Origin of the sequence: Micromonospora sp. GCM10011541, from assembly GCF_042650725.1 — a bacterium.
In the GTDB taxonomy this organism is placed as follows: domain Bacteria; phylum Actinomycetota; class Actinomycetes; order Mycobacteriales; family Micromonosporaceae; genus Micromonospora; species Micromonospora sicca.
In genome coordinates this window covers 1-54,560 of record NZ_JBHSBP010000105.1, presented here as the reverse complement: position 1 = coordinate 54,560, position 54,560 = coordinate 1, and the positions used below count along the sequence as shown (strand labels likewise).

At 73.3% G+C, this 54,560-nt stretch carries 58 protein-coding genes and 1 pseudogene; 25 read left to right on the top strand and 34 right to left on the bottom strand.

The genetic code is table 11. The features are described from left to right. The first annotated feature begins 121 nt into the window (after positions 1-121). From ACFOYX_RS35530 to ACFOYX_RS35510, 5 genes are all read left to right on the top strand, one after another. Positions 122-949: a hypothetical protein gene (locus ACFOYX_RS35530; RefSeq protein ID WP_322440126.1), complete on the top strand. Its 828-nt coding sequence runs from the start codon at positions 122-124 to the stop codon at positions 947-949. 50 nt (positions 950-999) lie between these two features. Continuing rightward, complete coding sequence (locus ACFOYX_RS35525; RefSeq protein WP_322440127.1) at positions 1,000-1,341, top strand: YkvA family protein; 342 nt, start codon at positions 1,000-1,002, stop codon at positions 1,339-1,341. Between the two features lie 50 nt (positions 1,342-1,391). Continuing rightward, positions 1,392-1,814, top strand: coding sequence for a TIGR03618 family F420-dependent PPOX class oxidoreductase (locus ACFOYX_RS35520; RefSeq protein WP_322440128.1), 423 nt, complete (start codon positions 1,392-1,394; stop codon positions 1,812-1,814). Positions 1,815-2,215: 401 nt separating this feature from the next. Continuing rightward, a complete protein-coding gene (locus tag ACFOYX_RS35515) occupies positions 2,216-2,872 on the top strand; it encodes a C39 family peptidase (RefSeq protein ID WP_322440129.1) in 657 nt (218 codons plus the stop codon). A 144-nt stretch (positions 2,873-3,016) separates the two neighbouring features. Continuing rightward, entirely contained in the window at positions 3,017-3,676 is a 660-nt protein-coding gene (locus ACFOYX_RS35510; protein WP_322440130.1) for an HAD-IA family hydrolase, read from the top strand. A 65-nt stretch (positions 3,677-3,741) separates the two neighbouring features. Here the strand turns inward: ACFOYX_RS35510 and ACFOYX_RS35505 are convergent, their stop codons facing one another. After that, positions 3,742-5,001 carry an alkaline phosphatase gene (locus ACFOYX_RS35505; protein WP_322440131.1) on the bottom strand — a complete coding sequence of 420 codons (1,260 nt, stop codon included), beginning with the start codon at positions 4,999-5,001 and terminating at the stop codon, positions 3,742-3,744. 32 nt (positions 5,002-5,033) lie between these two features. On the opposite strand from ACFOYX_RS35505, the gene ACFOYX_RS35500 reads away from it, so the two are divergent. Next, positions 5,034-5,282 (top strand): hypothetical protein, encoded by a 249-nt coding sequence (locus ACFOYX_RS35500; protein WP_322440132.1) that lies wholly within the window; start codon positions 5,034-5,036, stop codon positions 5,280-5,282. A gap of 76 nt (positions 5,283-5,358) precedes the next feature. Here the strand turns inward: ACFOYX_RS35500 and ACFOYX_RS35495 are convergent, their stop codons facing one another. Then, positions 5,359-5,814, bottom strand: coding sequence for an Lrp/AsnC family transcriptional regulator (locus ACFOYX_RS35495; protein WP_377534790.1), 456 nt, complete (start codon positions 5,812-5,814; stop codon positions 5,359-5,361). A 100-nt stretch (positions 5,815-5,914) separates the two neighbouring features. Here ACFOYX_RS35495 and ACFOYX_RS35490 point away from each other — a divergent pair, with 100 nt between their 5' ends. After that, positions 5,915-6,817, top strand: a complete 903-nt coding sequence (locus ACFOYX_RS35490) for an SMP-30/gluconolactonase/LRE family protein (protein ID WP_322440134.1) — start codon at positions 5,915-5,917, stop codon at positions 6,815-6,817. 106 nt (positions 6,818-6,923) lie between these two features. Here ACFOYX_RS35490 and ACFOYX_RS35485 read toward each other — a convergent pair whose 3' ends face one another. Then, on the bottom strand, positions 6,924-7,106 hold the full coding sequence (locus tag ACFOYX_RS35485; RefSeq protein WP_109801131.1) for an antitoxin: 183 nt from the start codon (positions 7,104-7,106) through the stop codon (positions 6,924-6,926). A gap of 134 nt (positions 7,107-7,240) precedes the next feature. Between ACFOYX_RS35485 and ACFOYX_RS35480 the strand changes: the two genes are divergently transcribed. Continuing rightward, on the top strand, positions 7,241-8,377 hold the full coding sequence (locus tag ACFOYX_RS35480) for an AI-2E family transporter (RefSeq protein ID WP_322440135.1): 1,137 nt from the start codon (positions 7,241-7,243) through the stop codon (positions 8,375-8,377). A 32-nt stretch (positions 8,378-8,409) separates the two neighbouring features. Here the strand turns inward: ACFOYX_RS35480 and ACFOYX_RS35475 are convergent, their stop codons facing one another. Continuing rightward, positions 8,410-9,063 carry a dienelactone hydrolase family protein gene (locus ACFOYX_RS35475; protein WP_375373518.1) on the bottom strand — a complete coding sequence of 218 codons (654 nt, stop codon included), beginning with the start codon at positions 9,061-9,063 and terminating at the stop codon, positions 8,410-8,412. Positions 9,064-9,183: 120 nt separating this feature from the next. On the opposite strand from ACFOYX_RS35475, the gene ACFOYX_RS35470 reads away from it, so the two are divergent. From ACFOYX_RS35470 to ACFOYX_RS35460, 3 genes are all read left to right on the top strand, one after another. Beyond that, complete coding sequence (locus ACFOYX_RS35470; protein WP_322440136.1) at positions 9,184-9,576, top strand: MerR family transcriptional regulator; 393 nt, start codon at positions 9,184-9,186, stop codon at positions 9,574-9,576. After that, the gene (locus ACFOYX_RS35465; protein ID WP_322440137.1) at positions 9,546-9,893 is read left to right on the top strand and encodes a thioredoxin domain-containing protein; all 348 of its coding nucleotides are present in this window, start codon (positions 9,546-9,548) and stop codon (positions 9,891-9,893) included. The genes ACFOYX_RS35470 and ACFOYX_RS35465 overlap by 31 nt, the downstream gene beginning before the upstream one ends. Positions 9,894-9,980: 87 nt before the next feature. Beyond that, on the top strand, positions 9,981-10,160 hold the full coding sequence (locus ACFOYX_RS35460) for a hypothetical protein (RefSeq protein WP_109801136.1): 180 nt from the start codon (positions 9,981-9,983) through the stop codon (positions 10,158-10,160). A 48-nt stretch (positions 10,161-10,208) separates the two neighbouring features. On the opposite strand, the gene ACFOYX_RS35455 is transcribed toward ACFOYX_RS35460, so the two are convergent. The 9 genes from ACFOYX_RS35455 to ACFOYX_RS35415 all read right to left on the bottom strand — a co-directional run bounded on the left by ACFOYX_RS35455 (position 10,209) and on the right by ACFOYX_RS35415 (position 22,557). Next, entirely contained in the window at positions 10,209-12,581 is a 2,373-nt protein-coding gene (locus ACFOYX_RS35455; RefSeq protein ID WP_322440138.1) for a glycosyl hydrolase family 65 protein, read from the bottom strand. Next, a complete protein-coding gene (locus ACFOYX_RS35450; protein ID WP_322440139.1) occupies positions 12,578-13,327 on the bottom strand; it encodes a beta-phosphoglucomutase family hydrolase in 750 nt (249 codons plus the stop codon). Before ACFOYX_RS35450 ends, ACFOYX_RS35455 begins: the two co-directional genes overlap by 4 nt. A gap of 52 nt (positions 13,328-13,379) precedes the next feature. Further along, on the bottom strand, positions 13,380-13,847 hold the full coding sequence (locus ACFOYX_RS35445) for a DUF4442 domain-containing protein (RefSeq protein ID WP_322440140.1): 468 nt from the start codon (positions 13,845-13,847) through the stop codon (positions 13,380-13,382). Between the two features lie 59 nt (positions 13,848-13,906). Next, positions 13,907-15,211, bottom strand: a complete 1,305-nt coding sequence (locus ACFOYX_RS35440; protein ID WP_322440141.1) for an ABC transporter ATP-binding protein — start codon at positions 15,209-15,211, stop codon at positions 13,907-13,909. A 166-nt stretch (positions 15,212-15,377) separates the two neighbouring features. Further along, on the bottom strand, positions 15,378-17,567 hold the full coding sequence (locus ACFOYX_RS35435; protein ID WP_322440142.1) for a bifunctional glycosyltransferase family 2 protein/CDP-glycerol:glycerophosphate glycerophosphotransferase: 2,190 nt from the start codon (positions 17,565-17,567) through the stop codon (positions 15,378-15,380). Positions 17,568-17,584: 17 nt separating this feature from the next. Further along, on the bottom strand, positions 17,585-19,552 hold the full coding sequence (locus ACFOYX_RS35430) for a DUF5941 domain-containing protein (RefSeq protein WP_322440143.1): 1,968 nt from the start codon (positions 19,550-19,552) through the stop codon (positions 17,585-17,587). Next, a complete protein-coding gene (locus ACFOYX_RS35425; RefSeq protein WP_322440144.1) occupies positions 19,549-20,289 on the bottom strand; it encodes an ABC transporter ATP-binding protein in 741 nt (246 codons plus the stop codon). Before ACFOYX_RS35425 ends, ACFOYX_RS35430 begins: the two co-directional genes overlap by 4 nt. Beyond that, entirely contained in the window at positions 20,290-21,117 is an 828-nt protein-coding gene (locus tag ACFOYX_RS35420) for an ABC transporter permease (protein ID WP_322440145.1), read from the bottom strand. A 69-nt stretch (positions 21,118-21,186) separates the two neighbouring features. After that, the gene (locus tag ACFOYX_RS35415; RefSeq protein WP_322440146.1) at positions 21,187-22,557 is read right to left on the bottom strand and encodes an L-serine ammonia-lyase; all 1,371 of its coding nucleotides are present in this window, start codon (positions 22,555-22,557) and stop codon (positions 21,187-21,189) included. Between the two features lie 366 nt (positions 22,558-22,923). Here ACFOYX_RS35415 and ACFOYX_RS35410 point away from each other — a divergent pair, with 366 nt between their 5' ends. Then, complete coding sequence (locus ACFOYX_RS35410; RefSeq protein WP_322440147.1) at positions 22,924-23,130, top strand: PspC domain-containing protein; 207 nt, start codon at positions 22,924-22,926, stop codon at positions 23,128-23,130. Between the two features lie 63 nt (positions 23,131-23,193). On the opposite strand, the gene ACFOYX_RS35405 is transcribed toward ACFOYX_RS35410, so the two are convergent. From ACFOYX_RS35405 to pdxH, 7 genes are all read right to left on the bottom strand, one after another. Continuing rightward, positions 23,194-23,958 (bottom strand): DUF4230 domain-containing protein, encoded by a 765-nt coding sequence (locus tag ACFOYX_RS35405; RefSeq protein ID WP_322440148.1) that lies wholly within the window; start codon positions 23,956-23,958, stop codon positions 23,194-23,196. Between the two features lie 99 nt (positions 23,959-24,057). Then, complete coding sequence (locus ACFOYX_RS35400; protein ID WP_322440149.1) at positions 24,058-25,218, bottom strand: acyl-CoA dehydrogenase family protein; 1,161 nt, start codon at positions 25,216-25,218, stop codon at positions 24,058-24,060. Between the two features lie 32 nt (positions 25,219-25,250). Further along, complete coding sequence (locus ACFOYX_RS35395; RefSeq protein WP_109805634.1) at positions 25,251-25,556, bottom strand: type II toxin-antitoxin system VapB family antitoxin; 306 nt, start codon at positions 25,554-25,556, stop codon at positions 25,251-25,253. Between the two features lie 179 nt (positions 25,557-25,735). Continuing rightward, entirely contained in the window at positions 25,736-26,338 is a 603-nt protein-coding gene (locus ACFOYX_RS35390) for a nitroreductase family protein (RefSeq protein ID WP_109805635.1), read from the bottom strand. 18 nt (positions 26,339-26,356) lie between these two features. Further along, on the bottom strand, positions 26,357-27,286 hold the full coding sequence (locus ACFOYX_RS35385; RefSeq protein ID WP_109805636.1) for an aldose 1-epimerase family protein: 930 nt from the start codon (positions 27,284-27,286) through the stop codon (positions 26,357-26,359). Positions 27,287-27,362: 76 nt separating this feature from the next. Beyond that, positions 27,363-28,664 carry an MFS transporter gene (locus ACFOYX_RS35380; RefSeq protein ID WP_322440150.1) on the bottom strand — a complete coding sequence of 434 codons (1,302 nt, stop codon included), beginning with the start codon at positions 28,662-28,664 and terminating at the stop codon, positions 27,363-27,365. Beyond that, on the bottom strand, positions 28,661-29,290 hold the full coding sequence (pdxH, locus tag ACFOYX_RS35375; RefSeq protein WP_322440168.1) for a pyridoxamine 5'-phosphate oxidase: 630 nt from the start codon (positions 29,288-29,290) through the stop codon (positions 28,661-28,663). The genes ACFOYX_RS35380 and pdxH overlap by 4 nt, the downstream gene beginning before the upstream one ends. A 273-nt stretch (positions 29,291-29,563) precedes the next feature. Here pdxH and ACFOYX_RS35370 point away from each other — a divergent pair, with 273 nt between their 5' ends. The 4 genes from ACFOYX_RS35370 (at position 29,564) to ACFOYX_RS35355 (ending at position 34,462) form a co-directional block, all read left to right on the top strand. Further along, complete coding sequence (locus ACFOYX_RS35370; RefSeq protein WP_322440151.1) at positions 29,564-30,670, top strand: citrate synthase 2; 1,107 nt, start codon at positions 29,564-29,566, stop codon at positions 30,668-30,670. 244 nt (positions 30,671-30,914) lie between these two features. After that, the gene (gene serC, locus ACFOYX_RS35365; RefSeq protein ID WP_322440152.1) at positions 30,915-32,042 is read left to right on the top strand and encodes a phosphoserine transaminase; all 1,128 of its coding nucleotides are present in this window, start codon (positions 30,915-30,917) and stop codon (positions 32,040-32,042) included. 189 nt (positions 32,043-32,231) lie between these two features. Then, entirely contained in the window at positions 32,232-33,305 is a 1,074-nt protein-coding gene (gene sepH, locus ACFOYX_RS35360; protein ID WP_322440153.1) for a septation protein SepH, read from the top strand. Positions 33,306-33,475: 170 nt separating this feature from the next. Further along, the gene (locus ACFOYX_RS35355) at positions 33,476-34,462 is read left to right on the top strand and encodes an aldo/keto reductase (RefSeq protein WP_322440154.1); all 987 of its coding nucleotides are present in this window, start codon (positions 33,476-33,478) and stop codon (positions 34,460-34,462) included. A gap of 145 nt (positions 34,463-34,607) precedes the next feature. Here the strand turns inward: ACFOYX_RS35355 and thpR are convergent, their stop codons facing one another. The 5 genes from thpR to ACFOYX_RS35330 all read right to left on the bottom strand — a co-directional run bounded on the left by thpR (position 34,608) and on the right by ACFOYX_RS35330 (position 39,189). Next, positions 34,608-35,186, bottom strand: coding sequence for an RNA 2',3'-cyclic phosphodiesterase (gene thpR / locus ACFOYX_RS35350; protein ID WP_322440155.1), 579 nt, complete (start codon positions 35,184-35,186; stop codon positions 34,608-34,610). 11 nt (positions 35,187-35,197) lie between these two features. Then, a complete protein-coding gene (locus ACFOYX_RS35345) occupies positions 35,198-35,707 on the bottom strand; it encodes a hypothetical protein (protein WP_322440156.1) in 510 nt (169 codons plus the stop codon). Between the two features lie 121 nt (positions 35,708-35,828). Next, positions 35,829-37,115 (bottom strand): MFS transporter, encoded by a 1,287-nt coding sequence (locus ACFOYX_RS35340; protein ID WP_322440157.1) that lies wholly within the window; start codon positions 37,113-37,115, stop codon positions 35,829-35,831. A 74-nt stretch (positions 37,116-37,189) separates the two neighbouring features. Next, positions 37,190-37,639: a MarR family transcriptional regulator gene (locus ACFOYX_RS35335; RefSeq protein ID WP_322440158.1), complete on the bottom strand. Its 450-nt coding sequence runs from the start codon at positions 37,637-37,639 to the stop codon at positions 37,190-37,192. A 71-nt stretch (positions 37,640-37,710) separates the two neighbouring features. Beyond that, on the bottom strand, positions 37,711-39,189 hold the full coding sequence (locus ACFOYX_RS35330; protein ID WP_109801068.1) for an NCS2 family permease: 1,479 nt from the start codon (positions 39,187-39,189) through the stop codon (positions 37,711-37,713). Positions 39,190-39,278: 89 nt separating this feature from the next. On the opposite strand from ACFOYX_RS35330, the gene ACFOYX_RS35325 reads away from it, so the two are divergent. Then, positions 39,279-39,536, top strand: a complete 258-nt coding sequence (locus tag ACFOYX_RS35325; protein WP_109801037.1) for a DUF2530 domain-containing protein — start codon at positions 39,279-39,281, stop codon at positions 39,534-39,536. A 3-nt stretch (positions 39,537-39,539) separates the two neighbouring features. Here the strand turns inward: ACFOYX_RS35325 and ACFOYX_RS35320 are convergent, their stop codons facing one another. Then, a complete protein-coding gene (locus tag ACFOYX_RS35320; protein WP_109801036.1) occupies positions 39,540-40,379 on the bottom strand; it encodes a DUF3027 domain-containing protein in 840 nt (279 codons plus the stop codon). An 87-nt stretch (positions 40,380-40,466) separates the two neighbouring features. On the opposite strand from ACFOYX_RS35320, the gene ACFOYX_RS35315 reads away from it, so the two are divergent. After that, positions 40,467-42,086, top strand: a complete 1,620-nt coding sequence (locus ACFOYX_RS35315) for an MFS transporter (RefSeq protein ID WP_322440159.1) — start codon at positions 40,467-40,469, stop codon at positions 42,084-42,086. Continuing rightward, positions 42,083-42,733 (top strand): futalosine hydrolase, encoded by a 651-nt coding sequence (locus ACFOYX_RS35310; protein WP_322440160.1) that lies wholly within the window; start codon positions 42,083-42,085, stop codon positions 42,731-42,733. Before ACFOYX_RS35315 ends, ACFOYX_RS35310 begins: the two co-directional genes overlap by 4 nt. On the opposite strand, the gene ACFOYX_RS35305 is transcribed toward ACFOYX_RS35310, so the two are convergent. Continuing rightward, complete coding sequence (locus ACFOYX_RS35305; RefSeq protein ID WP_322440161.1) at positions 42,705-43,580, bottom strand: GNAT family N-acetyltransferase; 876 nt, start codon at positions 43,578-43,580, stop codon at positions 42,705-42,707. The genes ACFOYX_RS35310 and ACFOYX_RS35305 overlap by 29 nt on opposite strands. A 548-nt stretch (positions 43,581-44,128) precedes the next feature. Between ACFOYX_RS35305 and ACFOYX_RS35300 the strand changes: the two genes are divergently transcribed. Next, positions 44,129-44,959, top strand: a complete 831-nt coding sequence (locus tag ACFOYX_RS35300) for a 1,4-dihydroxy-6-naphthoate synthase (RefSeq protein ID WP_322443949.1) — start codon at positions 44,129-44,131, stop codon at positions 44,957-44,959. Here ACFOYX_RS35300 and ACFOYX_RS35295 read toward each other — a convergent pair. Beyond that, a complete protein-coding gene (locus tag ACFOYX_RS35295) occupies positions 44,920-45,306 on the bottom strand; it encodes a cold-shock protein (protein ID WP_109799597.1) in 387 nt (128 codons plus the stop codon). The two genes, ACFOYX_RS35300 and ACFOYX_RS35295, sit on opposite strands and share 40 nt — an antisense overlap. A gap of 28 nt (positions 45,307-45,334) precedes the next feature. Next, complete coding sequence (locus tag ACFOYX_RS35290) at positions 45,335-45,958, bottom strand: HAD hydrolase-like protein (protein WP_322443950.1); 624 nt, start codon at positions 45,956-45,958, stop codon at positions 45,335-45,337. An 83-nt stretch (positions 45,959-46,041) separates the two neighbouring features. Between ACFOYX_RS35290 and ACFOYX_RS35285 the strand changes: the two genes are divergently transcribed. Continuing rightward, positions 46,042-48,516, top strand: coding sequence for a helicase-associated domain-containing protein (locus ACFOYX_RS35285; protein WP_322443951.1), 2,475 nt, complete (start codon positions 46,042-46,044; stop codon positions 48,514-48,516). Positions 48,517-48,525: 9 nt separating this feature from the next. On the opposite strand, the gene ACFOYX_RS35280 is transcribed toward ACFOYX_RS35285, so the two are convergent. The 3 genes from ACFOYX_RS35280 to ACFOYX_RS35270 form a co-directional block, all read right to left on the bottom strand. Next, entirely contained in the window at positions 48,526-48,762 is a 237-nt protein-coding gene (locus ACFOYX_RS35280) for a hypothetical protein (RefSeq protein ID WP_322443952.1), read from the bottom strand. A gap of 115 nt (positions 48,763-48,877) precedes the next feature. Beyond that, positions 48,878-49,192, bottom strand: a complete 315-nt coding sequence (locus ACFOYX_RS35275) for a L,D-transpeptidase (RefSeq protein ID WP_377534786.1) — start codon at positions 49,190-49,192, stop codon at positions 48,878-48,880. Between the two features lie 20 nt (positions 49,193-49,212). Continuing rightward, positions 49,213-49,746: a peptidoglycan-binding protein gene (locus tag ACFOYX_RS35270; protein ID WP_377534785.1), complete on the bottom strand. Its 534-nt coding sequence runs from the start codon at positions 49,744-49,746 to the stop codon at positions 49,213-49,215. A 173-nt stretch (positions 49,747-49,919) separates the two neighbouring features. Here ACFOYX_RS35270 and ACFOYX_RS35265 point away from each other — a divergent pair, with 173 nt between their 5' ends. After that, a complete protein-coding gene (locus ACFOYX_RS35265; RefSeq protein ID WP_322443953.1) occupies positions 49,920-51,599 on the top strand; it encodes a DNA repair helicase XPB in 1,680 nt (559 codons plus the stop codon). A 38-nt stretch (positions 51,600-51,637) separates the two neighbouring features. Here the strand turns inward: ACFOYX_RS35265 and ACFOYX_RS35260 are convergent, their stop codons facing one another. After that, positions 51,638-51,841: a hypothetical protein gene (locus ACFOYX_RS35260; RefSeq protein ID WP_322443954.1), complete on the bottom strand. Its 204-nt coding sequence runs from the start codon at positions 51,839-51,841 to the stop codon at positions 51,638-51,640. 141 nt (positions 51,842-51,982) lie between these two features. Between ACFOYX_RS35260 and ACFOYX_RS35255 the strand changes: the two genes are divergently transcribed. After that, positions 51,983-52,426 carry a hypothetical protein gene (locus ACFOYX_RS35255; RefSeq protein WP_322443955.1) on the top strand — a complete coding sequence of 148 codons (444 nt, stop codon included), beginning with the start codon at positions 51,983-51,985 and terminating at the stop codon, positions 52,424-52,426. A gap of 153 nt (positions 52,427-52,579) precedes the next feature. On the opposite strand, the gene ACFOYX_RS35250 is transcribed toward ACFOYX_RS35255, so the two are convergent. Next, a complete protein-coding gene (locus ACFOYX_RS35250) occupies positions 52,580-53,521 on the bottom strand; it encodes an RNA polymerase sigma-70 factor (protein WP_322475177.1) in 942 nt (313 codons plus the stop codon). A gap of 167 nt (positions 53,522-53,688) precedes the next feature. Here ACFOYX_RS35250 and ACFOYX_RS35245 point away from each other — a divergent pair, with 167 nt between their 5' ends. Together ACFOYX_RS35245 and ACFOYX_RS35240 are read left to right on the top strand one after the other, a co-directional pair. After that, entirely contained in the window at positions 53,689-54,174 is a 486-nt protein-coding gene (locus ACFOYX_RS35245; protein WP_322443957.1) for a carboxymuconolactone decarboxylase family protein, read from the top strand. 81 nt (positions 54,175-54,255) lie between these two features. Next, a pseudogene (locus tag ACFOYX_RS35240) lies at positions 54,256-54,560 on the top strand (hypothetical protein); the annotation flags it as partial.

Below are 54,560 nucleotides of genomic sequence, written 5' to 3'. Positions count from 1 at the left end.
GCCCGCCGACCCGATCGGGTACGGCAAGCACCGTTCCGTGCCACCGTCGCCCCGCCGCGACCTAGCCCGTCGGCCGGGCCACGACCGTCCGTTCCTAACGATCCACCACGAGGTGCTGGTGATGCAGACCGTCTTCTCCACCGTCCTGCCCGACGTCCCCCAGGCCGCGGGGATCTGGCTGGCCCTGCTCGCCGTGGCGGCGATCGCCGTCGCCGCGCTGATCGTGCGCCCGGACCGGTTCCGGTCGGTGTTCGGCGACCGGATCAGCGAGGCCGCGATGCCGAGCAGCTTCGAGCTGGCCGAGGAGGCCCGGGAACGGGCCCGCTACGCGCAGGAGTTGGCGGTGGCGGCGGAGCGCGCGACGGCCACCGCCGAGCGGCGCCGCGCCGAGTGGCTGGCCGCCCAGGAGGAGGTCGAGGAGGCCTGGCGGGCGTACGAGGCGGCGGAGGAGGACGTCCGCCGGTTGGCGGCCGCCGCCGCGCTGCCGCTGCCGCGTACGCCCCGCACGCCGGCCGAGTACGCCGACCGGGAGCGCTGGCTGCACCGGGCGGCGCTGGACGCGCAGTGGCGGCAGGAGATCACGGTGGAGCAGCTGAGCGACATCCTGGGCCACCGCGGCTGGGACCCGAGCCGGCACCCGGTGGAGCAGGAGCTGCTGCTGCGCCGGCTGGTCCGGGACAATCTGCGCATCCGGCAGCAGGTCACCCGGGAGCGGGAGCAGGCCGCCTGGCGCTCGGCCGAGCTGGCCGCGGCCGCCGCCCGCAGCCTCCGCGACGAGGCGTACACGGCGACCGGCCGGGCCCCCGGGGCCCAGTCGCTGCTGTCCACCGTGGACCTGGCCGCCACGGCCACCACCCGGGATGCCGGGTCGGCGACCCGGGCAGCGACGGAGACCACCCGGGAGACCCCGACGGTGGCGCGTGGTCGGGCGGCCGTGCCGGCGTACTGACGCCGGCCGGGCCGCTCGCGGGGGTGGTCCGACTGGGTTAGCGTGACGCTGTGTCCCGCGAGACCTGGATCCTGGTCGTGCTCGCCGCCGTCGTCGCGCTCGCGACGCTGGTCGGGGCCGTGCTGCTCGCCGTCCGGCTGGTGCGCGCCCGCAGGTTGCTCGCCACGCTCGGGGCGGGCGGCAAGATCGCCTTCTACGGCGCGCTGATCTACACGATCCTGCCGGTGGACGTGCTTCCCGACCCGATCTATCTGGACGACATGGGCGTGCTCGCCGGTGCCCTGATCTATCTGACCCGGCTGGCCCACAAGCATCGGGCGGCGCAGCGACGGCTGCCCGGTCAGCCGGAGTCTCCGCCGGACCAGGGCCGGCTCCGCCGCCCCGTGTCATGATCTCCGACCGGGCCGGCGGTCGGTCCGGACGGGCGGACAGGGGGCGGAACATGCCGGGCGACAACCGGTTGGACCCACGGGACGAACGGGTCGCCGCGTTCTTCCGGCAGCGGCACCTCGCCACGCTGACCACCCTGCGCGCGGACGGCACCCCGCACGTCGTACCGGTCGGGGTCACCTTCGACGCGGACGCCGGGCTGGCCCGGGTGATCACCTCGGGGACCTCGGCGAAGGCCCGGCACGTGGCGACGGCCGGGCCGGACGGCACGCCGGTGGCGGTCTGCCAGGTCGACGGACGGTGGTGGCTGACCGTGGAGGGCCGGGCGGTGCTCCGCCGCGACGCGGAGTCCGTGGCCGAGGCCGAGCGTCGGTACGCCGAGCGGTATCGGCGGCCCCGTCCGAATCCGGCGCGGGTGGTCATCGAGATCGCGGTGACCCGCCTGCTGGGCAGCCTGCCCGCTGCCGCTCGTTGACCCCCGGAGATCCCTTCGCCGGCCCCGACCCGAGCGAGCGCCCTGCCGACACCGGTCACCGCCCGCGGTCCGGTCGTGGCCCGCTACGAACCTGATGACGCAAACGGATCGCCCATGCGTTATGTCCGGGAAGTCCCATCCAGGGCTTCCTGCGAGTCCTGATCCGTTGACGTCATCAGCTCGGTAGGGCCCCGGCACGACCCTCGGCGAGTGGTCACCGGCCCTCATCGAACCGGCGGCGACGGAACGACCGCAATGTCCCACTCTGGCGTGACCGGTGGCACGCCCCGGCCGGAATCGCGGCCGGTTCCCGGCCGTTACACCTGCGTAAGCCGAGCGCCACTCCCGGTGCTTGCGTCCTCCGTGCCTCGGAGGCGCCAACCCCCGAATGGAGCTTCGACATGAAGACGACCTTCCGCAACAGCATGCTCTCGGTCGCCGGTCTGATCATGTGCGGCGGTGCCGTCGCCGGTCCCGCCGTGGCCGCGCAGGCCGCGCCGGCGCAGGCCAAGCCGGTCGGCTCGGTGACCGTCGACAAGGGCAAGGGCGGCGACAAGAGCGAGCGCCGCGCCGGCTACGAGTACGAGGCGCAGCCGAACTTCTACTACTGCGGCCCGGCGTCGACCCGGATGGCGCTGTCGGCCGAGGGCAAGGCCGTCAGCCAGGACGAGCTGGCGCAGAAGCTCGGCACGACCGAGAACGGCACCGACTCGGCCATCGACATCACCCGGGTGCTCAACGAGTACACCGGTGGCAGGTACAAGACCACCGAGATCCGTGACGACGTGGCCACCAAGGAGCAGGTCGAGCGCCTGCGGGCCGACGTGAAGGCCGCGGTCGACCAGGGTCGCCCGGTGGTGGCCAACATCCTCGGCGGCGCGCTCGACGTCGACGGGGTGGAGCACAACTACCCCGGTCACTACCTGACCGTGGTGGAGTACAAGGACAACGGCAACACCGTGCTGATCGCTGACCCGGCCAGCCCGGGCGAGCCGGAGTACTGGATGGACGTGACCGAGCTGGCCAACTGGATCGCGGGCCGCGGTTACAGCTCCTGATCCACGAGCACGACCGACGAAGGGCCGGTCTCCCCGAGCGGGAGACCGGCCCTTCGTCGTGGTCAGGAGCCGGGCCGCGGTGAGCAGCGCGTTCACCAGGCCGGTCTCGGACCCGAGGGTACGCAGCAGCGATAGCATGTGGACGTGCCGCGGCCGGTGATCTTCGACCTCTTCCACACCTTGGTCGACGGGGCGGACTCGGAGCGCGACCGGGTGGTCGGCGAGATGGCCCGGATGGTCGGGGTGGAGCCGACGGCGCTGGTCGCCGCGTACCACGCCACCTGGCGGGACCGGATGACCCGGTGGGACGTGGCGGAGACGGTCCGGCTCCTCGCCGGGCGGCTCGGTGGCACCCCCACCGACGAGCAGGTGGTCCGGGCCGCCGCCCACCGCCGGCAACTGGCCGGTTGGCTCCTGGAGAGCGTCACGCCGGAGACCCTCGCGGTGCTGGACGCGCTGCGCGCCGACGGCCACCCCCTCGCGCTGGTCAGCAACGCCACCGCCGAGGCCGCCGAGGCGTGGCGGACCAGCAGGCTGGGCCGCCGGTTCGACGTCGCGGTCTTCTCCTGCCAGGTCGGCGTGGCCAAACCCGACCCGGCGATCTACCGGGTCGCGGCCGACCGGCTGGGCGTCGACCCGGCGGAGTGCGTCTTCGTCGGCGACGGCGCGGACGGCGAGTTGGCCGGGGCGGCGGCGGTCGGCATGACCGTGATCCGGACGACCGAGCACCACGACAACGACCCGTCCTGGGACGGCCCGGCGCTGGCCACGCTGGCCGAGCTGCCCGCCCTGCTGCGCGACTGAGGCTTCCTACGCCGGAACCGCCGCCCTCTCCCGCCCGGGTCGGGACCGGAGGCCGCGTCGGGTCGTCAGCGGGTGAGGATCCGCGCCAGGACGTCGTGCACGTGGGTGTTCGGGTGCTTGCCGGTGAACTCCTCCGCCAGCGGACCGTACGCGGTGACCGGCACGTCGACCCCCGTGTGGTCGCTGGTGGTCCAGTCCAGGTTGAAGGTGAGGCCGCTGCCCTTGACCGGGAAGGGGCCGTCCTCGGCCGAGCTGCCGACGCCGGACTCGTCTGAGGCGCCGGTGTCCTCGACGGTCAGGCCGCCGCACTCGTGGTCACCGGTCACCACGACCAGGGTGTCCGGGTGGCTGGCCGCGTAGTCGCGGGCCACCACGACGGCCTTCTCCAGCTCACCGAGGGCCTGGAGCATCCGGGCGCCGTTGTTCTCGTGGGCGAACTCGTCGATCCCCTCCTCCTCCACGAACAGGAAGAAGCCCTGCTCGTCGCGGGACAGGGTCGACAGCGCCCTGGCCGTCATCGTGGCGAGGCTGACCGGAGCGTCGTAGGCGTCGCCCTCGCCCTCGCGGCGCTGCTGGAACAGCTCCTCGTTGGCGAATAGCCCGAGCAGCTTGCCGCCCGTGGCCCGCTGGAGCTGGTCGGCCGTGGAGACGTACTGGTAGCCCTCGCCCCTGGCCTCGGCGATCAGGTCGCCCCGGGCGCCCCGGCTCGCCTCGGACTGGTCCCCGGCCGGCTTGTCCGGGTACGCGCCGGCGGCGCCGGCGGGCAGCCACCAGTCCTCGCCGCCGCCCAGGATGACGTCCGGCTTCGTCACCTCGACGTACTGCCGGGCGATCTCGTCCTGGGCCGAGCGGTTCGCGGTGTTGGCGAAGAAGGCCGCCGGGCTGGCGTCGGTCACCTGGGCGGTGGTGACCAGGCCGGTGGCCCTGCCGGCCGCCTTGGCCCGGGCGCCGAGGGTGGGCAGCGGTCTGCCGTCGAGGGCGACGCTGATCGCGCCGTTGTACGTCCGCTCGCCGGTGGCCCAGGCGGTGGCCGCGGCGGCGGAGTCGGTGACCGGGGTCTTCGGGTCGCGCGGGCTCGTGGTGAGCTGTCCGGAGACCGGCAGTTGGTCCATGGTGAGCCGGCCGTCGAGCCCGGCGAGGTAGAGGCGGGCGGCCTCGCGCTGCGCGGCGGCCATGCCGTCGCCGTTGATGAGGATGACGTTGCGGGCCCGGCCCTTGCCCGGTCCGGCGTCGGCCCGCCAGATCGCGCTGAGCAGGGTCAGTCCGGCGGCGACCGCCGCGGCGATCAGCAGGGCCAGCAGCCGGCGGCCGGTACGGGAAGTCACGTGTTCCCTCCTGGCGGAAGGGCCTCATCGAGGTGCTGATGGAGGTGATCGATTTGGGCATCGTCCGGCTGACCACAACGGTGGCGGATGTCGGTTCGACCGCCGGGTGCAGGGTACTGCCCCGGCAAGCCGAACCGACCGCACCGGTAAGGGGCAGAGATGCCGGCCGTGACGTCGTGGACGTCCTGATGACCGATCACCGCGAGGTGGAGGCGATCTTCGTCGAGCTGGAGAGCCGCCACGGCACCCCGAGCACCGGCGGCAGCTCGCCGACGTGGTGATCGCGGAGCTGGTCCGCCACTCCGTCGCCGAGGAGGCGTACGTCTGGCTCCTGCGCGGGGCGCGGCCACCGCCGTCTCAGGGGTTCGGCGGGTACGGGTCCAGCGGCCGGTCGAAGAAGGTCTCCAGCACCACGATGGTCCGGGTGCCGGTGACGCCGTCCAGCTGGAACAGCCGGCGCAGGCCGGCCTGGAGCTGCTCGGGCGTGCCGACCCGGATCTTGACCAGGAGCGAGGCCGGGCCGGCGATGACGTGCGCCTCCTCCACCTCGGGCAGCGCGGCCAGCGCCTCGTGGGTCGGCCGGTCGCCCATCCAGGCGTTCGCCTCGACCAGCACGAACGCGAGCACGCCCCGGTCGACCGCGGCGGGGTCGACGTCCACCGTCGTCCGGCGGATCACGCCCTGCTCGCGCAGCTTGCGTACCCGCTCGTGCGCGGCCCCGGTCGAGAGCCCGACGGCCTGGGCCAGCGCGGCGTACGACTGGGTCGCGTCCTGCTGCAGGGCGGCCAGCAGCCCCCGGTCCACATCGTCCACTGCCACTCCCGATGGAATTAGTTCGGTTGATCTCCTGTACACCGATTCTCGTTCGGCCATGTTACTTTGACGCCGGACGACAGTCACGGGCGGAGGGGTCATGGACCGGTTCAGGACGCGGTTCGAAGTGCTCGACGAGCGGTTCCGTCGGGTCAACGGGGACGAGTGGACTGAGTGCCTCTGGACCGGGGGCCGCTGGTTGGAGGGCCCGGCCTGGTTCCCCGCCGGTCGCTGTCTCGTCTTCAGCGACATCCCCAACGACCGGCTGCTGCGCTGGGACGAGACCACCGGTCAGGTCGGGGTGTTCCGTCAGACTGCCGGCTACGCCAATGGCCACACGGTGGACCGGCGGGGCCGGCTGGTGAGCTGCGAGCAGGGCAACCGACGGGTGACCCGAACCGAGGCGGACGGCACCGACACCGTGCTGGCTGACCGCTGGCGGGGCCGCCGGCTCAACAGCCCCAACGACGTGGTGGAGCACTCCGACGGGTCGATCTGGTTCACCGACCCCAGCTACGGCATCGACAGCGACTACGAGGGGCACCGCGGCGAGAGCGAGATCGGCGGTAACCACGTCTACCGGGTCGACCCGCACGACGGCGAGGTACGGGTCGTCGCCGACGACTTCGTACAGCCCAACGGCCTCGCCTTCAGCGCCGACGAGTCGGCCCTCTACGTGGTCGACACCCGGGCCAGGCACCTGCGCCGGTTCGCGGTGACCGAGGGCGGCACGCTCCGCGGTGGCGACGTCTTCGCCACCTGCGACGCCGGCTCCTTCGACGGTGTTCGGCTCGACGAGGCGGGCCGGATCTGGGTGGCCGCACACGACGGGCTGCACTGCTTCGACCCGGACGGCACCCTGCTGGGCAAGCTACACCTGCCCGAGGTGGTCGCCAACTTCACCTTCGGCGGCCCGAAGCGCAACCAGCTCTACATCTGCGCCTCCAGCTCGCTGTTCAGCCTGCGGGTGAACGTCAACGGAGTCCGCTACCCCGGCTGGTGACCCGTCACCCGTCCGGCGCGGCCGGCGCGGCCGGCGCGGATTTCCGTGGACCGGAGACACCACTCCCGGGCCACCCCCGATGCGGCGACCCGGGAGCGTGGCGAGGTCAGCGGTCGGTGTCGCCCTGGCCGGTCCGCTGCTGCGCCATGTCGACGCCCTTGTCGATCTTTTCGTCGTACTTGCCGCCGGTGCGCTGGTCGGCCGTGTCGCCCGCCTTGTCCAGCCCCTTGTCGACCTGCTTGTCGTGCTGCTCGGCGAAGTCCTTGGCCTTGTCCGTGAAGTCACTCATGCCGGATCTCCCTTCGTCCTCGCCGCCTTCCCTCCGGTCGGGTGCGCAAACGCGGCCCACCCCGCCACCCCGCCGGCGGGTGTCGGATCGGGGCCGGGCGGGTATCGAGCGGCCACGATGGAGGAGGGGTCGACGTGGTCGAGGACCTTACCGGGCGGACGCCCGACATGACGGCGGACCGCACCCGTGCGGCGGGACCCCGGCAGGCCTGGGCCGGCCTGCCCTGGCCGGTCCGGACCGCGGTGACGTGGAGCGCCTGCCTGGTGGTGGTGATCGCCGGGTTGTGGCTGCTGGGAAAGATCGCGGTGCTGCTGGCGCCGCTGGCCGTCGCGCTGGCCGGGACGCTGTTCCTCACCGCGCTGCTCGACCCGGTGCTGCTCCTGCTCCGCCGGCTCCGGGTGCCGGTGGCCCTGGCCGCCCTGCTCACCATCCTGCTGCTGCTCGGGGTCCTGGTCGGGCTGGGCGTACTGGTGTGGAACCTGACCGCGAGCCAGTTCGGTGAGCTGAGCCAGCAGCTGGACCAGGGCCTGGAGCGCAGCCGCGACTTCGTCACCTCCACCCTGCCGATCACCGACGCCCAGCTGGACCGGCTGCTCCAGCAGACCCGGGACGGACTGAGCGGCAGCGCCCCCGACCCGATCGGCGGGGCGCGTACCGCCGCCGAGGTGGCCGGTTCCGTGCTGCTGGCGCTGGTGCTGCTCTTCTTCCTGCTCAAGGACGGCCGGTCCATGTGGCGGTGGGTGCTGCGCCGGATGACCGGCCCGAACCGGGCGGTCACCGCGGAGGCGGGGCGGGTCGGCTGGCGGACGCTCGGCTCGTACAGCCGGGGCACGATGATCATCGCGGCGATCGACGCCATCGGCATCGGCCTGGCGCTGGTGCTGCTCGGGGTGCCGCTCGCCCTGCCGCTGGCGTTGATCACCTTCCTCGGCGGGTTCGTGCCGATCATCGGCGCGACGGTCGCGGGCGCGGTGGCCGTGCTGGTCGCTCTCGCCGCGAACGGGCCGACCACCGCGCTGCTCACGCTGGCCGCGGTGATCGCCGTCCAGCAGATCGAGGGCAACCTGCTGGAGCCGCTGATCATGAAGCGTCAGGTGCAGCTGCACCCCGCGGTCATCCTGGTCGTGGTCACCGCGGGCGCCCTGATCGCCGGCATCGCCGGCGCCTTCGTCTCGGTGCCCATCGCCGCCGTCACCTGGCGGATCATCGACACCGTCCAACGTCACCGCGAGCCCGCCGCCGCGCCGCCCGCGCAGCCCACCGCCGCCTGAGTCCGGCCCCTGCCCTGGAGGCGGGGCGCCGGTCAGGCGGGGACGGCGAGCCGGCCGGCGAACCATCCGGCGGCGTGGTCGGCGACCTGGTCGAGGGTGCCGGGCTCCTCGAAGAGGTGGGTCGCGCCGGGGATGATCCGCAGCTCCGCGACGTCACCGAGCTGGGCCTGCGCCTGCTCGTTGAGCACGATCACCTGCTCGTCCAGCCCACCCACCAGCAGCAGGGTCGGTGCCCGCACCGCCGACAGGGCGCTGCCGGCCAGGTCCGGCCGGCCGCCCCGGGAGACCACCGCCCGGACCCGGTCCGGACGGGCGGCCGCTGCCACCAGGGCGGCGGCGGCGCCGGTGCTGGCGCCGAAGAGACCGACCGGCAGCGGGCCGAGGTCCGGGTCGCCGGCCATCCAGTCCACGATCGCGGCCAACCGGTCGGCCAGCAGGCCGATGTCGAAGCGCAGCTCGGCGGTGCGGGCGTCGACCGCGTCCTCCGCCGGGGTGAGCAGGTCGACCAGCACGGTGGCCAGCGACCGGTCGTTGAGCACGTGCGCCACCGCCACGTTGCGCGGGCTGTGCCGGGAACTGCCGCTGCCGTGGGCGAAGAGCACCACCCCCGTCGCCCGTTCCGGGATGATCAGGTCGGCCGGCAGGCCGTCCTCGACCACCGGAATCGTCACCTCACGCGTCCGCATCTCCAACCTCCACACGTTGCCGATCGTGCCCGCATACCCGGTGGCACCCCCCGTTCACCTGTTGCGTTGACGCCGACGGCAAGGTTTAGCGTGGCGTCGAGGGCGGGCGAGGGAGGTCGGATGCTGATCGGTGAGCTGGCGGAACGCGCCGGCACGAGCACCCGCACCCTGCGGTACTACGAGACCCGGGGACTGGTGCGACCGCGCCGGTCGGCCAACGGCTACCGGGTGTACGACGAGGCGGAGCTGCGCGTCGTGCACGAGATCCGGGCGCTGTTGGCGGTGGGCTTCGACCTCGACGACATCCGGCCGTTCGTGGCCTGCCTCCGGGCCGGCAACAGCTCCGGCGACGTCTGCCCGGACTCGGTCGCCGTGCTGCGCCGCAAGCTCGCCGAGGTGGACGATTACCTCGACCGGCTCGGCGCCGTACGGCGGCAACTGCACGACCAGTTGGCCCACGCGATCGCCCACCGGGAGAAGACATGCCTCAGGACACGGAACAGGCCCGACTGACGACGGTCACCGACGACACGTTCGCCGCGACCGTGCTGGCCAGCACCCGCCCGGTGGTGGTCGACTTCTGGGCCGAGTGGTGCCCACCCTGCCGGGCGGTCTCGAAGCACCTGGCGGAGCTGGCCGAGGAGTTCGGCGACGCGCTGCTCTTCGCCGCGCTCAACTCGGACGAGAATCCGGCCAGCACCCGGGCGTACGGGGTGATGTCCATGCCGACGCTGCTGGTTTTCCGGGACGGCGAGGTGGTGGGCTCGATCGTCGGCGCCCGGCCCAAGAACCACCTCCGGCTGAGCTTCGCGCGACACCTGGAGGGGTGAGCAGCCGTTTGCCGCCGGACCGAGCGGGAAGGCGCGGAGGGACCGTAGATCGGCGCAGCCGCGCCCCGACGGATCGCGAGGATCGTCATGGCCCAGCAGCAGGACAGGTCCCGGCAGCAGACCGCCGAGCGGGAACGGCAGGAAAAGGACGCCGAGCACGCCCGGAACTTCGGGGACGAAGCGGCCGACGCCCGGACACCCGAGGACCCGCGTGCGGTGGCGCCCCGGGACGCGGCCGGCCGCCCGTCCAACGGCCGCCAGTTCTGACCGCACCGGCGCGTCCCCGCCCGCCCGGGCGGGGACGCGCCGCGTCCCTCAGCTGTCGTTCTCCGGCAGGTGCAGCAGGGGCGCCCGGGCGAGCGGCTGCTCCGGCGGTGGACCGGACGCGTGGGCCGGTGGCACCGGCACGGTGACCGGCCGGTCTCGGGTGACCTGGATCGCCTCGCCGTGGTGGCGCAGGTCCAGCACGGCGTCCGGCCCGGCGTGCCGCAGCGAGTACGTCGTCTGGTGCGGCCGGACGTCCACGCGCAGGTGCATCGACCGCCACTGGAGCGAGAACTCCAGTCGGCTGAGCCGGCTTGAGAGCCGCGGCGAGAAGGAGAGCGTCCCGTCGTGGTCCCGCAGGCCGCCGAAGCCGGCGACCAGGGCGATCCAGGCCCCGGCCAGCGAGGCCATGTGCACACCGTCGCGGGTGTTCTCGTTCAGGTCGTGCAGGTCCATCAGGGCGGCCTCGCGCAGGTAGCGGTGGCCCAGCTCCGGGTGACCCACCTCGGCCGCCATCACCGCCTGGGTGCAGGCCGACAGCGACGAGTCCCGCACGGTGCGTCGCTCGTAGTAGAGGAAGTTGCGCAGCTTCTGCTCGCCGGTGAAGGCGTCCCCCCGCCAGTGCATGGCGAGCACCAGATCGGCCTGCTTGACCACCTGCTTGCGGTACAGGTCGAAGTACGGGTAGTGCAGCAGCAGCGGGTACTTCTCGGGCGGTGTGTGCTCGAAGTCCCATTCCTGCAGCCGGGTGAACCCCTCGACCTGCTCGTGCACGTCCAGGTCCTCGTCGTACGGGACGTGCATGGCGTTGGCGGCGTCCCGCCAGGCGGCGGCCTCCTCCTCGGTCACCCCGAGGTCGGCCGCCTGGTCCCGGAGGCGCATCGCGCAGTCGGCGGCGGTCAGCAGGTTCCGCTGCGCCATCAGGTTGGTGTAGATGTTGTCGTTCTTGACCGCGGTGTACTCGTCCGGGCCGGTCACCCCGTCGATGTGGAACTGGCCGTTGCGGTCGTGGTGCCCCAGCGTGCGCCACAGCCGGGCGGTCTCCACCAGCAGTTCCAGGCCGATCTCCTGTTCCAGCGCGTCGTCGCCGGTGACCAGGAGGTACCGCCGCAACGCGTCGGCGATGTCGGCGGCGATGTGGAACGCGGCGGTGCCCGCCGGCCAGTACGCCGACGACTCGGGGCCCTCGATGGTCCGCCACGGGAAGGCGGCGCCCTTCAGGTTCAGGGTCCGGGCCCGCTCGTGCGCCTGGGCCAGGGTGGTGTGCCGCCAGTACAGCGCGTCCCGGACTGCGCTCGGCTGGGTGTAGGTGAGGACCGGCAGGACGAACATCTCGGTGTCCCAGAACGCGTGCCCGTCGTAGCCCGGGCCGGTCAGTCCCTTGGCGGGTATCGGGCGCCGCTCGGCGCGGGCGCCGGCCTGGAGCACGTGGAACAGCCCGAAGCGGACCGCCTGCTGCACCTCCGGGTCGCCCTCCACCCGGACGTCGGCGGCGTCCCAGAACTCGTCGAGGTACTCCCGCTGTGCCCGGCGCAGCCCGTCCCAGCCGTCCAGGCGGGCGGCGGCGAGGCCCGCGCCGACCTGGTCGCGCAGCGCGGGCAGCGACCGCCGGCTGGACCAGCCGTACGTCAGGTACTTCACCACTCGCAGCGTCTGGCCGGGCTTGAGCACGCAGCCGATGGTGGTCCGCACCCAGTCCTCGTACCCCTCGGACTCGATGGTCGTGCGCTCGGGACCGTGCAGGTCGTGCGCCATGGCGGCGGCGACCCGGAGCCCGCTGACCTTGGTGCGGTGGATCAGCAGCCCGCCGTCGTCGGTGGTCAGCTCCTCCTCGGCCTGCAGCGGCGACTCCAGCACCGCGGCCACCCGCGGGTCGCGGCTCTGCGCCGGCAGAGTCTCGTTGGCGACCAGCTCGGACTGGAGGATCAGCCGGATCGGCCCGTCGACCGCCTCGACCTCGTAGTTGATCGCGGCGACCGCCCGCTGGGTGAACGACACCAGCCGGGTGCTGCGGACCTTGACCTCCCGCCCGGCCGGCGAGCGCCAGTGCAGCTCCCGGTGCAGGGTGCCGGCGCGCAGGTCGAGGATCCGCTCGTGGAAGAGGAGTTCGCCGTACCGGACGTCGAGCGGCTCGTCGTCGACCAGCAGCCGGATCAGCTTGCCGTTCGTGACGTTGACGATGGTCTGGCCCGACTCGGGGAAGCCGAAGCCGGCCTCCGCGTACGGCAGCGGGCGCAGCTCGTAGAAGGAGTTGAGGTAGGTGCCGGGCAGGCCGTGCGGCTCCCCCTCGTCGAGGTTGCCGCGCAACCCGACGTGCCCGTTGGAGAGGGCGAAGACCGACTCGGACTGGGCCAGCACGTCCATGTCGAGGCGGATCTCGCGGACGTGCCAGGGTTCGACCGGATAGGCGCGTTCACGGATCATGCCGCCGGCTCCTTCAGCAGCTCGGCGAGGTCGGTGACCACCACGTCCGCCCCGTGGGCGCGCAGCTCGTCGGCCTGGCCCACCCGGTCGACGCCGATCACGTGCCCGAAGCCGCCGGCCCTGCCGGCGGCCACCCCGGCCAGCGCGTCCTCGAACACGGCGGCGTTCGCCGGGGCGACCCCGAGCAGTTCGGCGCCGGCGAGGAAGGTGTCCGGGTGGGGCTTGCCGCGCAACCCCCGCTCCCGGGCGAACACCCCGTCGACCCGGACCTCCAGCAGCCGGTCCAGCCCGGCCGCGCCGACCACCTCCCGGCAGTTGGCGCTCGCCGAGACCACGGCGCGGCGCAGCCCGGCGGCGGCCGCCGCCTCCAGGTAGGCCACCGAGCCGGGATAGACCTCCACGCCGTCGGTGTGGATCCGCTTGAGCAGGACGACGTTCTTGCGGTTGCCCACCCCGTGCACCGTGTCCGCCTCCGGCGGGTCGTCCGGCGCGCCCTCCGGGAGGGTGATCCCGCGGGAGGCCAGAAAGGAGCGCACGCCGTCGGCGCGCGGCTTGCCGTCCACGTACCGGTTGTAGTCCGGTCCGGGGTCGAACGGGCGGTACGGCTCGCCGGTCGCCTCGGCGCGGGCCCGCAGGAACGCGTTGAAGGTCTCGGTCCAGGCGGCGTTGTGCACCTTGGCGGTCTGCGTCAGCACACCGTCCAGATCGAAGAGACAGGCGGTCACATGAGCGGGTAGGCCCAGCACGCTTCGAATCTATCCATCGGACGGGCCGGGCAAACCCGATTCGTCCCGCCGGTCAGCGGTTCGGGCGCAGCGTCCAGACCACGGTCAGCACGGAGGTGACGGTGCCGTCCTCGGTGCCGATCTCGACCTCGACGGGGAACTCGGGCCGCGTGCCGGCGTCCAGCTCGGCGATCACCTCGGCCGGCGGGCGACCGAGCCGGGCGGTGGCGAGCACCGGGCCCATGGCCACCTTCCGGTACCCGATGTCCGCCCGGACGGCCAGCGGCACTGCCCGGTCGAGCACCGGTGCGAACGCGGCGAGCACCACCGCGCCCGAGGCGGTCTCCCCGAGGGTGAACATCGCCCCGGCGTGCGGGCCACCGACGTGGTTGTGGGTGGCCGGCGAGTCGGGGAGCCGGACGACGGCCCGCACCCCGCCCTCCGCCTCGGGCGCGACCTCGACGAATTCGATTCCGAGCGTGCGGGCGAACGGCACGGCCTCCAGCAGACCGGCGGCCACCTGGCGAGAGTCGATGGACATGCCCAGACGCTACTCGTCGGTAACTTCTCCGGCAAGACCAGCCCGGCCGCGGTCGGCGGTCACCGCCAGCCCACGTCGATCCGGTCGCCGCTCTCGTCGAAGAAGTGCAGCGCGTCCATCCGCACCTGCACGGCCAGCGGGTGACCCGCCGACACGGCCGGGTACGGGGCGAGCCGGACCGCCAGCTCGGCCGGGCGGCGGTGGTGCCGGCCCGGGTCGTTGAGCACGCTGGTCCGGTTGCCCCCACCGGTCGGCACGGCGTCCGGCGCCTCGCCGACCCGGCCGGTCAGCCGCTGCATGACCTGGCCGAACCGGCGCAGGCCACGCTGGCCGTTCTCGCCGGACTCCACCGGGCCACCCATCTCGTCCACCATGATCGCGGTGGCGCCGATGTCGAGGAAGGCCAGCGACTCGTGCCCGTGGTGCTCCAGGTAGCGGATCCGCCCCTGGAGCACGTCGCCCGGGGTGTCCGGGGCGACCGGGGTGAGCGCCTCGGCCCGCATCCCCACGATGATCCGCTCGCCGTGGTAGTGCGCCACCGCCCGGCTGCGGATGTCGTCCCAGGGCAGGTAGAGCGCCTGCTCGCCGAGGTTGAGCGTCACGTACCGGTCGAGGTGGACGTAGACCGAGGCCTCCAGCAGGTTCATCCGCGGGCTGCCCAGGAACGCGGCGACGTAGAGGGTGGCCGGGCGGCCGTACACCTGGGTGGGGGTGCCCACGTCCTGGAGCACGCCCTTGCGCATGATGGCGACCCGGTCGGCCATGGTGAGCGCCTCGGCCTGGTCGTGGGTGACGTAGATGGTGGTGACGCCCAACTCCCGGGTGAGACCGGAGATCTCCGCCCGCAGCTCCGCGCGGAGCCCGCTGTCCAGGTTGGACAGCGGCTCGTCCATCAGGAACAGCCCCGGACGGCGCACTATCGCCCGCCCCATCGCCACCCGCTGCCGCTGGCCGCCGGAGAGCTGGCTCGGCTTGCGGCCGAGCACGTCGCCGATGCCCAGCGCGCTGGCCACGTCCGTCACCCGGTCGCCGCGCGGCGTCGGCTCCACCCCGGCCAGCCGCAGCGGAAACGCGATGTTGTCGCCCACCGTCATGTGCGGGTAGAGCGCGAAGTCCTGGAAGACCATGGCGATCTTCCGCTCCCGGGGTGGCAGGTCGTTGGCCAGTTCGCCGTCGAGCATGACCGCGCCGGTGGTCGGATCCTCGAGGCCGGCCACCATGCGCAGCACGGTGGACTTGCCGCAGCCCGACGGACCGAGCAACACCATGAACTCGCCGTCGTTGACGTCCAGATTGATGGTGTCGACCGCGACTGTCCCGTCCTGGAACACCTTGGTGACATCCTTGAGCGCGACGGTGGTCACCGTCTCCTCCCCCAGCTCGTCGGCTGAACCCGGGAATGACTGTGACCAGGATCATCGGATCAGCACATCGGGTAAACGTGCCATGTTCCTCCCGTGACAGACCAATTACGTCCCATCGACCCCGCCGAATCGCTCCCGGCCGCCGAACGGAGGTCGACCCGGCCGCTCAGACCGGCTCGTCGAGGAAGACCCGGCGGACCACCCGCTCGGCGGCGTGCCCGTCGTCCAGCGCGCAGAACCGGGCCCGGAACCGTTGCCGGGCCTGGTCGGCGGCCGCCGACCGGACGGCGTCGGAGCTGAACAGTTCGAGCAGTTGGGGGAAGTCCACGGCCACCGCGCCCGGCGGCTCCGCCAGCAGGTCGAAGTAGACGCCCCGGGCCACCCGGTACGCCTCCCAGTCCGGCGCGTAGACGACGATCGGCCGGTCCAGGACGGCGTAGTCGAACATCGCCGACGAGTAGTCGGTGACCAGCACGTCGGCGGCGAGGTAGAGGTCCTCCACCCGGTCGTGGGAGCTGACGTCGAGCAGCCCGCCGGCCGCCGGTCCCCGGGGCCGCCGGTCCCGGTCGTGGAAGTAGTGGCTGCGCATCAGCAGCCGGCCGCTCGGCCCCAGCACGTCGAGCAGCCGGTCCGGGTCGAACGGCGGCCGCCAGCCGGGCAGGTGCTCCCGGTGGGTCGGCGCGTAGAGCACGGCCCGCTCGTCCGGCCCGATGCCCAGCTCCGCCCGGACCTTGCGGATCTCGTCCGGGGTGGCCAGCGCCAGCCGGTCGTTGCGCGGGTAGCCGACCTCCAGCGTGGTGTACGCGGCCGGGTACGCCCGCTCCCACATCTGGGTGGAGAAGCTGTTCGAGGTGACGCTGTAGTCCCAGCGGTCCACCCGGTGCAGCAGCTTCGCGAAGTCCATCCCCGTCGCGCCGACCGGGTAGCACTGCTGGTCCAGCCCCATCACCTTCACCGGGGTGCCGTGGTGGGTCTGCAGGTGCACCGAGCCGGGGCGCTTGCGGACGAAGTCCGGGAAGTTGACGTTGTTGACCAGCCAGCGGGCCCGGGCCAGGGCCCGGTAGTAGGCCGGGGTGCCGGCGACCACGTACTCCACCCCGGGCGGGAGCGTGTCGACCCGGTCCCGCCGGACGATCCACACGCCGCGGATGTGCGGGGCGAGCCGGCGGGCGGCGGCGTACACGGCGGCCGGGTTGCAGGCGTATCCCCGGTACCAGTAGGCGGCGTAGACGGCGAGCGTCGGGTCGAGCGGCCGGCGCAGCTCGGCCCGGTAGTACTCGCGCAGCGCCCTCTCCCGGGTCACCCGCGCGGTCCGCCGGGCCACCGGCAGCACCCGGCGGCGGACCCGCCGCACCGAGCGCCGGGCGGCGTCCCCGGCCTGGTTGGCGCCGCGCAGGGCGCTGAAGGTACGCCATCGGCCGGCCGCCACCAGCCGGTGCTTCAGTCCCTCCACCCCGGACGGGACCGGGTAGCCGCCGGGCGGCCGGAATCGGTTGAAGTCGGCGTGGATCTGGGCGAAGAACGCCGGGCGCAGCTCCGGGGCGATCCGGTCGCCGTTGCCGAGCACCGTCAGGTAGTGCCAGATCATCCGTTCGAAGACCGCGGGCCGCAGCTCCGCGATCGCCGGCCCCCACCGGTCCATCAGCCGGAACACCCGGTGCCACTGGGCGAACACGTCGAAGTGCCGGTCGCCCCGGGTGCGGGTGATCGCCCCGGTCCGCCGCTGCCGGTAGTTGAGGCAGACGCGGTCCAGCACCCCGATCCGCTCGGCGGCCATCAGCGCGGGGTAGCTGAACGAGACGTCCTCGTACCAGCCCGGGGCGAAGCGCAGCTCCCGGTCGACGAGGAACTGCCGGCGGGCCGGCCGGTTCCAGGCGGTGTGCAGCAGCCGCATGGTCTCCGGCCGGCCCCGCAGCGGAAACGTCACCTCGCCGGGCGGTTCCGGGAAGACGTCGCGCATCGCGCTGCGGGTGCCGACGTTGTTCCAGTGCATCCGGACGTGGTCGACGACCAGCACGTCGGGGCGGGTGGCGACGAGCCGGTCGGCGACGTGCGGCAGGCAGCCGGGGACCAGCCAGTCGTCGCCGTCGACGAACCAGACGTACTCGCCGACGGCCCGGTCCAGCCCGATGTTGCGGGCCGGACCGAGGCCGACGTTCTCGCTGAGGCGGACCGCGTGGACCCGGGGGTCGCGGGCCGCGTACTCGGCCAGGATCTCGCCGCTGCCGTCCGGGGACGCGTCGTCGACCCCGATCAGCTCCAGGTCGACGGACGGCTGGTCGAGGATCGAGTCGAGGCATTCCCGCAGGTAGCCCTGCACCCCGAAGGCCGGTACGACGAAGCTGATCAGAGTCATCCCGGCCTGGCCCTCCGTCAGCCCGGCGAGCGGTCACCTCCGCCCACCGGCACCGGCGTCCGTCGGGCGCGGGCCGGCAGGACCACCCAGGCGAGGACCACACTCGCGACGAAAACCACGAGAAGGTACGTACCGAGTGTAGCCAGAGCGATACTCGCAATTCCGGCGATTGACGCGACCGCCAGCACGACCGAGCGACCGTCCCAGCCCAGCGTGGCGGCGTGCAGCGGCGGGGCCGCCTGCCGCTTCTCCAGCCGGGCGGTCAGGTCGTAGTGGTGCAGGGTGAGCACGAAGACGTACCCGAAGATCAGCCAGGCCGGCGCGCGGCCGGCCACCCCGACGGCGATCGCGAAGAGGTACTCCCCGGCCCGCAGCGCGGCCGGCACCAGCCAGTCCAGCGGCCCGGCGTGCGCCGCGCGCGCCCCGAACCCGCCGGCCAGCAGCACCAGCAGGCCCACCGGCACGGCCCAGCCCGGCAGCCGGCCGTCGGCGTGCACCGTACGCAGCGCGGCGACCAGCAGCACCGCCGCGCCCAGCGCGCCGAACACCGCCAGCGCCAGCGGCCCGCGCGACACCGGCAGCGTCCGGGCCAGCGGCCCGTCGTCGCGGTGCAGGGTGGCGTCGACCGTGGTCAGCACGGGCACCCGCATCCAACGGGCGCGCAACGTCCGCAACGCCCCGGTGTACGCGAACGCCAACGTCCCCCAGACCAGCACCGCGCAGAGCGCCACCAGCGGACCGAACAGCGCGGCGGTCAGCGCGATCAGCGCCCACCGCTCGCCGATCGGGAAGACCACCGTCCGCTTCAGCCAGTACGACACCGAGCCGGTGTCCGCCTGCACCTTCGTCGAGGCGGCGTTCAGCTTCCCGCCGATGCCGCCGGCGTCCCCGGTCGCCGGGCGGGGCCGGCGGGCGGCCTCGTCGTGCAGCACGCCGTACCAGGTGTCGGTCATGTGCCGGACGGTCTGCAGGGTCATCGCGGCGATGGCGAGGGCCCAGCCGTAGCGGAAACCGGCGTGCGTGGCGCCGTAGCCGAGACCGGCGTAGACCAGGTACTCCTTGGCCCGGTCGGCCATGGTGTCCAGCCAGCCGCCCCAGGCGCTGAAGTGCCGGGTGTAGCGGGCCAGCTGGCCGTCCACGCAGTCCAGCACGAAACCCAGGTAGAGCAGGACCGCCCCGGCGACCAGCGCGGGGCGTCCGCCGACCCCGAAGAGCACCGCCGCCGCCACCGCGAAGGCCACCGAGATCATGGTGACCGCGGTCGGGCCCAGCCCGATCCGGGCCGCCGCCTTCGCCACGTACGGCGACCAGGTGCTGACGAAGAACGTGGTGAAGAAGTCGTCCCGTTCCTTCACCGACAGGCGCAGCTCGGCCCGGTCCTCGTCGACCGCGGCGACGGCCGCCTCGGCGGCGGCCCGACCGGCCGGATCGACGACCCGGTGCGCGACGAGCAGGCGTACCCGGTGGGCGAAGGCCAGCGTGCCGCAGGCCGCGAGTTCGGCGAAGAGCCGGTCCACCGCGGACCCGGCCGACGGGACCGCCGCGGCCCCGGGCCCGGCTGCCGTCGCGGCCGACCGGGCGGCGGCGGCCAGGGCGGGCAGGTCGCCGACGCCGACCCGCAGCGCGCCACCGAAGACGCCCGTCGCGTCGGGCAGCTCGCCGGGGTCACCGACCGCGACCACCTGGCCGCGCTCCTCCCGGACCGCGACCTGCCCGGGCGCGGGCGAATCGGTGAGCACCAACGCCACCGTCGGCCCGACCGGGCTGGTCGCCAGGTGCTTGAGTACCGCCGTGTGCGCCACCAGGTCGGTGCCGCTGACCAGCACCGGGCCGCCGGCGTCGGCCACCAGCGCGGCCAGCTCGGACAGGTCGGCGGCGACCCGCACCTCGGCCGCGCCGGCCCGCCGCCACTGCCCGGCCAGGCGCTCCCCGGCCTCGTCCGTCCCGCCCGCCGCGCCGGCGGCGAGCACGATCGCGAGCGTCACCGCGGTGCCGCGCCGGCGTAGGCGGCGAGCGCCTCGTCGATCGTCCCGTCGACCGTCAGCCGACCCGCGTCGAGGTAGAGCCCCCGACGACAGAACCGGGTGAGGTCCTTTTCGTTGTGTGACACCAGCACCAGCGTGCGCCCTTCCGCGAGAAGTCGCTCGATGGTCGCATAGCACTTGGCGCGGAACTCCGCGTCCCCGACCGCGGTCACCTCGTCCACCAGCAGGACGGGGTGCGGCAGGTGCGCGATCACCGCGAAGCCGAGCCGGACCTTCATCCCGGACGAGTAGTGGCGTACCGAGGTGTCGATCGAGCGCTCGACCTGCTCGCCGGCGAACGAGACGATCTCGTCGAAGTGCCGGCGCAGGTAGCCGGTGGAGAGCCCGTGCAGGCCGCCGACCAGGTAGAGGTTCTCCCGGCCGGTCAGGTCGTTGGAGAAGCCGGCGGAGAGTTCCAGCAGCGGCGCCACCTCCCCGTGGACCCGGATCCGGCCCTCGTCCGGAATGAGCACCCCGGCGATCAGCCGCAACAGCGTGCTCTTCCCGGTGCCGTTGCGCCCCACCACGCCGACCGTCTCGCCCGGCTCGATCCGGAACGACACGTCGCGCAGCGGCCAGAACTGGCCGCTTGCCGCGTTCCGCCCGCCCCGGTGGATGAGCAGTTCCCGCAGCCGGAGCTGGCGACGCCGGTTGCGGACGAACCGGATGCCGAGGCCCTCCGCCTCGATGATCGCCATTCACAGTTCCTTGAGCACGGCCGGTTCGAGACGGCGGAACGACCACCAGCCGAACGCCAGCACCAGCAGGCTGCCCAGCACGGTGGTAGCGAGCAGCCGGGCGTCCGGGAACTCGTCCGGGTACCAGATGGCGTGGTGCAACTGGAAGATGCCGACCAGCGGGTTCAGCTCGTAGGCCAGCTTCAGCCAGCCGGGCATGCCGGAGTCCCGGACCAGGCTGAGCGGATAGATGATCGGGGTGGCGTAGAAGAGCACCCGGATGATCAGCCGCATGAACCGCTCGATGTCCCGCATCAGCACGTTCCACGCCGACAGCAGCAGCGCGATCCCCACCAGCAGGACGAGCTGCACCGTGACCGCCAGCGGCAGGGCGAGCACGGACCAGCCGGGGTGGATCTTCCCGTGCGCCGCGTACCCCGCGGCGATGCCGACGAGGATGGGCAGGCCGGCGGCGTACTCGGCGAAGCGGCCGGTGACCCGGCCGATCGGGAAGACCTGGCGGGGCAGGTTCATCGTGGTGATCAGCCGGGCCTGACCGGTCAACGCATTCGTCGCCTCGTTGATCGCCGAACTGGCCCACATCCAGGCGAAGATGCCGGTGATCAGGAAGAGCGGGTACGACCCCGCCGCGTCGCCCAGGTGCCGTCGGGTGGCCCCGGAATAGAGCTCCCCGAACACGAACCAGTAGATCGCGCCCATGCCGAGCGGCTCGATCAACGACCAGAGGTAGCCCAGCACCGACTGCTGGTACTTCACCGCGAGGTCCCGCTTGACCAGGATGCGCAGCGAGTTGCGGGCCGACCAGAGCGCACCGACGCCTGACGTCACCGGCCCCTCCTCGCTTCCCGCCGCTCGTCGCCGACATCGGCGGGCTCGGGGCGGGTCACCCCGCCGGGCTCAGCACTCGATAACGTTGACCGCCAGGCCGCCCCGCGCCGTCTCCTTGTACTTGACCTTCATGTCGGCGCCCGTCTCCCGCATGGTCTTGATGACCTTGTCCAGCGAGACGGCGTGCACCCCGTCGCCGCGCAGCGCCAGCCGGGCGGCGGTGATCGCCTTGATGCTAGCCACCGCGTTCCGCTCGATGCAGGGGATCTGCACCAGGCCCCCGACCGGGTCGCAGGTGAGCCCCAGGTTGTGCTCCATGCCGATCTCGGCCGCGTTCTCCACCTGCTCGGGGGTGCCGCCCAGCGCCTCGGCCAGCCCGGCGGCCGCCATCGAGCAGGCCGAACCCACCTCGCCCTGGCAGCCGACCTCGGCGCCGGAGATCGACGCGTTCTCCTTGAACAGCACCCCGATCGCGCCGGCCGCCAGCAGGAAGCGGACCACGCCCTCGTCGGAGGCGCCCGGCACGAACCGGGTGTAGTAGTGCAGCACCGCCGGGATGATGCCGGCCGCGCCGTTCGTCGGCGCGGTGACCACCCGGCCGCCGGCGGCGTTCTCCTCGTTCACCGCCAGGGCGAAGAGGGTGACCCAGTCCATCGCGCGCAGCGGGTCGGTGGAGTCGGTCTCCGCCTCCAGGCCGCGGCGCAGCTCGGCCGCCCGGCGCCGCACCTTCAGCCCGCCCGGCAGGGTGCCGTCCCGCTCGCAACCCCGCTCCACGCACTGCCGCATGACCCGCCAGATCTCCAGCAGCCCGGCTCGCACCTCCCCCTCGGTACGCCAGGACAGCTCGTTGGCGAGCATCACGTCGCTGATCGACAGGCCGGTGGCGGTGGTGACCGCCAGCAGTTCCCCGCCGGTGAGGAACGGGTACCGCACCCGGGTGGTGTCCGGGATGATCCGGTCCGCCCCGGCCGCCGCCTCGTCGACCACGAACCCGCCGCCCACCGAGTAGTAGGTGCGCGCCCGGACCTGCTCGCCGGCCGAGTCGTACGCGACGAAGGTCATCCCGTTCGGGTGGTACGGCAGCGACCGGCGGCGGTGCAGCACCAGGTCCCGGTCCGGGTCGAAGTCGATCTCCTGCGCACCGAGCAGGCTGAGCCGCCGCTCCGCGCGGATCCGCTCGACCCGCGGCCCGACCGTGTCGGTGTCGACCGACTCCGGGGCCTCCCCCTCCAGCCCGAGCAGCACGGCCGGGCCGCTGCCGTGGCCGTGCCCGGTGGCGCCCAGCGAGCCGAACAGCTCGGCCTGCACCCGCGCGGTGTCGGCGAGGAGCCCGTCGGCCTTGAGCCCGGACACGAACGTCCGGGCGGCGCGCATCGGCCCGACGGTGTGCGAGCTGGACGGCCCGATGCCGACGCTGAAGAGATCGAAAACACTGATCATGGCTGCACTTTCCTCGCCGTCGTGCCCCGTTGTGCAGAACACGGCCCGGTCGTGCCGACCCGGTCCGGAGCGGCTGGCGGGTGCCCGGGGTGTGGGCGCCCGACCGGCCAGCCTACCCGCCCAGGTCAGGCCCCCGCCCCCAGCCGGCACACCGCCCACCCTCCGCCCCGTTCCGTCTCCCCTCCGTCACCGGCCCGTCTCCCGGCCGCGGGCGCTCCACGCGCTGCCGGGTCGGCGCGGACCCGGCGGGGTAAGCACCTACGGGTGCGGGGGCCGCCGATCCTCCTGGCGACCGAGGGCGCGGTGGGCGGCCCCTCCTACCGTTGAACGCAGCGCGGCGGATCGCCGCAGAGTGGGAGTACGACGATGAGTCGCAAACTGGTCCGGCCCCGTGAGGGGCGCATGCTCGCCGGTGTCTGCGCCGGCCTCGCGCAGCGGTTCGGCGTGTCGGCCGGCATGATCCGGCTGCTGTTCCTGCTGTCGCTGCTGCTGCCCGGCACCCAGGTGATCATCTACCTGGTGCTGTGGATCCTGATGCCGAACGAGGAGCGCTACGCCGCGACCCGCTACTGATCCCCTGGTGACCGAACGCGACGCGCCCGCCCCGAGCCGGGGCGGGCGCGTCGGCGTACGCGGTCAGGGGGCGGTGTAGGTGACCGTCACCTTCTCGTAGCCCAGCGAGCGCAGCAGCCCTTCCAGCATCTTGCGGGTGTTCTCCTCGGCGCGGGCGATCAGCCCGCTGTCCCGGGCGGCGGCGGTGATCCGGTCCTCGGCCAGCTTGTACACCTGCTGCTGCCGGTTGGGGTCGCCCTTCACCAGGTCGTTCAGCCGGTTGAGCAGGCCCCGCTGCTCGGCGAAGACGTAACTCTTCTCCAGGTCGAGGTTGGTCTCGCCGAGCTGCGGCGCCGGGAGTTTGATCTCCACCGACTTCCCGTCGGCGGACTCGACCACCGCCCCGTCGGCGATCTTGGCGAAGTCGACGTACGCCTCGACGCTGCCCGCCCCGACGAAGAGGGTCCGCTCGTTGAGCAGGAACTCCGGCACGTTCTGCCGGTCGTTCTGCAGGTCGATGACCACCTGGAAGTTGCCCTCGGCGGCCACGTACCGGCTGAGGTCGCGGATCGACTTCAGCAGCGGCGGCTGGCTGCGGTCGGTCTGCTCCTTGGCGAACGGGTTGCGGAAGTCGGGCAGGATGCCGGTGGCCTGCACGCCGAGCAGCACCACCACCGCCAGCGCGACCGCGCCGAGCACCCCGAGCAGGCCGCGGGCCGGCCCACCCGACGCCGGCCGGCCGTCGGGCGCCGGCTCGGGTGGGACGTCCGACCGGGCCCGGAGGTCGTCGCCGGTCGGGTAACCGGGGAACTCCCTGGTGGGCTCGTTGATGCCACCGTCGCGGGCCATCGCCCTCACCGTCCTCGTCAGACTTCTCGACTGATGATGACGGTACGTGCCCGGTGCGACACCCGCTCGCCGAGCGGACCGGTCCGGCGAAGGCGCAGGTCAGGCGAACGCGGACAGCCCGGTCAGCCGCTGCCCGATGACCAGCTGGTGGATCTCCGAGGTGCCCTCGTAGGTCAGCACGCTCTCCAGGTTGTTGGCGTGCCGCATCACCGGGTACTCCCCGGAGACGCCGTTGGCGCCGAGGATCGTCCGGCACTCCCGGGCGATCGCCAGCGCCTCCCGCACGTTGTTCAGCTTCCCGACGCTGACCTGCTCGGGGCGCAGCTTGCCGGCGTCGGCGAGCCGGCCCAGGTGCAGCGCGAGCAGCAGGCCCTTGTTCCACTCGACCGCCATGTCGGCGAGCTTGGCCTGGGTGAGCTGGAAGCCGGCCAGCGGCCGGCCGAACTGGGTCCGGGTGGTCGCGTACGACAGGGCCGTCTCCAGGCAGTCGCGGGCCGCGCCGAGCGCACCCCAGACGATGCCGTACCGGGCCTCGGTCAGGCAGCTCAGCGGCGCCTTGAGCCCGACCGCCTCGGGCAGCCGGGCGTCCGCGGGCAGCCGGACGTCGTCGAGGGCGATCTCGCCGGTGAGCGACGCGCGCAGCGACATCTTGCGCCGAATCTCCCGCGCCGTCACCCCGGGCGTGTCCATCGGTACGGCGAATCCCCGCACCCCCTCGTCGGTGCGCGCCCAGATCACCCCGACGTCGGCGATCGGCGCGTTGGTGATCCACATCTTGGTGCCGTTGAGCACCCAGTCGTCGCCGTCCCGGCGGGCCCGGGTAGCCATCGAACCCGGGTCGGAGCCGTGGTCCGGCTCGGTCAGCCCGAAGCAGCCGATCGCCTCGCCGGCCGCCATCGCGGGCAGCCAGCGCTGCTTCTGCTCCTCGCTGCCGAACCGCCAGATGGCGTACATGGCCAGCGAACCCTGCACCGAGACCAGCGAACGGACGCCGGAGTCGCCGGCCTCCAGTTCCAGGCAGGCCAGCCCGTACGCGACCGCCGAGGCGCCGGCGCAGCCGTACCCGGCCAGGTGCATGCCGAGCAGGCCGAGCTTGCCGAACTCCCGGGCCAGCTCGCGGGCGGGCACCTGGCCGTCCTCGTACCAGCCGGCGACGTGCGGGCGCACCCGGTCGTCGACGAGCTGGCGCACCACGACGCGGATCTGCCGCTCCTCCTCGCCCAGCGACGCATCGATGTCCAGCAGGTCGAGAGGGCTCATGACGGTCACCTTAACGATTCTTCAGGCGGGCGTCACTCGGCCGGGCCGCCGAGCACCAGCACCCGGGCGTGGATCTGGTTGCGCTGCTGGAGCGCCGCGCGCAGCGCGCGGTGCAGGCCGTCCTCCAGGTAGAGGCCGCCGTTCCACTGCACGACGTGCGGGAAGAGATCGCCGTAGAAGGTCGAGTCCTCGGCGAGGAGCTTGTCCAGCGCCAGCTCCCGCTTGGTGGTGATGAGCTGGTCGAGCCGCAGCGGGCGCGGCGGGATCTCCGCCCACTGCTTGAGCGTGAGGTTGTGCTCCGGGTAGGGACGCCCGTCCCGGACCGCTCTGAAGATCACGGCACGCTCCCCTCCCCCTGGTCCGGCCGGCCCCCGGCGCCGCGCCGGTGAACGGCGGGGCACCGCGCGGCGTGGCGCTGATGTCCGTGCCAGCCTAGCCGCCCGCGCCACACTGCGTTTTACTCCCTCATGTCGGTTTCGCTACCGCCCGTACCCTCGGCCGGCCGAACGAATCGCCCTCAGCTCCACCGCCCCCGGCGAACCACCTCACCGACCGGACGGCGACCCCGGCGCAACGACGGCGACCGGTGGTCGGGTGCCCGGTAACCCACCGTCACCGCGCCGATCGGCTGGTACTCCGCGGGCACCCCGAACGCCTCCCGGTAGCCGTCGAGCCGCTCCGGCGGGATGCCGAAGAAACAGGCCCCCAGCCCCTCGTCCACGGCGGTGAGCAGCATCAGCAGGGCGGCGAAGCCGGTGTCGACGTACCAGTAGGGCACCGGCCAGCGCTCGGCCGAGCGGTCCGCCCAGCCCTTGTCCGGCTCGGCGTACCGCTCCAGGTACGCCGAGCGGTTCGCGTGCGGCACCACGATCAGCGGCGCCCGGCGCATCCCCGCCAGCCAGCGTTCCCGGCCGCCGCCGCCCGGGGTGGCCGCCGTCCAGAACCGCTCCCGGTCCTCCGGCGTCTCCAGCACCAGGAAGCCCCAGCCCTGCGCGAAGCCCGCCGACGGCGCCCGCACCGCGTGGTCCAGCAGCCGGTCCACCACGTCGGGCGGGACCGGGCGGTCCGGGTCGTAGTTGCGCACCATCCGGCGGCGCCGGACCACCTCGGCGAACTCCATGCCGCTCCCCCGTGCCGCTCAGGCCCCCGGCCGGACGCCCCAGGCGCCCCGCCAGGTCTGCCCGGGCTGCAGCACGATGACGTCCTTGCCGGAGCGGAACGCGTCGGCCGGGCAGGTCATCGGCTCCACCGCCACCGAGCGGCGGTGCCGCTCCCCGGTGAGGGTGTCCCCGGTGAAGACCTGCCACCAGCCGAACTCCCGGTCCGCCCAGACGTGCACCGCGGCCGAGCCGTCCGGCGCGGCGAGGGTCACCGCCGAGCCGCCGTCGTCGTCCCGGACGAGGTCGCCGAAGGCCACATCCAGCACCGCATCGCCGATCGCGCGGGGCTCGGTGAAGTCGTACTCGGTGCCGGCGACCGCGGTGGCGCCGATCGGCAGCAGCCGGGAGTCCAGCAGCACCCGGGTACGCCCCGGCACCCGCAGCAGCAGCTCGTCCACCGCGACCCCGGGCAGCCGCAGGTACGGGTGCATGGAGTAGCCGAACGGGCAGGGCTCGCCGCCGAGGTTGGTGGTCTCGTGCTCCACCCGCAGCCCCGCCGGCCCCACGCTCCACCGAGTCCGCAGTCGCAGCGGCCACGGGTACCCCGGACTCGGCGGCAGGTCGTAGCCGACGGTCACCGCGTCCGCGGACTGCTCGACCAGGTGCCAGGAGACCCAGTTGACCAGGCCGTGGATGGCGTTGTGCCGGGCCGGCTCGCTGAGGTCGAGCTGCAACGACCGCTCGCCGAAGGTGTACGCCCCGTCCCGGATCCGGTTCGGCCAGGGGGCCAGCACCTGCCCGGCCGCGCCGGGGCAGAGCTCGTCCGCCGCGTACCCGTCGAGGTAGTCCACCCCGTCGTGCCGGTACGCCCGCAGCCCACCGCCCACCTCGACGATGACCGCCTCGTGGCCGTCGGCGGCGATGGTCCACTGTGCACCGGACGGTGACCGGTTCGCGGCGTTCTCCATGCCGGCGACCTTAGCCGCTCGCCCCCGGCTCCCGCGCAACCCCGCGACCACCGTCCCAGCCCGCGACCGGCCGGGGTCAGTCCCGGTCGGCACCCGACGCGGCGGCGGCCCGGTAGCGGACCAGGGCCGGGAAGGCCACCGCCAGCAGCACCGCCAGGGTGGCCGCGACGAGGCCGCCGCCGACCCAGGCGACGCCGGCGCCGAAACCGGCCGCCAACCCGCCGGCCCGCAGGTCGCCCAGACGCGGACCGCCGGCGACGACGACCGTGTTCACCCCCTGGAGCCGGCCACGCATCCGGTCCGGCGCGTAGATCAGCAGCATCGACTGCCGGAGCACCGAGCTGACCAGGTCGGCCGCGCCGGCCACGCCGAGCAGCACCACCATCAGCCAGAGCCGGCCGGCCAGCCCGGCGGCGGCGACGGCCAGCCCCCAGCCGGCCACCGCCACCACCAGCGCCAGCCCCTGCCGGCGCAGCCGGCCGATCCAGCCGGAGGTGAGCCCGCCGAGCATCGACCCGATGGCGATCGCGCTGTAGAGCCAGCCGACCGCCGCACCGCCGCCGAAGCGCTCGTGCGCCACCTCGGGGAAGAGCGCCCGGGGCATCGCCAGCACCATCGCGATCAGGTCGATGGCGAACGAGAGCAGCAGCACCGGGGTGGTGGCCAGGTAGCGGAACCCGTCGACGATGCTGGCCAGGCCGGCCCTGCCCGGGATCGCGGCACCGTCCGGGTCCGGCTCGGGCGGCATCGCGGGCAGCCGCAGCGTGGCCCAGAACGAGACGGTGAACAGCAGCGCGTCCACCGCGTACGCGATCGGCAGCCCGACGTCGGTCCGCCAGGTGGCGAAGATCAAGCCGGCGGCCAGTGGCCCGAAGACCGAGGTGGCGGTGAAGGTGGTGAAGTTCAGGGTGCTCGCGGCCGGCACCAGTTCGGCGGGCACCAGGCGGGGCAGGATCGCGCTGCGTGCCGGCGACGTGATCGCGAACGCGATCGACTGCACCGCCACCAGCACGAGGAGAAGCACCGGGCTGCCCACCCGGAACAGCGCCTGCACCAGCAGCGCCAGCGTCGACGCCCAGAGCAGCCCGCCGCCGGCGAGCAGCACCCGCCGCCGGTCCCGGGCGTCGGCCACGGCCCCGCCCCAGAGCCCGAAGACCAGCAGCGGCAGGAAGCCGGCGATGCCGAGCAGCCCGACCCAGAGCGAGCCGCCGGTCAGCGCGAACATCTCCACCGGTACGGCCACGGCGGTGAACTGGAAACCGAACATCGCCACGCCGTTGCCGAGCCACACCCGCCGGTACGCGGGCACCCGCAGCGGGCGCAGGTCGATCGCCCAGCGGCGCCCCCCGCGCGGCCGGGCCTCCCTGACCCCGGTCACGGCGCCAGCCGCTCGGTGACCCAGTCGCCGCCGTCGGTCCGCCGGAACCGCAGCCGGTCGTGCAGCCGGCTGGCCCGCCCCTGCCAGAACTCCACCGACGCCGGGCGGACCCGCAGGCCGCCCCAGTGCGGTGGCGCCGGGATCCGCTCGACCCCGGCGAAGCGCTCGGCCACCGCCTCGTACGCGTCGTCCAGCGCGGCCCGGTCGGGGATCACCCGGGACTGGGCGCTCGCCCAGGCCCCGAGCTGGGAGCCGCGCGGCCGGCTCGCGAAGTACGCCTCGGTCTCCGCCCGGTCCACCCGCTCCAGCTGCCCGCTGACGACCACCTGGCGCTGCATCGGAAACCAGGGGAAGACCAGGCTGGCCCACGGGTTGACGGCCGCCTCGGCGCCCTTGCGCGAGTCGTAGTTGGTGTAGAAGACGAAGCCCTCCGGGTCGTACCCCTTGAGCAGGACGGTCCGGCCGCTGGGCCGCCCGGCGGCGTCGGCGGTGGCGACGACCATGGCGTTCGGCTCCGGGAGGGGGAATGCCACCGCCTCGGCGAACCAGCGGTCGAACTGGGTGTGCCAGTCCGGCGCCAGATCCGTCTCGGACAGGCCCTGGTCGGCGGCGTACTCGTTCCGCATGGCCGCCGGGGCCACTGTGTCGCCCGTCACGTTTCTCTTCCCCCTCGCCGGTCCGCCGGCGTCCCGGAGACGCTGGCCAGACCCCACCGCCCAGTCTGGCCGACCTGGTGAGCTTGTCCACCGCCGGGGATGTCGCGTGCAGCACAGCCGCTGCGGGTCGCGCACTCGGTTACCCAGCAGGCAAGATGGCACGAACACATCCCTGAGGGTCGCCTAAGGTGCGGGGCCGGACCGGCCCGCTCGGGCGCACCGAGCCGGAAGCCAGGAGACGACATGTCCGACTTCAAACCGGGCCTGGAGGGCGTCGTAGCCTTCGAGACCGAGATCGCCGAACCGGACCGCGAGGGCGGCGCGCTGCGCTATCGCGGCGTCGACATCGAGGATCTGATCGGTCAGGTCTCCTTCGGCAACGTGTGGGCGCTGCTGGTCGACGGGCGGTTCGGCCCCGGCCTGCCGCCGGCCGAGCCGTTCCCCGTGCCGGTGCACTCCGGCGACATCCGGGTCGACGTGCAGTCCGCCGTCGCCATGCTCGCCCCGTACTGGGGGCTCAGCCAGCTCCTCGACATCTCCGACGAGCAGGCCCGCGAGGACCTGGCCCGGGTGTCGGTCACCGCGCTCTCCTTCGTCGCCCAGTCCGCCCGCGGCCTGGGCCTGCCGGCGGTGCCGCAGAAGGAGATCGACAAGGCGGAGACGATCGTCGAGCGGTTCATGAAGCGCTGGCGGGGTGAGCCCGACCCGCGGCACGTCAAGGCCGTCGACGCGTACTTCATCTCGGCCGCCGAGCACGGCCTGAACGCCTCCACGTTCACCGCCCGGATCGTCGCGTCCACCGGGGCCGACGCCGCGGCCTGCATCTCCTCCGGCATCGGCGCCCTCTCCGGCCCGCTGCACGGCGGCGCGCCGTCCCGGGTGCTCAGCATGCTGGAGGCCGTCGAGCGCAGCGGCGACGCCGAGGGGTACGTCAAGGGCGTCCTCGACCGGGGCGAGCGGCTGATGGGCTTCGGCCACCGGGTCTACCGGGCCGAGGACCCGCGCGCCCGCGTGCTGCGCCGCACCGCCAAGGAGCTGGCCGCGCCGCGCTTCGAGGTCGCCGAGGCGTTGGAGAAGGCCGCGCTGGCCGAGCTCCAGGCCCGCCGCCCGGACCGGGTGCTGGCCACCAACGTCGAGTTCTGGTCGGCCGTGGTGCTGGACTTCGCCGAGGTGCCGGCGCACATGTTCACCTCGATGTTCACCTGCGCCCGGATGGGCGGCTGGTCCGCGCACATCCTGGAGCAGAAGGAGCTCCAGCGGCTGGTCCGCCCGTCGGCCCGCTACGTCGGCCCGGGCACCCGCAAGCCGCAGCAGGTCGAGGGCTGGGACGCCATCCCGCACGGCGTCTGATCCGCGATACCCCGAGGGGCCCCGTCCGCGCGGACGGGGCCCTTCGCGCGTCGTGTGGCGCATGCCTCACCCCGCCGGATGGGACCAGCCGTCGGGCGACCCGCCCAGGGTGCGAGGATGAAGGCCGGCAGTGTCGCCGGACCGGGCCCGGACCCCGGTCGCGTCGCGCCCCGCGCGCCTCGGCCGTCGATCCGCGCCCGCTGAACGGGCCCGCCCTCGCCCTTGCGGAAGGATCTCGACCACCGTGGCTGACGCACCGACCATCCGGATTCCCGACGACATCAAGCCCGCCGACGGGCGGTTCGGCTGCGGGCCGTCCAAGGTCCGTCCCGCGGCGGTCTCCGCACTTGCCGACGTGGCCACCAGCTACCTGGGCACCTCGCACCGGCAGAAGACGGTCCGCGACCAGGTGGCCCGGCTCCGCCGGGGCATCGCCGAGTTCTTCTCCCTCCCCGAGGGCTACGAGGTGGTGATCGGCAACGGCGGCACCACCGCCTTCTGGGAGGTGGCCACCTTCGGCCTGGTCCGGGACCGGGCCCAGTTCGCCAGCTTCGGCGAGTTCGGCGCCAAGTTCGCCAAGTCGGTCAAGGATGCGCCGTTCCTCGGCGAGCCGACCGTCCGCAGGGCCGAGCCGGGCAGCGCGCCCGCCCTGGTCGCCGAGGCGGGCGTGGACGTCTACGCCACCCCGCACAACGAGACCTCCACCGGCGTGGCCGTGCCGATCAGCCGGGTGGCCGGCGCCGACGAGGGCTCGCTGCTGCTGGTCGACGCCACCTCCGGGGCCGGCGGCCTGGAGGTCAACGTCGGCGAGACCGACGCCTACTACTTCGCCCCGCAGAAGTGCTTCGGCTCGGACGGCGGCCTCTGGCTGGCCCTGATGTCCCCGGCCGCGCTGGAGCGGGCCACCGAGATCAAGGCGTCGGGCCGCTACATCCCGGCCTTCCTCGACCTGGTCACCGCGATCGACAACTCGCGGCTGGAGCAGACGTACAACACGCCCGCGCTGGCCACCATCTTCCTGGCCGCCGAGCAGACCGACTGGATGAACTCGCAGGGCGGCCTGCCCTGGGCGGCCAAGCGGACCGCCGAGAGCGCCGGCATCGTGTACGGCTGGGCCGAGCGGTCGGCCGTCGCCACCCCGTTCGTGGCCGACCCGGCGCTGCGCTCCAACGTGGTCGCCACCATCGACTTCGCCGACGGGGTGGACGCCTCGGCGATCGCCAAGGCGCTGCGCGCCAACGGCATCGTGGACACCGAGCCGTACCGGAAGCTGGGCCGCAACCAGCTCCGGATCGCGCTGTTCCCGGCCGTCGAGCCGGCCGATGTGGAGGCGCTGACCGCCTCCATCGACTACGTGGTGGAGCGGCTCTGACGACGTCGTGACGGTGGGTGGTCGCCGGGGGCCCGGCGACCACCCACCGTGATCATCGCCGCAGCTCAGTCACGACATGCCGGGGTGTCGCATCCCCCACCTCCGGGTAGATGGGCGTACGGTGGTCCGAGACGCCCGGGTGGCCGGCTCGTGGCGTGACGGCCAGCGAAGCGGGACGGAGGCAACGCCATGCGCCCAGTACGCTTCGTCGCCCTCTCCGAGGACGGCCAGGCTCTGGTGCTCGCCGACGAGGTCGGGCGCCTGCTCGCCCTCCCCATCGACGAACGCATCGCCTCGGCGCTGCACGCCGAGCCCGGCGCGGCCCCCCTCGCGGTGGTGCCCACCGCCGCCGACCCGATGCCGTCGCTCTCCCCCCGGGACATCCAGGCCAAGATCCGCTCCGGCGAGTCCGCCGAGGACGTCGCCCGGATCGCCGGTGTCCCGGTCGATCGCGTCCTGCGCTACGCCGGCCCGGTGCTCCAGGAGCGGGCCATGCTCGCCCAGCACGCCCGGCGCACCCGGCTCAAGGGCGCGGAGAAGCCGACCCCGCTGGCCGAGGTCGTCAACGGCCGGCTGGCCCAGCACGGGATCGACACCGAGAAGATCTCCTGGGACGCGTACCGGCGCGACGACGGCACCTGGCGCATCATCGCCACCTGGCCGTCGGGCAAGGCCACCGCGCAGGCGGTCTGGTATCTCGACAAGCTCCGGCAGAACGTCACCCCGCACGACGACATGGCGCAATACCTGTGCGCCGAGCGTCCCACTCCGATCCTCGGCCAGGAGCCGGCGCCGGAGCGGGGCGGTCACGCGCTGCCCGGGCCGTCCCGTGGCGAGCCCAGCCGGGGCGGGCACGGCCTGCCGTCGGCGGGCGAGCACGCCCGTCCGGGTCGGGACCCGATCCGGGCCGGCCGGGACGCGCTGCTCGCCTCGCTGGACCGGCCGCTCGGCGCGAGCTCGGGGCGCGGGCTCGACCCGCGTTCGCCGGCCGCGCAGGACGCACCCCGCCAGCGGGCGGTCGCCGGCGGCGCGGCGGCCCTGCTCGGCGGCGGTCAGGGCTCGGCGTTCGACGACGACTCGGACGCGCCGAAGGAGATCCCGGCCGTACCGTCGCTGGCGGTGCTCCGGCCGCGGCGGACGGGTGCGGCGGCGGCCGCCGGCGGCGCCGAGTCCACGGACGCCACCGGCAAGCCGCGCAAGCGGCTGCCGAGCTGGGACGACGTCCTCTTCGGCACCGGTCCCGCGGCCCGCGAGTCCTCCTGATCCATCGTCCACCCCGGTCACGCGCGACGACTCCAGGTCGCAGCGCGGCGTCAGACCGGCCTTCATTCGGTCCGGAGCGCCGCCAACCGGCGCGGAGGCCGAATTATGGCCGTCAGCCGAACTGGAGTTGTCGTAAGGCACTCTAAGTGCCCGCGTGCCAGGGTGGACCCATGGAGTACACGAACCTGGGACGCACCGGCCTGTCGGTGAGCCGGCTCTGCCTCGGCACCATGAACTTCGGGCCGCAGACCACCGAGCCGGACAGCTTCGCCATCATGGACCGGGCGCTGGAACACGGGATCAACTTCTTCGACACCGCGAACGTCTACGGCTGGCAGCTCGGTGAGGGCATCACCGAGCAGATCATCGGCCGCTGGTTCGCCCAGGGCGGCGGCCGCCGCGACAAGGTCGTCCTGGCCACCAAGGTCTACGGCAAGATGGGCGACTGGCCCAACGACCAGGGGCTGAGTGCCCGGCACATCATCCGGGCCTGCGAGGAGTCGCTGCGCCGGTTGCAGACCGACACCATCGACCTCTACCAGATGCACCACGTCTCCCGGACCACGCCGTGGGAGGAGATCTGGCAGGCGATGGAGACCCTGGTCGCCCAGGGCAAGGTCATCTACGTCGGATCGTCCAACTTCGCCGGTTGGCACATCGCGCAGGCGCAGGCGGCGGCGGGCCGGCGCAACTTCCTCGGCCTCGTCGCCGATCAGTCCATCTACAACCTGCTGACCCGGCACGTCGAGCTGGAGGTGATCCCCGCCGCCCAGCACTACGGGCTCGGCATCATCCCCTGGTCGCCGCTGCACGGCGGGCTGCTCGCCGGGGTGCTCCGGAAGATGGCCGAGGGCGGTGCGGCGCGCGGCGCCAGCGGCCGTGCGGCGGACGCGCTCGCCGAGCACCGGCCCACCATCGAGGCGTACGAGAAGCTCTGCGCCGACCTGGGCCACGACCCGGCCGACGTGGCGCTGGCCTGGCTGCTCTCCCGCCCGGGGGTGACCGCCCCGATCATCGGCCCGCGCACGCTCGACCAGCTCGACCGCACCCTCGGCGCGCTGGAGGTCGACCTCGACGAGGCGACGCTGAAGCGCCTCGACGACCTGTTCCCTCCGATCGGCAACGGCGGCCCGGGCCCGGAGGCCTGGGCCTGGTAACCCCCCTCCCCCCCTCCCCGTCCCGCCCTCACCCCCGCCCGCGCCGATCTTGCAGCTTGTGCCCCTGATTCGCGCTATTTGCGCGCTTTTGCCCGGGCGCCAACTGCAAGATCGCGCGCTGGGAGCGGGGGGTGGGGTGGGGTGGTCAGATCGGCCAGGCGGCGAGTCGGTCGTACGTCGGTCGGGGGCCCGGGTGGCTGCAGACCAGGACCAGTTCGCTCGCCGGCCACTCCGGCCCCAGGTAGCCGGCCAGGGTCTCCCGGTCGGCGAGCACGTCGGCGCGATCGATCCGATCGCCGGGGCGGGCGATGGTCAGGTGCGCCCGGAACGGCTTCTCGTCGTGCGGCAGCCGGGCCCGGCGCAGCCCGAACCGGATCAGCCGGGCCAGCGTCGCCAGCGCCTCGACGTCACCCCGGAGGTCCACCCAGAGCACGGTGAACTGGCCCCGCCCGAAGCTGCCCCCGCCGCCGAGGCGCAGCCGGGGTGAGCTGTCCCGCCCGTCCCGGAACGTCTCGGCGGCCAGGCCGAGCGCGCTCTCCACGTCGACCAGCCGCTCCTCCTCGACGTCGCCGAGGAAGGCGAGGGTGAGGTGGGCGTGGGTCGGGTCGGCCAGCCGGACGTTGGTGCCGGCGGCGAAGGCAGCGCCCACCCGGAGCTCGGCCACCCGGGCGGTCAGGTCGTCGACCGCCGGTCGAGGCGGGTAGACCGCGACGAACAGCCGCATCGGGATCCCGCTCAGCGGTGCCGCTGGCGGTGCCCCGGCCGGGCGGTCGGCAGGGTGATGCCGGCGGCGTGCAGCAGCCCCTCCACCCGGACCCGCTCGATCTCCCGGTCCACGCCCTCCAGCTCGGCCAGGTGCTCGGGGATGCCCAGCGCCCGGCAGGCGGCCCGCAGCCGCTCGTCGTACGCGTCGATGACCGCGCCGTGCCAGACCACCGACCGCTCGACGGCGGCGAGCCGGTGCCCGCCGAGGCGACGCAGGTCAGCGGCGATCTGTTCCAACGGGCGCCGGCCGTCCCGGTCGAACTCGGTCAGGTCGATGTCGCGGGTGAGCGCGTCCGCCTCGATGGCCCGGTCCAGCCCGGCGATGGCGCGTCGTTCGCTCCGCTGCTCCCGCCACTCGGCCCACCGGCAGGCCACCCGATCCATGATCTCGTCGGCGCAGAACAGCAGCGCGAAGGCGGCGGGCAGGCAGCAGACGGCGAGGATCGCCAACATCAGCAGCAGCCCCCGCCCCAATCCCACACATCGACGCTAAGCCCCGCCGTGACCGCCCGCCACCCGATTGCCGTTATCCGGACGCGAATGAATGGGGAAAGACCGGCCCCCGCAACGGGAACCGGTCTTTCGAGGGCGATCGCGGGCGTCACTCGCCGGTGGGCGACACCACGTAGAAACGCGGCATGGGCAGCACCCGCATCCGGAGCCGGGCGCCGGAGCGGCGCAGCTGCCAGGTGAGCGCGAGCAGCGCGGCGGCGAGCGAGATCAGCCCGCCGATCCAGATGCTCGCCCCGGCGCCGTAGGTCTCGGCCACCCAGCCGATCACCGGCGCACCCACCGGGTTGGTGCCCAGGAACACCAGCACCCAGAGCGCCATGACCCGGCCGCGGAAGGCGGCGTCGACGCCGAGCTGGACCCGCTGGTTGGCCGCCTGGGCGAAGAAGACCATGAAGAAGCCCGTCGGCAGCAGCAGCGCCACCACCAGCCAGTACGCCCCCGCGAGCCCGACCAGGGTGCCGAAGCTGGCGCAGCCGACCGCCGCGCCGAGCACCAGCCAGACCGAGGGGCGGCTGCGCCGCCCGGTACCGGCCAGCGCGCCGGTCAGCGCGCCGCAGGCGAGGGCGGTGCTGAACAGGCCGAACGAGGCGGCGCCGGTGTTGAAGACGGTCTTGGCCAGCGCGGCGAGGGTGAGCTGGAAGTTGAACAGGCTCATCCCGACCACCGACATCAGTGCCATCGGCAACAGCAGGTCGGCGCGGCGCCAGACGTAGCGCAGGCCGTCGACCACCTTCGCCTGGTCGCGCTGGCCCACCGGCGGGAGGTCCTTGCGGTGCAGCTCGGCGGGACGCATCCGGACCACGTTGACCAGCGGGGCGATCGAGCTGAGCGCACTGAAGAGGAAGACCGGACCCACGTCGAAGGCGGCGATGGCCAGGCCGGCGAGGGCCGGGCCGATGATCCGGGCGGAGTTGAACACCGCCGCGTTGAGCGAGAGGGCGTTCGGCAGCAGCGGCATGCCGACCAGTTCGGAGACGAACGCCTGCCGGACCGGGGTCTCCACCGCGTTGGCCACGCCGAGCAGGGCGGCGAACGCGAAGACGTGCCAGAGCTGCACCAGCCCGGTGATCACCAGCAGGCTCATCCCGAGCGCCAGCACGGTCCAGAACGCGTTGGCGACGAAGAGCAGCAGCCGCTTGTCGTACCGGTCGGCGAGGCGGCCGGAGAGCAGGGTGAGCAGCAGTACGGGAGTGAACTGGAGCGCGGTGACCACACCGAGCGCGGTGGCGGAGTTGTCGGAGAGCTCGAGGACGAGCCAGTCCTGGGCGATGAACATCATCCAGACGCCGATCAGTTTGACCAGCTGTCCGGTGGCGAAGAGTCGGTAGTTGCGGACTCGTAGGGACTGGAACATCGTGCTCAGCTTGGCCTGCACTCTTGGTGCGCCTCCTCGCGGTCGGGTACGCCTCATCCACCATGGACGGGGCGGACCGCACGACGCGGGCGGCCTCAGGCGCGAGCGAGCTGCTGGAGGATCTCCGCGGCCCGCCGCAGCGTGTCGCGTTCCTCCTCGGTGAGCGCGGCCAGCCGGCTGGCCAGCCACTCGTTGCGGGCCCGCTCGAACTGGTCGAGCACCGCAAGTCCCCCCTCGGTCGCCGCCAGGATGACCTGTCGACCGTCGGTCGGATGGGGGGTGCGCTGCACGAGGCCGCGCTCCTCCAACTTCGCGACGATCTTGGTCATCGTCGGCGGCTGCACCCGCTCGATGTCGGCCAGTTCCCGGGGCGTCAGCGCGCCCGCCAGCTTGAGGCTGGTGAGCGCGGAGAGCTGGGTGACCGTCAGGTCGCCGACCGGTCGGGCCCGTCGGACCCGCCGGTTGAACCGGGTGATCGCATCACGCAGCTGAGGGGCCAGCTGCGCCGGTGGCACGCGTTTCGCCGTCACCGTCCGCTCCGTCACAATCGTTAGCTTAACTAATGAGCCTGGCTAACGACATGCGTTATGACCAGGCTCACCAGGAGGAATATGAGTTACCGCACCGCGGACTCGATCGGCCCGCGCAGGAAGTACAGCACGAACAGCGCCGCCACTCCGTACAGCAGGGGGTGGATCTCCCGCGCCTTCCCCCGCGCCGACTTCACCAGCACGTAGGTGATGACGCCCGCGCCGATGCCGTTCGAGATCGAGTAGGTGAACGGCATCAGCACGATGGTGAGGAACGCGGGAATGGCGATCTCGTAGTCGGTCCAGTCGATGGTCCGGACCGCCGTCATCATCAGGAAGCCGACCACCACCAGCGCCGTCGACGCCGCCTCGAACGGCACGATCACCGCCAGCGGCGCCAGGAACATCGCCAGCAGGAACAGGCCGCCGGTGACCAGGTTGGCTACCCCGGTCCGGGCGCCCTCCGCGACCCCCGCCGCGCTCTCGATGTACGACGTGTTGCTGGAGACGCTGGCCGCGCCGCCCGCCGCCGCGGCGATCGAGTCGACCAGCAGGATCTCCTTCGCCCGCGGCGGGGTGCCCCGCTCGTCGAGCATGCCGCCCTCCTGGCCGATCGCGACCATCGTGCCCATGGTGTCGAAGAAGTCCGTGATCAGCAGGGTGAACACGAACATCAGCGGGACCAGCCAGCCCACCCGGCTCCACGAACCCAGCACGTCGAAGTTGCCGAGCAGCGACAGGTCCGGGACGTCGACGACCTTCTCCGGCAGCGTCGGCACGTTCAACGCCCAGCCCTTCGGGTTGGGCCGGCCGTTCACGAAGGACGGACCGATGTGCCCCACCGCCTCCACGACGATCGCCAGCACCGTGGAGGCGAGGATGCCGACCAGGATCGCCCCGCGCACCCGGCGCACCACCAGCACCAGCGTCAGCAGCAGGCCGACCACAAACACCAGCGTCGGCCAGCTGACGAGCTTGCCCCCGATGCCCAGGCCGACCGGCACGGTGGTGTTCGCCACGTCCGGCACCCGCCGCACGAAACCGGCGTCGACCAGGCCGATGATCGTCAGGAACAGGCCGATGCCGACGCCGATCGCCGTCTTCAGCTGGGTCGGCACCGAGCGGAACACCGCCGTACGCAGCCCGGTGAGGACGAGGACACCGATCACCACACCCTCGATCACCACCAGGCCCATGGCGTCCGCCCAGGTCATCTCGGGTGCGATCTCGAACGCGACCAGCGCGTTCACGCCCAGGCCGGCGGCCAGCGCCATCGGGAACCGCCCGACGACCCCCATCAGGATGGTCATCAGGCCGGCGACCAGCGCGGTCGCGGCGGCCAGCGCGGGGATGGCGAGCTTCCGCCCGTCACCGTCGACGGCGCCGCCCAGGATGAGCGGGTTGAGCACCACGATGTACGCCATCGTGAAGAAGGTGGCCAGGCCGCCGCGTACCTCCCGGCCCGTGGTCGAACCGCGGGCGGAGATCTCGAAGAAGCGGTCGACCGGGTTGCGGGGGTGCGTGGGATCGGGTGGGGTGCCGCCGTCCGGCGGGGCAATGGCCATCAGGTCCTCGCAGATGATCTGCCGTCGGTCGCGGGCATCGTCCCAGATCACCCGGCCGGCGGGAAGGGGTCATCGCGTACCCTTTCCCCGTGCCAGAAGAGCAACCGCCGCGGCCCGAACCCCTCGACCCCCCGATGGTGCCGATCGCCGTCGCCGGGCTGGTCGGCTGGGCGGTGGTCGGGCTCGTCCTGCTGATCTTCTGCCGGGGTTGGCTCACCGAGCACGGGCACCAGAACTGGCTCTGGACCTGCCTGGCCGGATTCCTGTGGGGCTTTCCCGGTCTCGCGGTGATGATGCGACACGACGCCAACCGGCGCCGCCGCCGGGCGGCGGCCGGTCAGGACTGACGCTCAGGAGTGGCCGTACGGCTCCGCCGGCTCGGCGGACTCCACCGAGCCCGGGGCCCGGCTGACCGACACGGCCTCGACCGCGCTGTCGTCGTAGATCGTGGGCAGCTCGTCGACCGGGGTCTCGGCCGCCTCCACCAGCGTCTCCGAGTGGGCGCCGCAGCCGTGGTCGGCGCTCACCACCCGGCCGTCGTCCGGCGCGTAGAAGTTGCCGCAGGCGCCGAAGGACTGCCGGAGCGCGCCGGCGAGCGGCAGGTAGAACCCGCAGGTGCCGCAGCGGGCGGCGGCCGGCGCGGCCATCGAGATCGGGGCGGAGGGGCCGTGGTCGCCCTCGTACCAGCGCTGGGCGGCCTCGGTGCGGCCTTCGCGGGAGAGCACCCGGGGCCGGCCCAACCCGAGTTCCCAGGCGGTCTCCTCCACGGCGGGGTCGTCGGAGAGCACGTAGCCGGGGGCCAGCCGCTCGTCGTCCGGCGGGGTGGGCAGCAGGTCGCCGGGGCCGAGGTCGCCCGGCTTGAGCCGCTCCTGCCAGGGCAGCCAGCCCGGGGCGAGCAGCGCGTCGGGGCCGGGCAGCAGGACCGTCTCGCAGATGGTGACGTGGCGGCTGCGCGGCACCCGGGTCACCGTGACGGCCCAGCGCCAGCCGCGGTAGCCGGCGAGCCGGCACTCGAAGTAGTGCGTGACGAGCCGGTCGCCCTCGGCGACGGCCTGCAGGTGGTCGCCGACGTCGGCGGGATCCACCTCGGTGATGCCGGCGCGGGCCACCTCGACGGCGGCGGCGCAGACCTGGTCGAGGCGGGCGGCACGGGCGGAGGCGGGCCTGGTCACCCGACCATTGTTCCCCATGCCCACGGTCGACCGACAGGCACTCCCCGGAGTCGTTCTCACCGGGTGGTGGGGCACACGTGGATCAGATGGGCGAGGATGGTGCACATGCCGCTGTCCTCCCGCTCCGGGCGGTCCGTCCTCGGGCGGACCGTCGGCACGGGCATCCGCGCCACCCGCCTGCTGCTCCGCGGCTCGGTCACCGGCGGACGCTGGATGACCCGCCGGGCCGGGTCGGCCCGGGCGCGCAGCGCCGGCAACGAGGTGGGCATGGTCCGCCTCTTCGACCTGCACGCCCTCTCCTGCGCCGGGGACACCCTGATCGCGATCGGCCTGGCCGGGACGATCTTCTTCGACGTGCCGCTCGGCGAGGCCCGCAACAAGGTCGCGCTCTACCTGCTCGTGACGATGGTGCCGTTCGCCATGCTCGCCCCGGTGGTCGGGCCGCTGCTCGACCACTTCCGGCACGGCCGCCGGTACGCCCTGGCGGCGACGATGCTGGGCCGGGCCTTCCTCGCCTGGTTGATCTCGGACTACATCGGCAGCTTCGGCCTTTACCCGGCCGCGTTCGGCGTGCTCGCCCTGTCCCGCGCGTACGGGGTGGCCCGCTCGGCGGCGGTGCCCCGGCTGCTGCCGGAGGGGATCGGGCTGTCCCAGGTCGGCGCCCGGGCCAGCGTCTACGGCACGGTGGCCGGGGCGCTGGTCGCCCCGATCGGGCTGGCCGCGTTCTGGTTCGGGGCGCAGTGGCCGCTCCGGGTCGCCTCGCTGATCTTCCTGGTCGGCATGGTGATCTCGCTGCGCCTGCCGCCGCGCGCCGACTCGGAGCCGCCAGAGCGGGTGCCCCAGCCGCTGCGGGCGCTGCGCCAGCGGGACGGGGAACGGCCGCTGGGCCGGGGCCGCCCGGCCGGGCGGCTGGTGATCGCCACGCTGATCGGGGCGGCGGCGCTGCGCGGGGTGTACGGCTTCCTGCTGCTCTTCCTCGCCTTCGCGATCAAGGCGGGCGACCTGACCACCGACTTCTTCGGTCGTACCCTCGGCGCCCAGGGCGCGCTGGCCCTGGTCGGCGGCGCGCTGGTCGGGGGGAGTTTCCTGGCCACCGCGGTCGGCACCCGGCTGCGCATCCACCGGCCGGCCGCGATCCAGTCCAGCGGCACGCTCATCGTGGGCGGCGTCGCGGTCCTCGCCGCGCTGAAGTTCTCGCTGCCCATGGTGGCGCTGCTCTGCCTGGTGACCTCCCTGATGAGCGGGATCGCCAAGCTCGCGGTCGACGCGTCGATCCAGGAGCGGATCCCGGAGCGGCTGCGCGCGAGCTCGTTCGCCCACTCGGAGACCGCGCTGATGCTCGCGTTCGTGGCCGGCGGCGGGCTCGGGCTCGTCCCCTTCACCGGCCGGATCGGGGTCGCGGTGGTGGCCGGCGTCGCGGCCCTGGTCGCCGCGCGGGCACTGGTGGTGGCCGGTCGGCTGCGCAACGAGCGGCTGGTCGGGCGGCCGCTCGGCGACGACGAGCTGACCGCCGAGCAGACCGGGCCGCTGAGGACCGGGAACCCGCAGGGCGAGTTCGCCGATCCCACGCCCACCTCACCGGCCCCCGGCGGTACGCCGGCCCCGGTCGACGACGACGGTCTGGCCCCGCCGGGCTACCACATCTACCGTCCCTCCTCCTCCGTCGGCGGGCCGGGCGGGACCGAGGACGAGAACCGGCGGGAGCCCCGGGGACCGATGGCGTGACCGGTCTGCTCGTGGTGACGGCCGTACCGGCCGAGGCGGCGGCCCTGCGGGCGGGCCTCACCGAGCCCACCGTCACCGTCGTCCCGGTCGGCGTGGGCCCGGCGGTCGCCGGCGCCGCCACCGCTCGGCTGCTCGCGCTGGCCGAGGCGGCCGGACGCCCGTACCGGGCGGTGGTGAGTGCCGGGATCGCCGGCGGCTTCGCCGGTCGGGTGGCGGTCGGCGGGACCGTACTGGCGACCCGCAGCGTGGCGGCGGACCTCGGCGCCGAGTCGCCGGAGGGCTTCATCCCGGTCGACGAGCTGGGCATGCCGGCGGAGCTGCTGGGCGGCGGCGTGACCGTCCCCGCCGACCCCGGGCTGCTCGCGGCGCTGCGGACGGCGCTGCCGGCGGCGACGGTCGGCGCGGTGCTCACGGTCAGCACGGTGACGGGCACGACCGCAAGCACCGCGGCGTTGGCCGAGCGGCACCCCGACGCGGTGGCCGAGGCCATGGAGGGGTACGGCGTCGCCGTCGCCGCCGCCCAGGCCGGCCTGCCGTTCGCCGAGCTCCGGACCGTGTCGAACCCGATCGGACCGCGGGACCGGGGCGCCTGGCGGATGAAGGAGGCCTTCGCGGCCCTCACCGAGGCGGCCGCCGCCCTGCGCTGACCGACCGGTCCAGCCGGAGCGCCGAAGGCCGGTGCCACTCGACCTGGAAACCGCAGGCCCGCAGGAAGGCGGCGCCGCCGAACTCGGCGACCGCGTGGACGGTGGCGACACCGACGCAGTCCATCTCGGCGCGCAGCGCCTCCACCAGCCGGCGCCCGATGCCCAGCAGGCGCCGTCCGGGGGCGACCAGGACGCCGTCGAGCACGAGCTCCCGCCGGTCGTCCAGGTCGTACCCGAGCAGCAGGTCGACGCTGCGCTCGTGCGCCCGCAGCTCGCCGACCAGCTCCCCGTCGGGCAGCTCGGCGAGGAACCGCCACGAGGTCGCGGGCAGGCCCCCGCCCGTGAAGCGCCGGACCCGGACCTCCCGCCGGACCCGTTCGCCCCGCCGCCGCCGATCCCGCTCGCCCCGATCCTGTACGTAGGTCACGGCCGGCAACGCCATCGGCCACCGCTGAGGCGGAAGGTCGTGCCAGTGCGCCCACCAGGCGCCCGGCCAGTCCCGCGGCTCGCGTACCTCTCGGGCGTCCAGGTGGGCCGGGCAGTGCCGCCCCGCGGCGTCCCGCAGTTCCTCGTGCGGCACGGCCGGCAGCGAACGGGCCTCCTCCGCAGCGGTCGAGGCGGCCGAGGAGGTCCCGGCGACGGAGATGACGACGCCGCCGCCGACCGCGTCCACGAGCCGTTCGAGGGTACGGAAGCTCGGGTCGGCCGTCCGGCCCGACTCGATCCGGGCGATCGTCGCCTGCGGCACCCCGGACCGCTCGGCGAGTTGTCGCTGGCTCAGGTCGGCCTGGCGGCGCAACGCCCGCAAAGTCACCCCGAGGTCGACCGGTGGCCTGAACTCCGTCACACCGGCATGCTCCATTCCGCCGCATCCGCCTTCAACACCCGCCGGGAGCCTGTGGAAAAGCCTGTGGGCAAGCCTGTGGAAAACGGCCGGCGCTGGGGACAACGATGGCGTGAGAACCTGCTACGAAGCTGATGACGTAGGTGACTCACCTCCACGCACCGGCTCGACCGGCTCGACCGGCTGGACCGGCTCGACCGGCTGGACCGGCTCGACCGGCTGGACCGGCTGGACCGGCTGGACCGGCAGCCGAGCTGCCTGATCCATCTACGTCATCAGCTTCGTAGCGTCTGAGATAGACGTTCCGGTCCACGCATTCGCGCGCCGGACGGCGATGCCGATGATCGGATCGGTGGCTGCCGAAGGCCGGGGATGGCCGCCGACGAGGAGCCCGGTGACAGCGGGGCGGCAGGCAGGTGACGGCGGGGCGGGCAGGCAGGTGGCGGCGGGCGAGCTCGCGGTGGCGGGGCGGGGCGGGGCGAGACGGCGGGCGGGCTCACAGCGGGACGGGCGGGCGGGAGGGCGGGAGAGGGCGGGGCTAACGTGGGGGCGTGGCGCTCTCTCTGGCGATCTCGCCCTGCCCCAACGACACGTTCGTCTTCGACGCCCTGGTGCACGGGCGGGTGCCCGGCGCCCCGCCGGTCGAGGTGACCTACGCCGACGTGGACGTCACCAACACGGCCGCCGAGCGCGGGGCGTTCGACCTGGTCAAGGTGAGTTACGCGGCGCTGCCGTGGCTGCTGGACGACTACCACCTGCTGCCCTGCGGCGGGGCGCTCGGCCGGGGCTGCGGCCCGCTCGTGCTCACCCGGGGCGACCGGACCGACCTCTCCGGCGCCACCGTGGCGGTGCCCGGCGAGCGGACCACCGCGTACCTGCTCTTCCGGCTCTGGTCGGCGGAGCGGCCGCCGGCGCGGATCGAGGTGGTGCCGTTCCACGAGATCATGCCGGGCGTCGCCGCCGGCCGGTACGACGCCGGACTGGTGATCCACGAGGCCCGGTTCACCTACCCCCGGCACGGGCTGACCGCGCTGGTCGACCTCGGCGAGTGGTGGGAGGGCGACACCGGCCTGCCGATCCCGCTCGGCGCGATCCTGGCCCGCAAGGGCACCGTCGACCCGGTCGAGGCCGCCGCCTGGATCCGCGAGTCGGTCCGCCAGGCGTGGGCCGACCCGGAGGCCAGCCGGGAGTACGTGCTCTCCCACGCGCAGGAGATGGAGCCCGACGTGGTGGACCAGCACATCGGCCTCTACGTCAACGAGTTCACCGCCGACCTGGGGAAGGCCGGCTTCGCCGCCGTCGAGGCGCTGCTGGGCCGGGCCGCCGACGCCGGGCTCGTCCCTCAGACCTCCAGCTCGCGGGCCACCGCGTGGACCAGCTGAGCGACCTTCTGCGCGGTCTTCCGGTCCGGGAAGCGGCCCCGGCGCAGGTCCGGCTGGACCTTCGCCTCCAGCACCTTGATCATGTCCTCGACCAGGCCGTGCAGCTCCTCGGCCGGCCGGCGGCGCAGCTCCGCCACGGACGGCGGCGCCTCCAGCAGCTTGACCCCCATCGCCTGGGCGCCCCGGCGGCTGTCGACCACGCTGAAGTCGACCCGCTGACCACCCTTCAGGTCGCTGACGCCCGCCGGTAGCGCGCCCTTGGGCAGGAACACGTCGCCACCCTCGTCACTGGTGACGAACCCGTATCCCTTGGCCGCGTCATACCACTTCACTCGACCCGTCGGCACCTGAGAACCCCTGCTTCGCTCGAGACGTCTACTGCTCCCAGGCTAGCCCGATGATCCGGTCCAGCGCCGCCGGGAATCCGGTGAGATCGTCCAGCACCAGGTACGCACCGGTGGCCGACAACTCCGCCGGCGAGCAGGGACCGGTCGCCACTCCCACGCCCGGGATGCCCGCCGCCTGCGCCGCCGCCATGTCCGCCACGTGATCCCCGACATAGAGGGTGGCCCCGTGCTCCCGCAGCGCGGTCGCCTTCTCCGCCGCGAACAGGTCCCCGGCCAGCTCGTCGACCGCCAGGCCGAGGTGGTCCAGGTGCAGCTTCGCCAGCCGGCCGATCTTCGAGGTCACCACCATGACCCGGCCGCCGCGCGCGTGCACGGCGTCGATCGCCGCCTCCGCACCGGGCATCGGCAGGGTCGGCGTGATCGCGTACGCCGGGTACAGCTCCCGGTACGCGGTCACCGCCTCCTCCACCCGCTCCGGCGGGAACCACCGGCCGATCTCGGTACGCAGCGGCGGGCCCAGCCGGGACACCGCCGCGTCGGCGTCCACGTACACGCCGGTCTGCGCGGTCAGGGCCCGGTAGGCCGCCGCGATCCCGGGACGCGAGTCGACCAGGGTCATGTCGAGGTCGAATCCGACCATCAGAGCAGGCATGCCGAGAACGTACCCGCCCAACCCGGCCGAGCCGGACGTCCGAGGGGCGGGACGGCCCCCCGCCGGGCTAGCGTGGAACGACGATGACCACCTCACTCGCCGACCAGTTGCGGACCCTCCCCGACGAGTCCCTCGCCGCCCTGCTCCAACTGCGGCCGGACCTCGTCGTGCCGGTGCCGGCCGACATCTCCGCCCTGGCCATCCGCGCCCAGTCCCGGGTCTCCGTGGCCCGCGCCCTCGACGGGCTGGACCAGTTCACCCTCCAGATCCTCGACGCCGCCCGGCTCACCCGCGACCCCGAGTCCGGGAGCACCGCCACCGACGCGATCCTGGCGATGGCCACCGCCGGCCCGCACCTGACCGCCCCGACGGCCGTCCGCGCCGCGGTGAACCGGCTCCGCGCGCTCTTCCTGCTGTACGGCCCCGAACACGACCTGCGCGTGGTGGGCGGCGTCGACGAGGTGGCCCCGTACCCGGCCGGGTTGGGCCGACCGGCCGCGGAGCTGGACCCGCGCGCGGCGGCCCTCTGCGCGGACCCGGCGAAGCTGCGCCGGACACTGCTGGCCGCACCCCCCTCCGCGCGGGCGATCCTGGACCGGCTCGCGGCCGGCCCGCCGGTGGGCAGCGTGCCCCCGGGCGCGCTGCAGGCCCCCGCCGTCGGCGCCGAGGACAGCCTGCCCCCGGACGCCACCAACGGCGGCGCACCGACCGGCTCCCCGATCCGCTGGCTGGTCGACCACCGGCTGCTCGTGCGAATCTCGGGCGGCAAGGACGGCGGCACCGTCGAACTTCCCCGCGAGGTGGGCCTGCTGCTGCGCCGGGACAGCGGCCCGCTCGGCCCGCTGCGCACCAGCCCGCCCGTGGTGTCCAGCCCGCCGCGTGAGCCGAAGGCCGTCGACTCCGCCGGAGCCGGGCAGACCATGGAGGTGGTCCGACACACCGAGGGGCTGCTGGAGGCGCTCGCCGCCGAGCCGGCCCCGGTGCTCCGCTCCGGCGGCGTCGGCGTCCGCGACCTGCGCCGGCTGGCCCGGGGACTCGGCCTGGACGACGCGACCACCGCGCTGCTCTTCGAGGTGGCGTACGCGGCCGGGCTGCTCGGGGAACTGGACCTGACCGGCAGCGCCACCACCCGGTACGGCGGCGACCAGCAGGTCCTGCCCACCGGCGGGTACGAGGTGTGGCGGGCCAGTTCGCTCGCGCAGCGCTGGGAGCAGCTGGCCCGGGCCTGGCTGACCATGACCCGTCAGGTGGGCCTGGTGGGCCAGCGGGACGACCGGGACCGCCCGATCTCGGTGCTCTCCGCCGAGGCGGAACGGGCCGGCGCCCCGGCCGCCCGCCGGGCCGTGCTGGGGGTGCTGGCCGACCTGGAACCGGCGACCGCGCCCACCCCCGACGAGATGCTGGAGGTGCTGGACTGGCGGGCGCCGCGGCGCAGCCGGGGCCGGGAGACCGCGCACCGGGAGGTGCTGGCCGAGGCGGCCCAGCTCGGCGTGACCGGGCTCGGCGCGCTCACCTCGTACGGGCGGCTGCTGCTGTCCGACGTGACCGAGGCCGACGGGCGGGGCGCGGACGACCCGCTCGGGCTGCGCTCCGAGGCCGAGTCGGGCGAGCCGTCGACCGCGGTCCGCGCGCTGGACGCCCTGCTCCCCGCCCCGGTCGACCACTTCCTGGTGCAGGCCGACCTGACCGTGGTGGTGCCCGGCCCGCCGGACCCGGCGCTCGCCGCCGAACTGGAGGTGGTGGCCGAGCACGAGTCGGCGGGCGGGGCGAGCGTGCACCGGGTCACCACGGCCAGCGTCCGGCGGGCCCTGGACGCCGGCTACTCGGCCGACGACCTGCACAAGCTGTTCCGCCGCCGGTCGCGTACCCCGATCCCCCAGGGCCTGACCTACCTGGTGGACGACGTGGCGCGCAAGCACGGCGGGCTGCGGGTCGGCTCCGCCGGCGGCTACGTGCGCAGCGACGACGAGGCGCTGCTCACCGAGGTGCTGGCCGATCGGCGGTTGGAGCCGCTGGCGTTCCGCCGGCTGGCGCCGACGGTGCTCTCCACCCCGTACCAGGTGGGGCGGATGCTGATCGCGCTGCGCGACGCCGGCTACGCGCCGGTGCCGGAGGACGCCAGCGGCGCGGCGGTGCTGGCCCGGCCGAAGACCCGGCGGGCGCCGGCCCGGGTGCTGGTGTCGACCCGCGCCCTCGACCCGCTGGCGGCGCCGAAGCTGGCGCTGCCCCGGCTGCGCGGCGTGGTGGAGCAGATCCGGCGCGGCGAGGCGGCGGCGCGGGCGGCCCGGCGGGCCCCGGCGGTGGTCCGCGGCGCCGCGGCGCGCACCGGGCCGGCGCCCGCGCCCGGGCACAGCGAGGCCCTCGCGGTGCTCCAGCAGGCGGTCCGCGACAGGGCGCTGGTCTGGGTCGGGTACGTCGACGCGCACGGGGCGACCGCGTCCCGGCTGGTCCGGCCGGTGTCGATGGGGGCGGGTTACCTGCGCGCCGAGGACGAGCGGACGGAGATGCTGCACACCTTCGCGCTGCACCGGATCACCGCGGCGGTGCTGGAGGACTGAACCGCCGGGTCAGCGCCCGTTGCGCCGGACCGTGCCGATCACCGAGACGGCCAGCAGCAGCGCGAACCCGGCGCCGGCCGACTCGCCGACCGAGTCCACGAAGCCCTGCCGCTGCACCAGCAGCCCGAAGAGGAACCAGCCGACCAGGCCGACGGCGGCCGCCGCGTAGCCGACCAGGGCGGCCGTGGAGACCTCGGGGGCCGGTGTCCGATCTCCTTCGGGGATCGCGTCGTGGTCGACCGTCATCTCCCACCCCCGTCCGGTCCGGACCTGACCTGACCTCCAGCGTGTCACCCGGCGGACGGCGGTGACAGGGGACAAAACCCCGATCCGGTCGGCCCGGTCACGCCTCGGGCCGACCTCAGGTGCCGGGGCGGCGGCCGAGGACGACCACCCGGGTGCCGATAGAGCCCAGTTCCCAGAGCCGGACCGCGTCGGCGTGCAGCAGGTTCACGCAGCCGTGCGAGCCGATCGCCCCGTTGTGCAGGTACGTCGTGGTCTCGTGGAAGCCGATCCCGCCGTTGAACTGCTGCCAGTACGGCAGCCACACCTCGTACGGGTTGGACCACTCGCGCAGGTTCCGCCCGCCGACGTGGTAGGTGCCGGCCGGGGTCGCGTACCCGGCCATGCCGGTGCGGGTGACGGTGGGGCCGAGCATCACCTTGCCGCCCCGCATCGCCCAGACCGTCTGCCGGGTCAGGTCGACGCAGAAGGTAGCCCGGAGCCGGCCCGGCAGCGGCGTACGTCGGTGGTGGCGAGCCGCCGCGCCACGTCGTACGTGGTGGGGCCGGCGCGGCCCTCGGCCGGGCTGATTCCGTACCGGCGCTGGAACCGCTTGATCGCGGCGCAGTCGGCGGCGGACTGCTTCCCGTCCACGGTCAGCTTCCCGAACCCGCCCAGCCGGGCCAGGTACGTCTCCACGTCCCGCTGCCGGTCCCCCTGCGGGCAGCCGGTGAAGCCCGAGCTGCTCGGCTTCGGCGTGGCGCTCGGCTTCGCCGTCCGGCTCGGCTTCGGCGTGGTCGTCCGGCTCGGCTGCGGAGTCGGACGACCGGTGGTCGGGTCCGGCGCGGGCGTCGCGCTCGCCCCCGATGCCCGTTCCGTCAGGCCGACGGGGGCCGGCGCGGCGGCGCCGGATCCGTCACCCTGCGGATCGAGCGCGCACGCACCGACGCCGACCAGCAGGACCGCTCCCAGGGCGACGACCCGAGCGACAAACCGGACACGCAGCATGGGCCCTCCCCTGGACAGTTGTCCCGCTTGCTAGACGTACGGGAAGACCGTCACGTTGCCTGTCGCGCGTGACTTTTTCCGGTCACCCTTCCGCGTGCAACACTGGATGGTCCGCCTTCGGCAGGTCAGCCGGCCGACGGGCGCGGAAATCCGGCAAGGGAGAGGACGCTGGCGTGAGCGGTGGACCACTGATCGTGCAGTCGGACAAGACTCTGCTGCTGGAGATCGACCACCCGGACGCGCAGGCCTGTCGGATGGCGATCGCGCCGTTCGCCGAGCTGGAGCGCTCCCCCGAGCACGTGCACACCTACCGGCTGACGCCGCTGGGGCTGTGGAACGCCCGGGCCGCGGGCCACGACGCCGAGGGCGTGGTGGACACGCTGATCAAGTACTCCCGCTACCCGGTGCCGCACGGGCTGCTGGTCGACGTGGCCGAGACGATGGACCGGTACGGCCGGCTCCAGCTCGCCAACGACCCGGCGCACGGCCTGGTGCTGCGCGCCCTGGACCGGCTGGTGCTGGTCGAGGTGGCGAAGAGCAAGAAGCTCGCCGGCATGCTCGGCGACCGGATCGACGACGACACGATCCAGGTGCACCCGTCTGAGCGGGGCCGACTCAAGCAGGCGCTGCTGAAGCTGGGCTGGCCGGCGGAGGACCTGGCCGGGTACGTCGACGGCGAGGCGCACCCGATCGAGCTGGCCGAGGCCGGCAAGGACGGGCGCAAGCCGTGGACGCTGCGGTCGTACCAGCGGGAGGCCGTGGAGGCGTTCTGGGCCGGCGGGTCGGGCGTGGTGGTGCTGCCCTGCGGCGCGGGCAAGACGCTGGTCGGGGCGGCGGCGATGGCCGAGGCGAAGGCGACCACGCTGATCCTGGTGACCAACACGGTCGCCGGCCGGCAGTGGAAGCGCGAGCTGGTCGCGCGCACCTCGCTGACCGAGGACGAGATCGGCGAGTACTCGGGCGAGCGCAAGGAGATCCGCCCGGTCACCATCGCCACGTACCAGGTGCTCACCTCGCGGAAAAAGGGCGCCTTCACCCACCTGGACCTGTTCGGCGCCCGCGACTGGGGCCTGGTCATCTACGACGAGGTGCACCTGCTGCCCGCGCCGATCTTCCGGTTCACCGCGGACCTCCAGGCCCGCCGCCGGCTAGGCCTGACGGCGACGCTGGTCCGCGAGGACGGCCGGGAGGGCGACGTGTTCAGCCTGATCGGCCCGAAGCGGTACGACGCGCCGTGGAAGGACATCGAGTCGCAGGGCTGGATCGCCCCGGCCGAGTGCACCGAGGTACGGGTCACGCTGACCGACGCCGAGCGGATGACGTACGCGACGGCGGAGGCCGAGGAGCGGTACCGGATGGCGGCGACCGCCCGCACCAAGCTGCCGGTGGTGAAGGCCCTGGTGGACCGGCACAAGGGCGACCAGACGCTGGTGATCGGCGCGTACATCGACCAGCTGCACCAGCTCGGCGAGTACCTGGACGCCCCGATCGTGCAGGGCTCGACCACCAACAAGGAGCGGGAGCGGCTCTTCGACGCATTCCGCTCCGGCGAGCTGCGCACGCTCGTCATCTCCAAGGTGGGTAACTTCTCCATCGACCTGCCCGAGGCGGCGGTGGCGATCCAGGTGTCGGGCACGTTCGGCTCCCGGCAGGAGGAGGCGCAGCGCCTCGGCCGGGTCCTCCGGCCGAAGTCCGACGGCCGGCAGGCGCACTTCTACACCGTGGTCTCCCGGGACACCATCGACACCGAGTACGCCGCCCACCGACAGCGGTTCCTCGCCGAGCAGGGGTACGCCTACACCATCGTGGACGCCGACGACGTCCTGGGGCCGAAGCTCCCGACCGTCGACTGACCGTACCCGTCAGGCGATGCGGGGCCTCCCGAGGAGGCTCACGGCGTCGCCTGCTCCTTCATGTCGGCGATGACCTCGCGAAGCAGTTCCTCAAGCCCCTGCAAAGCTTCGATCTGGGAAGGCGCGAGCCAGGAGAGGGACGGGAACTCGGCGCAGGTGGCGACGAATTCGTGATCCTCGGCCGACCAGGTGACCCGGTAGGTGTAGCGCGTGGTGTCGGGACGGGCGTCGGGCTGCATCACACGGCCTCCTCAGCGGCTCGTCCCGAAGGCGCCTTGAACATAGTCTGGGCCGTCGTCATACCACGACACAAGGAGATCAACGAACTCACCGCGCGGGGTATCCTGCGCAGCCTGGGCTTGAGGTGAAGGGGGCGCTCGTCGATGAAGTACACGGTCAGATGCGCACGCTCGGGCGCCTGGTGGGCGATCACCGTGCCGGAGATCAAGGGCGTGTTCTCTCAGGCTCGTCGTCTCGACCAGGTCGAAGGAATGGCACGTGAAGCCATCGCCCTCATGCTCGACGTCGACCCGCACAGCTTCGATGTCGACGTGCAGCCCGACCTGCCGGAAGAGGTGACCCGCGCCCGCAAGGCCCGGAGCGCCCTGCGCAAGGCCGAGGAGTCCGCCGACGAGGCGACGGTCACTGCCGCACGCGCACTACTCGCGAAGGGCTACACGGTCCGCGACGCGGGCGCGCTTCTTGGTATCTCCCCGCAGCGCGTGTCGCAGCTGGCACCGAAGAGGGGTGCGGCCGGCGGTGCCGGCAAGACCAGTAAGGGCGGGAGGGCCGCGCTCAAGCAGGACCGGGAAATCGCCGCTGCTTGATCCGGTCTCCCGGCACCACGACCCTGTTTGACGCCTCTCTCGGCCCGAAGCTCCGGAGCGTGGACTGACGCGCGGCCCGGCGCAGGTGTCTGTCGGGCGCGCTTTGGAGCTGATGTCGTAAACGAATCAGCCGGCCGCGCGTCCGCTGCCGACTCAGCGGCTCAGGACGGTCTCCCGCTCCATGTACGACAGCTTCTGGGGATTACGCACGGCGTAGAGTCCGGTGATGAGGCCGTCGTCGATGCGCACGGCCAGGACAGTGTCGAGCTCTCCGTCGAGCCGGAGGATCAGCGCCGGGTAGCCGTTGACCTGCGCCGGCCGCAGCGAGGAGATGTCGGCGACCCGGCCCCAGCCGCCGGCCAGCAGGCGTGCGACCTTGTCGCCCCCCACGATGGGCCGCAGGACGGCCTGCTTGACTCCACCACCGTCGCCGAGAAGGACGACGTCCGGTGCGAGGATGTCGAGCAGGCTCTGCAGATCGCCGGTTTCGACCGCCGACTGGAACGCATCGAGCGCGTCCCGCGTCTCGGCCGCCGAGACGACCCGGCGCGGCCGGCGCGCCGCGACGTGTGCCCGTGCCCGGTGTGCGATCTGACGGACCGCGGCCGGGCTCTTGTCGACGGCTTCGGCGATCTCGTCGTACCCGACGTCGAACACCTCGCGCAGCACGAACACCGCCCGTTCGGTCGGCGCGAGCGTCTCCAGCACCAGCAGCATCGCCATCGAGACGCTGTCGGCCAACGCGACGTCCTCGGCCACGTCGGGCGCGGTGAGCAGCGGCTCGGGCAGCCAGGAGCCGACGTAGGACTCTCTGCGGCGGCCGAGCGTACGCAGCCGGCCGAGTGCCTGGCGGGTGGTGATCCGGACAAGGTAGGCGCGGTGGTCCCGCACCGTGCCGAGATCGACGCCCGACCACCGCAACCACGTCTCCTGCAGGATGTCCTCCGCATCGGCGGCCGAGCCGAGCATCTCGTACGCGACGGTGAACAGCAGGTTGCGGTGGGCGAGGAACGCCTCGGTTGCGGGATCCGCGCGGTCGTCACGGCCGATGCCCCGGTCTCGATCGTCGGCTGCGGTCCGCGGCGTGCCCACCATGGGTGACTCCCGTTCGCTCTCGACTGTGTCGTCCACCAGATGCCGGATCCCGCCGTCGTGTGACACCTCCGGGCTGTGGCGGCCGTCACCTGGCCGCGCCGTCACAGGGCTCCGATCGCCGGCATCTCGTGTTCGTCCACCGAACACCACGAGTGAAGGACGGAACCATGGACGCCCGATTCAACATGTTCGACAACGAGATCGCCACGAAGTTCTTCAAGCGGTTCGCCAACGCCGGCATGGTGATCCAGCAGTCGCCGCTGCCGAAGTCCACGCAGGAGCTGGTGTCGCTGCGGGCCAGCCAGATCAACGGCTGCGGTTGGTGCATCGACATGCACACCAAGGAGGCCGCAGCCGCCGGCGAGACCGCGGTCCGGCTCCACCTGGTCGCCGCTTGGCGCGAGTCCAGCGTCTTCACTGAGGCCGAGCGGGCCGCGCTGGCGCTCGCCGAAGAGGGCACCCGGCTCGCCGACGCCCACCAGGGCGTGTCCGACGAGACCTGGGCGCAGGTAAGCAAGCACTACGACGACGACCAGATCGCCGCGCTGGTTTCCCTGGTCGCCCTGATCAACGCAGCCAACCGGCTCGCCGTGATCGTGCACCAGCAGGGAGGTTCCTACCAGCCCGGCATGTTCGCCGCCGCGTTCGACTGACGCGCAGACGAATCCGGCCCGGCCCAGGATCATCCGATCCTGGGCCGGGCGCTTACCTTGGTGACCTTCAACCAACCTCTCTTCACCGCGGACCTCCAGGCCCGCCGCCGGCTCGGCCTGACCGCGACTTCGATGCGGAGGGTGACGTGTTCAGCCTGATCGGCCCCAAGCGGTACGACGCGCCGTGGAAGGACATCGAGTCGCAGGGCTGGATCGCCCCGGCCGAGTGCACCGAGGTACGGGTCACCCTGACCGACGCCGAGCGGATGACGTACGCGACGGCGGAGGCCGAGGAGCGGTACCGGATGGCGGCGACCGCCCGCGCGGGGCAGGACGACGAAGCCCGGCTCGGTGCGTTTGACGATCTGGACAGTCAGGTGCAGGAC

What these genes read in the sequence shown, in the direction of transcription:
- ACFOYX_RS35280 (WP_322443952.1), bottom strand. Translation starts at nt 48,762, where the DNA reads ATGACGGTCGACCACGACGCGATCCCCGAAGGAGATCGGACACCGGCC.
- ACFOYX_RS35270 (WP_377534785.1), bottom strand. Translation starts at nt 49,746, where the DNA reads ATGCTGCGTGTCCGGTTTGTCGCTCGGGTCGTCGCCCTGGGAGCGGTC.
- ACFOYX_RS35330 (WP_109801068.1), bottom strand. Translation starts at nt 39,189, where the DNA reads ATGGCCATTGCCCCGCCGGACGGCGGCACCCCACCCGATCCCACGCAC.
- ACFOYX_RS35520 (WP_322440128.1), top strand. Translation starts at nt 1,392, where the DNA reads ATGCCGGGCGACAACCGGTTGGACCCACGGGACGAACGGGTCGCCGCG.
- pdxH (WP_322440168.1), bottom strand. Translation starts at nt 29,290, where the DNA reads ATGCGGAACGAGTACGCCGCCGACCAGGGCCTGTCCGAGACGGATCTG.
- ACFOYX_RS35290 (WP_322443950.1), bottom strand. Translation starts at nt 45,958, where the DNA reads ATGCCTGCTCTGATGGTCGGATTCGACCTCGACATGACCCTGGTCGAC.
- ACFOYX_RS35465 (WP_322440137.1), top strand. Translation starts at nt 9,546, where the DNA reads ATGCCTCAGGACACGGAACAGGCCCGACTGACGACGGTCACCGACGAC.
- ACFOYX_RS35410 (WP_322440147.1), top strand. Translation starts at nt 22,924, where the DNA reads ATGAGTCGCAAACTGGTCCGGCCCCGTGAGGGGCGCATGCTCGCCGGT.
- ACFOYX_RS35455 (WP_322440138.1), bottom strand. Translation starts at nt 12,581, where the DNA reads ATGATCCGTGAACGCGCCTATCCGGTCGAACCCTGGCACGTCCGCGAG.
- ACFOYX_RS35390 (WP_109805635.1), bottom strand. Translation starts at nt 26,338, where the DNA reads ATGGAGTTCGCCGAGGTGGTCCGGCGCCGCCGGATGGTGCGCAACTAC.
- ACFOYX_RS35385 (WP_109805636.1), bottom strand. Translation starts at nt 27,286, where the DNA reads ATGGAGAACGCCGCGAACCGGTCACCGTCCGGTGCACAGTGGACCATC.
- ACFOYX_RS35435 (WP_322440142.1), bottom strand. Translation starts at nt 17,567, where the DNA reads ATGACTCTGATCAGCTTCGTCGTACCGGCCTTCGGGGTGCAGGGCTAC.
- ACFOYX_RS35400 (WP_322440149.1), bottom strand. Translation starts at nt 25,218, where the DNA reads ATGAGCCCTCTCGACCTGCTGGACATCGATGCGTCGCTGGGCGAGGAG.
- ACFOYX_RS35250 (WP_322475177.1), bottom strand. Translation starts at nt 53,521, where the DNA reads ATGGTGGGCACGCCGCGGACCGCAGCCGACGATCGAGACCGGGGCATC.
- sepH (WP_322440153.1), top strand. Translation starts at nt 32,232, where the DNA reads ATGCGCCCAGTACGCTTCGTCGCCCTCTCCGAGGACGGCCAGGCTCTG.
- ACFOYX_RS35530 (WP_322440126.1), top strand. Translation starts at nt 122, where the DNA reads ATGCAGACCGTCTTCTCCACCGTCCTGCCCGACGTCCCCCAGGCCGCG.
- ACFOYX_RS35445 (WP_322440140.1), bottom strand. Translation starts at nt 13,847, where the DNA reads ATGTCCATCGACTCTCGCCAGGTGGCCGCCGGTCTGCTGGAGGCCGTG.
- thpR (WP_322440155.1), bottom strand. Translation starts at nt 35,186, where the DNA reads ATGCGGCTGTTCGTCGCGGTCTACCCGCCTCGACCGGCGGTCGACGAC.
- ACFOYX_RS35515 (WP_322440129.1), top strand. Translation starts at nt 2,216, where the DNA reads ATGAAGACGACCTTCCGCAACAGCATGCTCTCGGTCGCCGGTCTGATC.
- ACFOYX_RS35320 (WP_109801036.1), bottom strand. Translation starts at nt 40,379, where the DNA reads ATGGGGAACAATGGTCGGGTGACCAGGCCCGCCTCCGCCCGTGCCGCC.
- ACFOYX_RS35370 (WP_322440151.1), top strand. Translation starts at nt 29,564, where the DNA reads ATGTCCGACTTCAAACCGGGCCTGGAGGGCGTCGTAGCCTTCGAGACC.
- ACFOYX_RS35355 (WP_322440154.1), top strand. Translation starts at nt 33,476, where the DNA reads ATGGAGTACACGAACCTGGGACGCACCGGCCTGTCGGTGAGCCGGCTC.
- ACFOYX_RS35275 (WP_377534786.1), bottom strand. Translation starts at nt 49,192, where the DNA reads ATGCGGGGCGGCAAGGTGATGCTCGGCCCCACCGTCACCCGCACCGGC.
- ACFOYX_RS35475 (WP_375373518.1), bottom strand. Translation starts at nt 9,063, where the DNA reads ATGCGGACGCGTGAGGTGACGATTCCGGTGGTCGAGGACGGCCTGCCG.
- ACFOYX_RS35490 (WP_322440134.1), top strand. Translation starts at nt 5,915, where the DNA reads ATGGACCGGTTCAGGACGCGGTTCGAAGTGCTCGACGAGCGGTTCCGT.
- ACFOYX_RS35315 (WP_322440159.1), top strand. Translation starts at nt 40,467, where the DNA reads ATGCCGCTGTCCTCCCGCTCCGGGCGGTCCGTCCTCGGGCGGACCGTC.
- ACFOYX_RS35470 (WP_322440136.1), top strand. Translation starts at nt 9,184, where the DNA reads ATGCTGATCGGTGAGCTGGCGGAACGCGCCGGCACGAGCACCCGCACC.
- ACFOYX_RS35425 (WP_322440144.1), bottom strand. Translation starts at nt 20,289, where the DNA reads ATGGCGATCATCGAGGCGGAGGGCCTCGGCATCCGGTTCGTCCGCAAC.
- ACFOYX_RS35460 (WP_109801136.1), top strand. Translation starts at nt 9,981, where the DNA reads ATGGCCCAGCAGCAGGACAGGTCCCGGCAGCAGACCGCCGAGCGGGAA.
- ACFOYX_RS35415 (WP_322440146.1), bottom strand. Translation starts at nt 22,557, where the DNA reads ATGATCAGTGTTTTCGATCTCTTCAGCGTCGGCATCGGGCCGTCCAGC.
- ACFOYX_RS35245 (WP_322443957.1), top strand. Translation starts at nt 53,689, where the DNA reads ATGGACGCCCGATTCAACATGTTCGACAACGAGATCGCCACGAAGTTC.
- ACFOYX_RS35285 (WP_322443951.1), top strand. Translation starts at nt 46,042, where the DNA reads ATGACCACCTCACTCGCCGACCAGTTGCGGACCCTCCCCGACGAGTCC.
- ACFOYX_RS35405 (WP_322440148.1), bottom strand. Translation starts at nt 23,958, where the DNA reads ATGGCCCGCGACGGTGGCATCAACGAGCCCACCAGGGAGTTCCCCGGT.
- ACFOYX_RS35255 (WP_322443955.1), top strand. Translation starts at nt 51,983, where the DNA reads ATGAAGTACACGGTCAGATGCGCACGCTCGGGCGCCTGGTGGGCGATC.
- ACFOYX_RS35485 (WP_109801131.1), bottom strand. Translation starts at nt 7,106, where the DNA reads ATGAGTGACTTCACGGACAAGGCCAAGGACTTCGCCGAGCAGCACGAC.